69 protein-coding genes and 1 tRNA gene (1 of these 70 cut by a window edge) are annotated in these 55690 nt (G+C 49.7%); 6 read left to right on the plus strand and 64 right to left on the minus strand.

Annotated features, from left to right (window positions below; genetic code table 11):
• Positions 1 to 191 precede the first annotated feature (191 nt).
• The 22 genes from NW199_RS03415 to NW199_RS03520 form a co-directional block, all read right to left on the minus strand.
• On the minus strand, positions 192 to 521 hold the full coding sequence (locus NW199_RS03415) for a DMT family transporter (RefSeq protein WP_205050099.1): 330 nt from the start codon (positions 519 to 521) through the stop codon (positions 192 to 194).
• 226 nt (positions 522 to 747) lie between these two features.
• Positions 748 to 1569 (minus strand): metallophosphoesterase, encoded by an 822-nt coding sequence (locus NW199_RS03420; protein WP_258333646.1) that lies wholly within the window; start codon positions 1567 to 1569, stop codon positions 748 to 750.
• A gap of 2 nt (positions 1570 to 1571) precedes the next feature.
• The gene (locus tag NW199_RS03425; RefSeq protein ID WP_258333647.1) at positions 1572 to 2669 is read right to left on the minus strand and encodes an ABC transporter ATP-binding protein; all 1098 of its coding nucleotides are present in this window, start codon (positions 2667 to 2669) and stop codon (positions 1572 to 1574) included.
• A gap of 33 nt (positions 2670 to 2702) precedes the next feature.
• Positions 2703 to 3518 carry an ABC transporter permease gene (locus NW199_RS03430; protein WP_258333648.1) on the minus strand — a complete coding sequence of 272 codons (816 nt, stop codon included), beginning with the start codon at positions 3516 to 3518 and terminating at the stop codon, positions 2703 to 2705.
• Between the two features lie 13 nt (positions 3519 to 3531).
• Positions 3532 to 4347 (minus strand): ABC transporter permease, encoded by an 816-nt coding sequence (locus NW199_RS03435; protein ID WP_258333649.1) that lies wholly within the window; start codon positions 4345 to 4347, stop codon positions 3532 to 3534.
• A gap of 19 nt (positions 4348 to 4366) precedes the next feature.
• Positions 4367 to 5398: an extracellular solute-binding protein gene (locus tag NW199_RS03440; RefSeq protein ID WP_258333650.1), complete on the minus strand. Its 1032-nt coding sequence runs from the start codon at positions 5396 to 5398 to the stop codon at positions 4367 to 4369.
• A gap of 319 nt (positions 5399 to 5717) precedes the next feature.
• Positions 5718 to 5793: transfer RNA gene (locus NW199_RS03445), tRNA-Thr, on the minus strand.
• Positions 5794 to 5806: 13 nt separating this feature from the next.
• Entirely contained in the window at positions 5807 to 6187 is a 381-nt protein-coding gene (locus NW199_RS03450; RefSeq protein WP_022472195.1) for a stringent starvation protein B, read from the minus strand.
• A 21-nt stretch (positions 6188 to 6208) separates the two neighbouring features.
• A complete protein-coding gene (locus NW199_RS03455) occupies positions 6209 to 6811 on the minus strand; it encodes a glutathione S-transferase N-terminal domain-containing protein (RefSeq protein ID WP_022472196.1) in 603 nt (200 codons plus the stop codon).
• A 147-nt stretch (positions 6812 to 6958) separates the two neighbouring features.
• On the minus strand, positions 6959 to 7702 hold the full coding sequence (locus NW199_RS03460) for a Nif3-like dinuclear metal center hexameric protein (RefSeq protein WP_022472197.1): 744 nt from the start codon (positions 7700 to 7702) through the stop codon (positions 6959 to 6961).
• Positions 7703 to 7745: 43 nt separating this feature from the next.
• A complete protein-coding gene (gene tatC / locus NW199_RS03465) occupies positions 7746 to 8525 on the minus strand; it encodes a twin-arginine translocase subunit TatC (protein WP_022472198.1) in 780 nt (259 codons plus the stop codon).
• 8 nt (positions 8526 to 8533) lie between these two features.
• Positions 8534 to 9142, minus strand: coding sequence for a Sec-independent protein translocase protein TatB (gene tatB / locus NW199_RS03470; RefSeq protein ID WP_249091719.1), 609 nt, complete (start codon positions 9140 to 9142; stop codon positions 8534 to 8536).
• 58 nt (positions 9143 to 9200) lie between these two features.
• Positions 9201 to 9428 (minus strand): Sec-independent protein translocase subunit TatA, encoded by a 228-nt coding sequence (tatA, locus tag NW199_RS03475; protein ID WP_258333651.1) that lies wholly within the window; start codon positions 9426 to 9428, stop codon positions 9201 to 9203.
• A gap of 3 nt (positions 9429 to 9431) precedes the next feature.
• Entirely contained in the window at positions 9432 to 9773 is a 342-nt protein-coding gene (locus NW199_RS03480) for a histidine triad nucleotide-binding protein (RefSeq protein WP_022472201.1), read from the minus strand.
• A 27-nt stretch (positions 9774 to 9800) separates the two neighbouring features.
• Positions 9801 to 11057 carry a UDP-N-acetylglucosamine 1-carboxyvinyltransferase gene (murA, locus tag NW199_RS03485; protein WP_022472202.1) on the minus strand — a complete coding sequence of 419 codons (1257 nt, stop codon included), beginning with the start codon at positions 11055 to 11057 and terminating at the stop codon, positions 9801 to 9803.
• 112 nt (positions 11058 to 11169) lie between these two features.
• Positions 11170 to 11457, minus strand: coding sequence for an STAS domain-containing protein (locus NW199_RS03490; RefSeq protein WP_022472203.1), 288 nt, complete (start codon positions 11455 to 11457; stop codon positions 11170 to 11172).
• 51 nt (positions 11458 to 11508) lie between these two features.
• On the minus strand, positions 11509 to 12150 hold the full coding sequence (locus tag NW199_RS03495) for an MlaC/ttg2D family ABC transporter substrate-binding protein (RefSeq protein WP_022472204.1): 642 nt from the start codon (positions 12148 to 12150) through the stop codon (positions 11509 to 11511).
• A gap of 13 nt (positions 12151 to 12163) precedes the next feature.
• Positions 12164 to 12922 carry an MlaA family lipoprotein gene (locus NW199_RS03500; protein ID WP_022472205.1) on the minus strand — a complete coding sequence of 253 codons (759 nt, stop codon included), beginning with the start codon at positions 12920 to 12922 and terminating at the stop codon, positions 12164 to 12166.
• Positions 12923 to 12929: 7 nt separating this feature from the next.
• Positions 12930 to 13415, minus strand: coding sequence for an outer membrane lipid asymmetry maintenance protein MlaD (mlaD, locus tag NW199_RS03505; protein ID WP_022472206.1), 486 nt, complete (start codon positions 13413 to 13415; stop codon positions 12930 to 12932).
• A 13-nt stretch (positions 13416 to 13428) separates the two neighbouring features.
• On the minus strand, positions 13429 to 14205 hold the full coding sequence (gene mlaE, locus NW199_RS03510; protein WP_022472207.1) for a lipid asymmetry maintenance ABC transporter permease subunit MlaE: 777 nt from the start codon (positions 14203 to 14205) through the stop codon (positions 13429 to 13431).
• Positions 14202 to 15002 carry an ABC transporter ATP-binding protein gene (locus NW199_RS03515; RefSeq protein WP_022472208.1) on the minus strand — a complete coding sequence of 267 codons (801 nt, stop codon included), beginning with the start codon at positions 15000 to 15002 and terminating at the stop codon, positions 14202 to 14204. Before NW199_RS03515 ends, mlaE begins: the two co-directional genes overlap by 4 nt.
• A gap of 89 nt (positions 15003 to 15091) precedes the next feature.
• Entirely contained in the window at positions 15092 to 15559 is a 468-nt protein-coding gene (locus tag NW199_RS03520; protein ID WP_249091717.1) for an acyl-CoA thioesterase, read from the minus strand.
• Between the two features lie 243 nt (positions 15560 to 15802).
• Between NW199_RS03520 and NW199_RS03525 the strand changes: the two genes are divergently transcribed.
• The gene (locus tag NW199_RS03525) at positions 15803 to 18166 is read left to right on the plus strand and encodes a penicillin-binding protein 1A (RefSeq protein WP_258333652.1); all 2364 of its coding nucleotides are present in this window, start codon (positions 15803 to 15805) and stop codon (positions 18164 to 18166) included.
• 12 nt (positions 18167 to 18178) lie between these two features.
• On the opposite strand, the gene cyaY is transcribed toward NW199_RS03525, so the two are convergent.
• Positions 18179 to 18496 carry an iron donor protein CyaY gene (gene cyaY, locus NW199_RS03530; RefSeq protein WP_022472211.1) on the minus strand — a complete coding sequence of 106 codons (318 nt, stop codon included), beginning with the start codon at positions 18494 to 18496 and terminating at the stop codon, positions 18179 to 18181.
• Positions 18497 to 18521: 25 nt separating this feature from the next.
• On the opposite strand from cyaY, the gene lptM reads away from it, so the two are divergent.
• From lptM to hemB, 5 genes are all read left to right on the plus strand, one after another.
• Positions 18522 to 18668, plus strand: coding sequence for an LPS translocon maturation chaperone LptM (gene lptM, locus NW199_RS03535; RefSeq protein WP_249091715.1), 147 nt, complete (start codon positions 18522 to 18524; stop codon positions 18666 to 18668).
• Positions 18669 to 18677: 9 nt separating this feature from the next.
• Positions 18678 to 19952, plus strand: coding sequence for a diaminopimelate decarboxylase (gene lysA, locus NW199_RS03540; RefSeq protein WP_258333653.1), 1275 nt, complete (start codon positions 18678 to 18680; stop codon positions 19950 to 19952).
• Between the two features lie 115 nt (positions 19953 to 20067).
• Entirely contained in the window at positions 20068 to 21753 is a 1686-nt protein-coding gene (locus NW199_RS03545) for a putative transporter (protein ID WP_258333654.1), read from the plus strand.
• 122 nt (positions 21754 to 21875) lie between these two features.
• Positions 21876 to 22511, plus strand: a complete 636-nt coding sequence (gene yihA / locus NW199_RS03550) for a ribosome biogenesis GTP-binding protein YihA/YsxC (protein WP_022472215.1) — start codon at positions 21876 to 21878, stop codon at positions 22509 to 22511.
• A 26-nt stretch (positions 22512 to 22537) separates the two neighbouring features.
• Positions 22538 to 23554 (plus strand): porphobilinogen synthase, encoded by a 1017-nt coding sequence (hemB, locus tag NW199_RS03555; RefSeq protein WP_258333655.1) that lies wholly within the window; start codon positions 22538 to 22540, stop codon positions 23552 to 23554.
• Between the two features lie 46 nt (positions 23555 to 23600).
• On the opposite strand, the gene NW199_RS03560 is transcribed toward hemB, so the two are convergent.
• From NW199_RS03560 to nusG, 41 genes are all read right to left on the minus strand, one after another.
• Positions 23601 to 23993 (minus strand): RNA-binding S4 domain-containing protein, encoded by a 393-nt coding sequence (locus NW199_RS03560; protein WP_249091710.1) that lies wholly within the window; start codon positions 23991 to 23993, stop codon positions 23601 to 23603.
• Between the two features lie 18 nt (positions 23994 to 24011).
• Positions 24012 to 24689 (minus strand): YczE/YyaS/YitT family protein, encoded by a 678-nt coding sequence (locus tag NW199_RS03565; RefSeq protein WP_258333656.1) that lies wholly within the window; start codon positions 24687 to 24689, stop codon positions 24012 to 24014.
• Between the two features lie 43 nt (positions 24690 to 24732).
• The gene (gene rplQ / locus NW199_RS03570) at positions 24733 to 25134 is read right to left on the minus strand and encodes a 50S ribosomal protein L17 (RefSeq protein WP_022472219.1); all 402 of its coding nucleotides are present in this window, start codon (positions 25132 to 25134) and stop codon (positions 24733 to 24735) included.
• Between the two features lie 164 nt (positions 25135 to 25298).
• Positions 25299 to 26303 carry a DNA-directed RNA polymerase subunit alpha gene (locus NW199_RS03575; protein ID WP_022472408.1) on the minus strand — a complete coding sequence of 335 codons (1005 nt, stop codon included), beginning with the start codon at positions 26301 to 26303 and terminating at the stop codon, positions 25299 to 25301.
• A gap of 173 nt (positions 26304 to 26476) precedes the next feature.
• Positions 26477 to 27112: a 30S ribosomal protein S4 gene (gene rpsD / locus NW199_RS03580; RefSeq protein WP_022472409.1), complete on the minus strand. Its 636-nt coding sequence runs from the start codon at positions 27110 to 27112 to the stop codon at positions 26477 to 26479.
• 83 nt (positions 27113 to 27195) lie between these two features.
• Positions 27196 to 27609 carry a 30S ribosomal protein S11 gene (gene rpsK / locus NW199_RS03585; RefSeq protein ID WP_022472410.1) on the minus strand — a complete coding sequence of 138 codons (414 nt, stop codon included), beginning with the start codon at positions 27607 to 27609 and terminating at the stop codon, positions 27196 to 27198.
• 16 nt (positions 27610 to 27625) lie between these two features.
• On the minus strand, positions 27626 to 27991 hold the full coding sequence (gene rpsM / locus NW199_RS03590) for a 30S ribosomal protein S13 (RefSeq protein WP_022472411.1): 366 nt from the start codon (positions 27989 to 27991) through the stop codon (positions 27626 to 27628).
• An 11-nt stretch (positions 27992 to 28002) separates the two neighbouring features.
• Positions 28003 to 28116, minus strand: coding sequence for a 50S ribosomal protein L36 (gene rpmJ, locus NW199_RS03595; protein ID WP_008810441.1), 114 nt, complete (start codon positions 28114 to 28116; stop codon positions 28003 to 28005).
• Positions 28117 to 28342: 226 nt separating this feature from the next.
• On the minus strand, positions 28343 to 29671 hold the full coding sequence (gene secY, locus NW199_RS03600) for a preprotein translocase subunit SecY (RefSeq protein WP_022472412.1): 1329 nt from the start codon (positions 29669 to 29671) through the stop codon (positions 28343 to 28345).
• 22 nt (positions 29672 to 29693) lie between these two features.
• A complete protein-coding gene (rplO, locus tag NW199_RS03605) occupies positions 29694 to 30128 on the minus strand; it encodes a 50S ribosomal protein L15 (RefSeq protein WP_022472413.1) in 435 nt (144 codons plus the stop codon).
• A gap of 13 nt (positions 30129 to 30141) precedes the next feature.
• Positions 30142 to 30321, minus strand: coding sequence for a 50S ribosomal protein L30 (rpmD, locus tag NW199_RS03610; RefSeq protein ID WP_022472414.1), 180 nt, complete (start codon positions 30319 to 30321; stop codon positions 30142 to 30144).
• A gap of 20 nt (positions 30322 to 30341) precedes the next feature.
• Positions 30342 to 30863 carry a 30S ribosomal protein S5 gene (gene rpsE / locus NW199_RS03615; RefSeq protein WP_022472415.1) on the minus strand — a complete coding sequence of 174 codons (522 nt, stop codon included), beginning with the start codon at positions 30861 to 30863 and terminating at the stop codon, positions 30342 to 30344.
• Between the two features lie 9 nt (positions 30864 to 30872).
• The gene (gene rplR, locus NW199_RS03620; RefSeq protein WP_022472416.1) at positions 30873 to 31241 is read right to left on the minus strand and encodes a 50S ribosomal protein L18; all 369 of its coding nucleotides are present in this window, start codon (positions 31239 to 31241) and stop codon (positions 30873 to 30875) included.
• Positions 31242 to 31258: 17 nt separating this feature from the next.
• On the minus strand, positions 31259 to 31792 hold the full coding sequence (gene rplF, locus NW199_RS03625; RefSeq protein ID WP_022472417.1) for a 50S ribosomal protein L6: 534 nt from the start codon (positions 31790 to 31792) through the stop codon (positions 31259 to 31261).
• An 18-nt stretch (positions 31793 to 31810) separates the two neighbouring features.
• Positions 31811 to 32206 (minus strand): 30S ribosomal protein S8, encoded by a 396-nt coding sequence (gene rpsH, locus NW199_RS03630; protein ID WP_022472418.1) that lies wholly within the window; start codon positions 32204 to 32206, stop codon positions 31811 to 31813.
• A 14-nt stretch (positions 32207 to 32220) separates the two neighbouring features.
• Positions 32221 to 32526 carry a 30S ribosomal protein S14 gene (gene rpsN / locus NW199_RS03635; protein ID WP_022472419.1) on the minus strand — a complete coding sequence of 102 codons (306 nt, stop codon included), beginning with the start codon at positions 32524 to 32526 and terminating at the stop codon, positions 32221 to 32223.
• 13 nt (positions 32527 to 32539) lie between these two features.
• A complete protein-coding gene (gene rplE / locus NW199_RS03640) occupies positions 32540 to 33079 on the minus strand; it encodes a 50S ribosomal protein L5 (protein ID WP_022472420.1) in 540 nt (179 codons plus the stop codon).
• Between the two features lie 14 nt (positions 33080 to 33093).
• A complete protein-coding gene (gene rplX, locus NW199_RS03645) occupies positions 33094 to 33414 on the minus strand; it encodes a 50S ribosomal protein L24 (protein WP_022472421.1) in 321 nt (106 codons plus the stop codon).
• An 11-nt stretch (positions 33415 to 33425) separates the two neighbouring features.
• Positions 33426 to 33794 carry a 50S ribosomal protein L14 gene (rplN, locus tag NW199_RS03650; protein WP_022472422.1) on the minus strand — a complete coding sequence of 123 codons (369 nt, stop codon included), beginning with the start codon at positions 33792 to 33794 and terminating at the stop codon, positions 33426 to 33428.
• A gap of 218 nt (positions 33795 to 34012) precedes the next feature.
• On the minus strand, positions 34013 to 34288 hold the full coding sequence (gene rpsQ, locus NW199_RS03655) for a 30S ribosomal protein S17 (protein WP_258333657.1): 276 nt from the start codon (positions 34286 to 34288) through the stop codon (positions 34013 to 34015).
• Positions 34285 to 34479, minus strand: coding sequence for a 50S ribosomal protein L29 (rpmC, locus tag NW199_RS03660; protein WP_022472424.1), 195 nt, complete (start codon positions 34477 to 34479; stop codon positions 34285 to 34287). Before rpmC ends, rpsQ begins: the two co-directional genes overlap by 4 nt.
• A 12-nt stretch (positions 34480 to 34491) precedes the next feature.
• Positions 34492 to 34908, minus strand: a complete 417-nt coding sequence (gene rplP, locus NW199_RS03665) for a 50S ribosomal protein L16 (protein WP_022472425.1) — start codon at positions 34906 to 34908, stop codon at positions 34492 to 34494.
• A 3-nt stretch (positions 34909 to 34911) separates the two neighbouring features.
• A complete protein-coding gene (rpsC, locus tag NW199_RS03670; RefSeq protein WP_022472426.1) occupies positions 34912 to 35742 on the minus strand; it encodes a 30S ribosomal protein S3 in 831 nt (276 codons plus the stop codon).
• A 9-nt stretch (positions 35743 to 35751) separates the two neighbouring features.
• On the minus strand, positions 35752 to 36099 hold the full coding sequence (gene rplV / locus NW199_RS03675; protein ID WP_205050165.1) for a 50S ribosomal protein L22: 348 nt from the start codon (positions 36097 to 36099) through the stop codon (positions 35752 to 35754).
• A gap of 14 nt (positions 36100 to 36113) precedes the next feature.
• Positions 36114 to 36380, minus strand: coding sequence for a 30S ribosomal protein S19 (rpsS, locus tag NW199_RS03680; protein WP_022472428.1), 267 nt, complete (start codon positions 36378 to 36380; stop codon positions 36114 to 36116).
• Between the two features lie 9 nt (positions 36381 to 36389).
• The gene (gene rplB / locus NW199_RS03685; protein WP_022472429.1) at positions 36390 to 37217 is read right to left on the minus strand and encodes a 50S ribosomal protein L2; all 828 of its coding nucleotides are present in this window, start codon (positions 37215 to 37217) and stop codon (positions 36390 to 36392) included.
• Positions 37217 to 37513: a 50S ribosomal protein L23 gene (gene rplW, locus NW199_RS03690; protein ID WP_249091784.1), complete on the minus strand. Its 297-nt coding sequence runs from the start codon at positions 37511 to 37513 to the stop codon at positions 37217 to 37219. Before rplW ends, rplB begins: the two co-directional genes overlap by 1 nt.
• Positions 37513 to 38133, minus strand: coding sequence for a 50S ribosomal protein L4 (gene rplD, locus NW199_RS03695; protein ID WP_022472431.1), 621 nt, complete (start codon positions 38131 to 38133; stop codon positions 37513 to 37515). Before rplD ends, rplW begins: the two co-directional genes overlap by 1 nt.
• A 10-nt stretch (positions 38134 to 38143) precedes the next feature.
• Entirely contained in the window at positions 38144 to 38788 is a 645-nt protein-coding gene (gene rplC / locus NW199_RS03700) for a 50S ribosomal protein L3 (RefSeq protein WP_022472432.1), read from the minus strand.
• Between the two features lie 138 nt (positions 38789 to 38926).
• A complete protein-coding gene (gene rpsJ / locus NW199_RS03705) occupies positions 38927 to 39238 on the minus strand; it encodes a 30S ribosomal protein S10 (RefSeq protein WP_022472433.1) in 312 nt (103 codons plus the stop codon).
• A gap of 108 nt (positions 39239 to 39346) precedes the next feature.
• The gene (gene tuf / locus NW199_RS03710) at positions 39347 to 40537 is read right to left on the minus strand and encodes an elongation factor Tu (RefSeq protein ID WP_249091705.1); all 1191 of its coding nucleotides are present in this window, start codon (positions 40535 to 40537) and stop codon (positions 39347 to 39349) included.
• Between the two features lie 59 nt (positions 40538 to 40596).
• Entirely contained in the window at positions 40597 to 42699 is a 2103-nt protein-coding gene (fusA, locus tag NW199_RS03715) for an elongation factor G (RefSeq protein ID WP_258333658.1), read from the minus strand.
• Between the two features lie 66 nt (positions 42700 to 42765).
• Entirely contained in the window at positions 42766 to 43236 is a 471-nt protein-coding gene (rpsG, locus tag NW199_RS03720) for a 30S ribosomal protein S7 (protein WP_022472440.1), read from the minus strand.
• A 129-nt stretch (positions 43237 to 43365) separates the two neighbouring features.
• Entirely contained in the window at positions 43366 to 43743 is a 378-nt protein-coding gene (gene rpsL / locus NW199_RS03725; RefSeq protein WP_022472439.1) for a 30S ribosomal protein S12, read from the minus strand.
• Positions 43744 to 44044: 301 nt separating this feature from the next.
• Positions 44045 to 48289: a DNA-directed RNA polymerase subunit beta' gene (rpoC, locus tag NW199_RS03730; RefSeq protein ID WP_258333659.1), complete on the minus strand. Its 4245-nt coding sequence runs from the start codon at positions 48287 to 48289 to the stop codon at positions 44045 to 44047.
• Positions 48290 to 48302: 13 nt separating this feature from the next.
• Positions 48303 to 52400: a DNA-directed RNA polymerase subunit beta gene (gene rpoB, locus NW199_RS03735; RefSeq protein ID WP_258333660.1), complete on the minus strand. Its 4098-nt coding sequence runs from the start codon at positions 52398 to 52400 to the stop codon at positions 48303 to 48305.
• Positions 52401 to 52682: 282 nt separating this feature from the next.
• Positions 52683 to 53063 (minus strand): 50S ribosomal protein L7/L12, encoded by a 381-nt coding sequence (gene rplL, locus NW199_RS03740; protein ID WP_022472610.1) that lies wholly within the window; start codon positions 53061 to 53063, stop codon positions 52683 to 52685.
• A gap of 42 nt (positions 53064 to 53105) precedes the next feature.
• Entirely contained in the window at positions 53106 to 53636 is a 531-nt protein-coding gene (gene rplJ, locus NW199_RS03745) for a 50S ribosomal protein L10 (RefSeq protein WP_022472609.1), read from the minus strand.
• A 362-nt stretch (positions 53637 to 53998) separates the two neighbouring features.
• Entirely contained in the window at positions 53999 to 54694 is a 696-nt protein-coding gene (gene rplA / locus NW199_RS03750; RefSeq protein WP_249091707.1) for a 50S ribosomal protein L1, read from the minus strand.
• A gap of 1 nt (position 54695) precedes the next feature.
• On the minus strand, positions 54696 to 55127 hold the full coding sequence (gene rplK, locus NW199_RS03755; RefSeq protein ID WP_022472607.1) for a 50S ribosomal protein L11: 432 nt from the start codon (positions 55125 to 55127) through the stop codon (positions 54696 to 54698).
• Positions 55128 to 55263: 136 nt separating this feature from the next.
• A protein-coding gene (nusG, locus tag NW199_RS03760; protein ID WP_258333661.1) for a transcription termination/antitermination protein NusG crosses the window boundary here: on the minus strand, positions 55264 to 55690 show its 3' portion. The gene runs 137 nt beyond the window's last position; 427 of the gene's 564 nt are visible here — the last part of the coding sequence; its start codon lies off the right edge, out of view; it ends in the stop codon at positions 55264 to 55266.

A 55690-nucleotide genomic window follows, 5' to 3' on the forward strand; every position in this document is an offset into this window, starting at 1 on the left:
ATAGCCAATTGACATTGGCGTTCCTTATATCCCCGCCATTAATGGCGGGGCTTTACGGAACTCGCGGTAAAAATAGTTAACAAACTGTCGCGTAGCAAACTTGCTGAGTTTCAAAAATTAGTTTGAGACGGCGAGTGCTACGCGCCATCTTTTTTTATATTGCTCCTTAGGTGCCTTTAACTTATCAATAATTATCCTTTAGAGCAAAGGTGCAGGCCGACAACACCAACGATACATACTCCAATAAAAAAAATTTGTCCCTTAGTAAGGCTTTCATTGAAGAGTAAAGCACCTGCTACGAGTACACCAACAGCACCAAGCGTTGTCCAAATGGCATATGTGAGTCCTGAAGGCAGAGTCCTCATCACACGCGCTAAAAGATACATGTTCGCACAAGTGAGAGCTATAGGTATAAGTGCAAAAAATCGACTAAGTGAAAAGTAGGATAATGCTTTGAGGCTGCATCCCCAAGCGATTTCAGTCACAACAGCGACCATCAACAGAGCCCAAGTTGAAAGCATCTTGAATTTCCTTTATTTTGGGCTCATGATGAAATATCCCTTCTGTCCGCATGGAAACCCACAGATGCAGGCAGAAGCGAGACGGTTACGAACTCCCATCAGGCGTGCTCATTTTAACAAATCTCTGCTTGAAGTTTGACCGCTTGATCATCACTTCTGTTTTATTCTTAAGTGGTAGTTTGTTAATTATTTTTATTTCGCCTTAATAAATTGCACTTTAATCCGATTACTCGTCTGGATTAATGGTGTTGACAAACGGCCAGGGGCCGCTGAAGTCACTCTGGAAAGGCAGTTGACCGAAATGAGTCACCCAACCATCTTCCAAGAAGGTATGCATCGCATAGCCCGGCGTTTCAAATACAAATTCATCACCACCTTTAGGCGTCAAGTCCAGGAGCATTTGCAGCGAAACGGACGGAGCAGTCACAACGACAGTTCCTGTCTTTGTTAAAGTGGTTACTGGACGGTGTAGGTGCCCCGTGCACATGCGCACATTCTTGTGGCGTTTCAAAATGTCTAGAAGACGCTCAGCGTTACCAAAGGGCTCATCCATGTAACCCATTCCAGGTTTGACCGGTGTGTGATGTGAAAAAACCAACGTCGGTTTGTTTACTTTTTCAAGTTCAGTTTCCAACTTATCTAACACCGCATCGGGCACAGCCCCCCAGTGAATGCCCGGCTGCAACGTATCCAAAAGAAATAGGAAGTAATCACCCAAGTCCACAGAAAAACTTAAATTTTGCTCACTGAAATAACCGGGGCAGAAAGAACTCAACGATTCCAAAAACGGTTTTCTGCGATCGTGATTACCGGGAACCATGAAGCTAGGACGACCCAGTGATGAAAATACCGCGCGAATCAGATGGTAGGCATCAATATTGCCGTCACAACTTAAGTCTCCGGTTACTACGATGGCCTCATATTCACTTTCATGATGTTTAAGCCATTCGGTCAATTCAATCATGCGGCGAGCCGTGTTGGCCTTGGCATAGGCCAATTTCCCAACCGGCTCAACGTGCAAATCGGAAATATGCAAAATAGGTTTCATTTTTAACCCTTAAAAACCATTAAATCCTCAGCCCCAATTGCCAAATAGCCCTCGCAGCCCGACTGAATGTCTGGCGAGATCTCGGTCATATTCACTTTAACCAACTTCCCGGCCTGCTCTTTGAGCTCTACAGAAATGCGAACAAAACTACCCATAAAATGAAAATCGCGAACAATCACAGGAATTTTCAGTTCATTGCAATGGTTAGCTCCGTTCGGACAAATCACTGTAGCTGCATCCGGACGGAAGAATGCTAAAACATCCCCATTCATTTCCTTTTCCAAACGATCCTTGCTACTCGCAGCCAACTTAGAGACTTCAATTTTCACATTACCAAAGTGCAGCATACCGTTTTCTAAACGACCGTGTAACTTATTGCTGTTACCTACAAAACCCGCAACAAAGTCCGTGCTCGGATTATCCCAAACATTCTTCGGAGTATCGGCCTGGTGGATCACACCGCCTTGCATAACAACGATCTTGTCACCCAAAACCATGGCTTCATCCTGATCATGAGTCACAATAACGGCGGTAATGCCTAATTGCTTCAAAATAACGGCCAGTTCTTCACGAACCTTGTGCCGCAAAAGTGCATCCAATGCCGTAAGCGGTTCATCAAGCAGTAGTACTCTCGGACGAATCGCTAACGCACGCGCTAAGGCCACGCGCTGACGTTGACCACCAGAAAGCGCCAAAACCGATCGATCCGCATAGGGCTCCAGATTAACGAGCTGAAGCATTTCCTTAACCGTCTCGCGAATCTTTTCAGGATTTTCCTTTCTGACCGCCAAACCGTAAGCTACGTTTTCTTCAACGGTCATATTCGGAAACAAGGCGTAAGACTGGAACATGAAACCTATTTGACGTTTTTCTGCGGGTAGCCCGGTAACATTTTTGCCGCCAATCCAAATTTCTGAGCCTTCATCGGGCGTTTCCAAGCCTGCGATCATTCTTAACAGTGTTGTCTTACCGCAACCGGATGGCCCCAACAAAACCGTTCGACAACCGGCATCCAACGTTAACGAAAACGGAGACAAAACCAAAGTAGATCCGTAGTGTTTGCTCACATTTTTCAGCTCAATGGAGACAGATTCTTGCATTTGTCAATCATCCTTCACAATTCAATCGTATGACTATTTGCCCTTACGCATCTTGTTTAACCGCTCGGGCAACTTTTGCATCATCGAGAGAAGCGGCACAAGAATTACAAAGAAAATAAACGTGTAGGCACTGCCGATTTCCAAGCGCATCGAAGCGTAGCTATCGGCCAAACCCACCGGCAAGGTCTTGGTATACGGAGTTTGGAGCATCCAGGAAATATTGAATTCTCCCAGTGACACAGTCACCACCATCAAAGCACCAGCCAAAATACCGGGCATAGCAACCGGCACAACAACGCGCCTGAACGTTGTCCAGGCATCTGCTCCCAGCGTTGAAGAGGCCTCCTCATATTGCGACAGCGGCTCAACTCGTAAAACTGCGGCCACGGAACGAACCATAAAGGGTAGACAGAACATCACGTGACCGGCCAACAGAAAGAAAATACTTTGACGGAAATAGGAAAAACCGCCCCAAATCAAAAGAATACCTAAGCCAATGGCAAGCCCCGGCATAGAAAGAGGCAAAATGAACGCCTCTTCGAGGAAAGCCGCCCACTTTTTGCGTTGTTCTCTTACCAACACCCAAGCGGCCGGCACGCCGATAATGACACAAATGACAAGCGCCATGAGAGCTAAAAGCAAGCTTCGCAAAATCGTGTCGCCATAAAGTTCGAGTACCTTAAAGAGCCACTGCGTGGTCAAGCCAGATTTCACGCCTCTGAAGGCGTTCACTGTAAAGGCCGTGATCACCATCTGAACAACGGGCACCATCAAAAAGAGCAATGTCAACCCAGTCAGCGCCGCTTCAAATGTCGTCGCTCCATTCATCGGTTTCTTGTAACTAGACATTTTTACTACCCCCTTATGCCGCACCAGTTGTCGACGTGGTGCCGGAGAAACAACGCGCCGCTACAAGCATCACCCAAGTAATCAAACCCAACACAACCGAAAGCATGGCCGCCGAAGCAATATTGGCCGAAAGCGTGAACTCCGTGTAGATCGTGATCGGAAGCACATTAATATCCGTTGCGAGAGTAAAAGCCGTGCCAAACGCCCCCATTGATGTGGCAAAGCACAAAGCACCCGTTGAAAAAAGCGCCGGCGTCAAGGCAGGAATGGTGACGTCTTTAAGAATCCGAAATGACGAAGCGCCCAATGTTCTGGCTGCTTCTTCGTACATCGGGTCCATTTTCTTAGTGGCCGCCATCACCGTAGTCACCACGCGGGGAATAGAGAAGTAAAGGTAACCCAAGAAAAGTCCAATCATGCCGTAGGCAAAAACCAATTTGCCCATGCTTAAAGTTTGTGTCGCCGATCCGATCAGACCATTTCTGCCTCCCAGCATAATGATCATGAAGCCAACTACAACACCGGGAAACGACAGGGGCAATGTAATCAGCCCCACCACAGTGTCTCTACCCCAGAAACGGTGTCTTTCAAGAAAAAGCCCTGTCAGGCCTCCGACCACCAAACTAGCAAGCGTCACCACAATGGAGAGCAAAATAGTGGAAATAACGCTCGTGCTGTAACGAGGATTAGTGATTACTTCCAAATAAAGCCCTAAACCGCTTTCTGATGAAACTGAAGCCGGCAGTAATCGTAAAACCGGCAAAATAAAAAATGCCAGCAGCACGATTACTGACGGAATGAGATAAAGCCAAATCGTACGAGATTTCATCTTCTCTCATCCTTGATGGTTAACCTTTGGTGGCCTTCAAATACGCCTCGCCGAAAGCTTGCTGAATCGTGGCCATCTTGGCGTAGTCAATGCTCAAGACGCGTTCGTATTCAGAAGCCGGCAGGAACTTAGAGGCGGCAGAGGCAGGAATTTCACCCAAGACCGGGCGTAGGTAGTTTTCCGCCCAGAACTGCTGACCTTTTTCACTCAAGACAAAATCGATCACAGCCTGACCATTTTCACGGTGTGGCGCATTCTTCACCAAGCTCATGACGTAAGGAACCTGAATAGTGCCTTCCTTCGGGATCACAAATTCGATCGGGGCCTTGTCGGTGTACTTAGCACGGTAAGCATCAAAGTCATAATCAAACAAGATGGGAATTTCACCGGACAAGCAGCGAGCATAAGCTGTCTGTTTCGGAATGATCGGTTGATTGTTCAGAAGCTTCTTATAGAAGTCGATACCAGGGGTGAAGTTATCCAACGTGCCCCCTAAAGCCTGGTTAGCAGCCACAGCACAGGCATAACCTACAAACGCGGAGGACGGATCCAAGAACCCGATCATGCCTTCGTACTTCGGATCCAAAAGATCTTGCCAGCTACGCGGCACCGGGATTTTATCGAGAGCCTCAGTATTGACCATGAAACCTACGGTACCAGCGTGAATGGAAACCCAGTGACCGTCAGGATCTTTCAGATTAGCGGGGACTGATTGCCAGCCCTTGCCTTTATAGGCTTCAGTAATTCCGGCTTTCTTGGCGTTAATAGCAAAAGAAATCCCCAAGTACATTGCGTCTGCCACAGGATTTTTTGCTTCCGCGATTACTTGAGAAACAGCCTGACCGGAATTTTTGTTATCAATTGGCACGTGAATACCGGTTTCTTTGGCAATCAATTCAAGCATATTACCCCAGCCGGCCCATTCGGCTGGCACGTTGTAGCAAATTGCCGTTTTTTCTTGAGCGAAAGCGCTCTTAGCCCAAGAACCAGAAGCCAAAACAGCGGCGCTAAATATAGCCTTGTTAAAGTTACGTCTGTTGATCGTTGTCATAATTTCCTCTTAATGTCTAACTCTCTCGGGAGATGGCTCAATGTAAAAACTCCTCTTGTTGAATCAATGAAAGAACAATGACAACTTGATGACAAATATCTTGAACTAGGCAGTTTTACCTAGATATGTGTTTAAATTTGAATAAAAATTCCAGAAGCAGAGAGTACCTGTACAGTTTTTGTAAAAATTTGAAGTTTGATCTAACAAAGCAAGGCGGGCATAGAATCTTGAATAATCCCTTACAACTATTTGATATTTAAGATTAAAAATAAGGGATAAAAAAAATCGCCAGCTTTTTCTTCAAGCTAGCGACTGATTTTGGTGCCCGTTGACTGACTCGAACAGACGACCTACCGCTTACAAGGCGGTTGCTCTACCAACTGAGCTAAACGGGCATCAAAGAAGCGCTTATTTTACACGAGAAAAAACCGGTTTGGGAGGGGGCGGTTTAATTTCTTCATCCTCGGGTTCATCACTATTAGGACTGAACATCATTCCTTTATTCGGTTCTTCTTGCGGGAACATTCCGGCAATGTTGCGATAAGGAACCCGACAACGCAGTGCCTTTTCTCCAAAACGAGCTTCAAAGCTAATTTCTCGATCATCAAAAGTTAAGTTATGAGTAGCCTCTGAGGATATGTCGAAAATAATTTGTCCGTCTTCGACAAACTCCTGAGGCACTACACAATTATCATCGACCCGTACGAGAACATAGGGTGTCAACCCCACGTCTGTACACCAATTCCAAATGGCTTGAACCAAATAGGACTTAATGGATGGTCTTGACATAATCGAAAAACCTTTCTTTATTTAGCGGCGCATCACTTTTTCTGACGGCGTCATGGAGTCAATAAAAGACTGACGCGAGAAAAGTCGCTCGGCGTACTTATGCAACGGAGCTGCAGACTTGGGCAACTCAATACCGTAAACACCCAAACGCCACAACAACGGAGCCATCACGACATCCAACATCGTGAAGTCTTCACCGAAGATGTATTTATTCTTCGTGAAAATCGGAGCCATCGCCGTCAATTGGTCGCGAATATTTGTACGTGCGATTTCTTTGGCAGCCTCGTCAGCCTGACGGGATTCAAGTGTCTTCACATGAGTGAACAGCTCACGTTCAAAATTGAACATAAACAGACGAACCCGAGCACGCAATACGGGCTCAGCCGGCATCAATTGCGGGTGCGGGAAACGTTCATCCAAATATTCACAGATGATATTGGCTTCGTAGAGGAAAAATTCACGTTCGACCAAAACCGGTACTTCACCGTAAGGATTCATCGTGAGGATATCGGCCGGAATGTTATTAACATCAACATCACGAACTTCAAAGTCCATTCCCTTTTCATACAAAAGGAAACGGCAACGGTGAGAAAACGGGCACGTCGTACCGGAATACAAAATCATCTCTAACTCCTTGGTGTGCAAAAAACTTAATCACAACAAATCGTTAATCTGTGCTCCAAACACAAAAAAGCACACCGTTTTTTAATTTTAAAAGGTTCAGCGAAAAAACGCCATCGAAAAGCCATTTTCCCCTTAAAAATCATTTAATTAGATTGGATTTTCATCGTCGACAAAAATACACTCCAATCCATGGTTTTCACCAAGCCAATCGCTAAGCGCCTTTATGCCCAAACGTTCAGTGGCATGATGCCCGCAAACCAAAAACGGAACATGCATTTCTCGGGCTAAATGGGTGGTCCGCTCAGTTGCTTCCCCACTTATATAAGCATCAGCTCCCATGGCAATCGCTTCTTCAAAGAAGTCTTCCGCCGCACCAGAGCACCAGGCCAATCGAGAAACGGTCTTGGTTTGATCTCCCAACACCAACGGTGAACGGTTCAAACTTTTTTCTAAATGAGAAGCTAGCGCCTGCACCGTGATCGGCGGCACAAGACCACTCCAAATAAAGCTATTCTCCCCACCCTGGGCTACATCCGTGGCCGCTAACAATTGGGCCATCTGAGCGTTATTGCCCAAAGTGATGTGAGCATCAAGCGGCAAGTGATAGGCTATTAAATTGATATCCCCGCTCATGAGTGTTTTCAGACGACGATACTTCGTTGCGACGACTGCCGGATTTTCACCTCGCCAAAACCAGCCATGGTGCACCAATAAAGCGTCTGCTTTCAAAGCAAGAGCCTGATCCAAAACGTTTTGTGTAGCAGAAACCGCCGTCACAATACGTGATATCTCGCCTTTTCCCTCAACCTGCAAACCATTGGGCGCGTAATCCTTAAAAAGTTCAGGGTGCAAAAGATCGTTGAGAATTTCAATCAGATGTTGTCTTTGCATAGGACTTCTCCGCTTATCATTTGGAGAAAAAAACAAGCTGTGGCTAAGACTCGCCGGAGTCTTCCTTCTTACCGAAAAGTTTTACGCACCACAAGCCTACTTGATAGAGTACAACCAAGGGAACAGCCAATAAACACTGACTCATCACATCAGGAGGAGTCACGATTGCCGCTACCACAAAGGCGCCCACAATAACGTAAGGACGTATTTTGCACATACGCTCGTAACTGGCCACACCCATTCGATTTAGGACCATCACGACGATAGGCACTTCAAAGGTAATCCCAAAAGCCACAAACATGGTGATGACGAAACTGAAATAGGCATCAATGTCAGGGGCAAAATTGACGCTTTCCGGACTAAAGCCTGCGATAAACATAAAGACCATCCGGAAAACAATGAAGTAACAGTAAAGCATCCCCAAGGCAAACATTACAATGCTTGAGGCAAGAATCGGGAAAATTAAACGTTTTTCTCGCTTGTAAAGCCCCGGCGCAATAAAAGCCCAAACCTGATACAACACATAGGGCAACGCGATCAGAAAAGCCAAAAACAGAGTGACTTTCAACGGAACAAAAAAGGGAGCGACGACGCCTGTTGACAACATTTTGACACCTTGAGGCAAAGCCGCCATCAGCGGCTGACTCAAAAGGTCAAAAATGTGCTTCATGAATGGAGAAAGCACGGCAAAAACAACAAGCACACTCACCGCGGCCCGCACCAGTCGGCTTCTGAGCTCCAGCAAGTGCGACATTAGAGGTTGTTCACGATCAACCTCTTCGTCTTCCGGGCTTTCATAGGTTAACTTTTTGTTGTCAGCCATCTGTTTTCTCATCGATAAATACGCGGACGGTTGACTCGGGCTCTCGGCGCATAACGCCTGTTATAGCCTCCGAGAGTCTTACGCGGTAACGCCATTTCACGGCGAAGCTCTTCCAATTCCGCAATCACATCATCAAGTGAGGGACTGGGTTTGTAACGGCGAGGGACATATTGCGAGCGATAAGCATCGGAGCTGCTCGGGTCAGCTTCCCAACTGAAAGGACTTGGCGATTCGTTGCGGGAGGCTTCTAGAGTTGCCTCTGCTTGATTAAATTGCGTGTAGGGATCCGCTGACTCAGACGCTTGAACTGAAGAAGTACCGGAAACCTCGTCAAGAGCGTGATTGACGTCTTTTGCTTGTTCGGTCAACGCCGTTTGCACATCGCTGACTGACTGCCTCAACCCTGCTGCAGAAGAGGCGATATCATCCCGAAGCTTCTTAATTTCAGCTAACTGAGATTCTCTCTCGAACTCCCCTTTTACCTGTGAAATATAGCTCTGAGCTTTGGCAAAAAAACGCCCTGCAGCCCTAGCTACCTCAGGCATTTTTTCAGGCCCAAGAACAACCAGAGCAACCACTCCGATAACAAGAATTTCCGTAAAACCGAGATCAAACATATCAAACAAAAAGCGGGCGAAGAACCTTCAGATCCCCGCCCAGAGCTTTCCGTTAAATCTATTTTTTAGCTTCGGTCTTTTCCTTAGCGGTCACATCAACCGTATTAGCGTTGGCCTCATTGGCGACTTTCTTCGGCTCTTCTTCCTGACCTTCCTTGAGGCCTTCTTTAAAGCCCTTAATGCCACCACCTAAGTCACGTCCCAAGTTTTTCAACTTGCTCGTACCAAAAACCAACACGACGATCACTAAAACGATCAACCAATGCCAAATGGAAAAACTTCCCATCTTTTAACTCCTACGCGGCCACGGTTGCGGGCCACCCATGACATGAATATGCAAATGGCCGACTTCCTGACCGCCATCACGACCCGTATTGATCACGACACGGAAACCATTCTGGCAGCCCTGCTCCTTGGCCAACTGAGGTACCAAAGCAAGCATTTTACCCAAAAGGGGCGTGTCTTCGGGTTGAGCTTCAGCCAAAGACACCAAATGTTTTTTCGGAATCAACAAAAAATGAATCGGCGCAGAAGGATTAATATCATGAAACGCCAACACGTCCTCATCTTCATAAACCTTCTTGCAAGGGATCTCTCCCTTGATGATTTTGCAAAAGATGCAGTCTTGCATAGTGTTTTCCTTTTTTAAATCCTTGCATCAGGCAATACGCTCAATCTGAGCACCCAATGCTGCCAATTTTACTTCCATATGGTCGTATCCACGATCCAAATGATAGATACGATCGACTATTGTTTCACCCTTGGCGACAAGACCGGCAATGACAAGCGAGGCGGAAGCGCGCAAATCCGTAGCCATTACATTAGCCCCTGACAACGCTTCTACACCCGTTACCACAGCCGTATGACCATCGACCGTAATATTGGCTCCAAGTCGTTGAAGTTCGGGAACATGCATGAAACGATTTTCAAAAATGGTTTCAGTAATTCGACCGGTACCTTCGGCGATGGTGTCAAGAGCCATAAATTGCGCTTGCATGTCTGTTGGGAATCCCGGGTGAGGAACCGTCCGTACGCTCACAGCCTTGGGACGCTTATCAATACTTACTCGTATCCAATCATCACCGGTCTGAACAGTCGCACCCGCTTCTCTTAATTTTTCCAACACAATATCAAGCGTGTGGGGAGCGGCATGTGTTACCGTCACATCGCCTCTGGTCATCAACGCGGCCACCAAGAAACTTCCCGTCTCAATACGGTCCGGCAAGACAGAATGAGTTGCGCCGTGCAGCTCTGAGACGCCTTCCACTTCAATAACCGGCGTTCCGGCTCCTCGGATTTTCGCGCCCATGGCAATCAGGCAGTTGGCCAAATCAACCACTTCCGGTTCACGGGCGGCATTTTCAATAACCGTTGTCCCTTCCGCAAGCGTGGCGGCCATCAAAAGATTTTCTGTACCGGTTACTGTCACCATGTCGGTAACAATATGAGCACCTTTCAATCGTTTGGCTTTCGCAACCACATAACCGTGATCAATAACGACTTCAGCTCCTAAGGTTTGCAGGCCTTTAATATGCTGATCGACCGGTCTGGCACCAATAGCGCAGCCGCCTGGCAGCGACACTCTTGCCTCACCAAAACGGGCAAGCATCGGTCCCAAAGTAACGATAGAGGCTCGCATCGTTTTCACAAGTTCATAGGGAGCCGTCAGTGTCGTCAAACTCTTCGCATTAAGTCTCACCGTTTCCGTATCTGAGGGACGTTCAACGGTCATTCCTAAGCCGCTTAGCAATTTGCCCATTGTCCGAATATCCGACAGATGCGGCACGTTATGCAAGACCAAATCATCGGCTGTTAAAAGAGAAGCCGCCAAAATCGGCAAAGCCGCATTTTTTGCTCCCGATGCCTTTACTTCACCTTTGAGGCGGCAGCCGCCTGTAACTTTCAGTTTTTCCATAGCTTTTCGATTTATCTCAGAGCCGCCAACGACGTATCTGTTCAATCATAATAAAAAATGATTTTTTATCTGCCTTCCAACGGATAATTTTGTTGCCAAAATTTTCAATTGATTAGATCTGAGCAGTGGAAGTCTTTTCACAATACGGGCGAATCAGTTCTCGAACACCGTAAAGCTTAGCCAAACTCCACATGCCTTCAGGCAAATTGACAATTTTTGCTTGTAACTTCTGCTGTTGAGCTTGTTGAAGCCACTTCAGGATCAAGGCCAAAAGAGCACTGTCGGCATTTCGGACCCCGGAACAATCAAACACTGCATCCGATTGCCCCAGAGCTCGCTTGGCCAGCTCTTCCCAATGTCCAATATCCTCAAACGTTACCGTTTCTTGATCAATTTTCATATTGAATTTCATCACCCGAGGTTTCACCCTCGGGCAACTTCCACATTTTTCTTACTTTTTGGCCGTTTCAGGGTGATCTACACGGTCCTGCATTCGACGAATCAACCCTTCAATGCCTTCCTGTGCAGCGATATTGCCGTACTGGTTACGATAATTGCTGACAAGCCACACGCCTTCGACATTAACATCAATAACCTTCCAGCCCTGATCTTTGATATTGCGAAGACGGTAAACCATCTGCACTTCCGGTTTACCGGGATCAGAAATAGAACTCATCCCCGTTCTGACAATGGCTTCGGTTCCATCATTTTGTCCGCGAGGCAAAATACGAACTTTTTGATCTTTAGCCATGCTCAGCCCGCCGGAATAAACCTGGATGAGCGTTTCGCGGAATAAATGCTGCAATTGTTCACGCTGCTCAGGCGTTGCTTGGCGCCATTTCGGACCAACGGCCATACGAGTCATTCTCAGGAAATCGACAGCAGGCATCATTTTTTCATCAACCAAGGCTTCCACAGCCTTTTTTTCGCCTTGCTGCAGTTTAGGATCTTTCTTAATTGCATCCAAAATTTCGTTGGAAACCTTAAGAACGAACTCTTCGGGAGATTGTGTACTCGGAGCTGAGGCTGCAGGCAATGCAGCACAAGTCAGCGCCAAACACCCGACAAACGCCATAAAAACACGACGCAACATAGGATTTTCTCCTTTAATCTTCGTAATCCTCGTCTTCGAACTCGTCTTCAATCAACACCAACGGAGGGTTGCCATCCCAGACGAGATTCTCACGATTTTGCAGATAGGCTTCACGCACTGCAACATAGGGATCCAATGCTGTTTGTAGCATTGCATCCGTAGCCAACAATTTTGCTCGAGTATCAATGACCTTCAGAGCACCCAAGCCCACAGCATACGGATAGCGTTCACTTCTATCCCAGAAAATATATGTCGTCGGATCCGTAGCCCAATCCACAGGAATAGAGGCGGTATCTCGAGCAGTACTCGGTCCCAAGAATGGCCAAACAATGTAGGGACCTGGTCCCACTCCCCATGTGCCCAACGTTTCACCGAAATCTTCCGGGGCGTATTCCAAGTTCATGTGAGAGGCCACATCAAAAAGCCCGGCAATACCGACCGTTGAATTGATCAGGAAACGCGCAAAGCTCACCGCGCCTTCTTTAAATTTCCCTTGCAGGAAATTGTTGAGCATATTGCCCGGTTCACCCAAATTGGAGAAAAAGTTACTGACACCGTCTTGAACAGGAGTCGGTACATAATCCGCGTAACTTTGGGCAATAGGATGAAGCACATACTCGTCCATCGTCATGTTGAAAGCATGAGTCTGACGATTAAATGTTTCCCAAGGATCGTTGGGATTTTCACCAGAATTCGGCGGCACCACCGCACAGGAGGCCAGGGCCGAACTCAGCGCGATAGCTATAAGAGAGCGTTTGAGCGTAGTCTTCATAGCCGGATTATTCCTTATCTTTATTTTCTACAAAACTGTACATGAATTTGCTGATCATCTGCTCAAGCACCATAGCCGACTGCGTACGACGAATCTTGCCGCCCGTTTCCAAAACTTCTTCATCGGCACCGGCAACAAATCCGATGTATTGTTCGCCCAGAAGACCGGAAGTTAAAATTTGTGCTTCCGTATCCGTTGGGAACTGATATTGCGAGTCAATTGTCATTGTCACGCGAGCTTGGAAGAGTTCGTTATCAAAATTCACGCTCTCAACGCGGCCGATGACAACACCAGCGCTTTTTACCGGCGCTCTGGGTTTCAGACCACCGATATTGTCAAACATTGCCTCCACCGTATAGGTTTTCTGAGACCATGAAAAACTTCCCAAATTGGCGGCCTGAAGTGCCGTAAAAAGCAACGCGGCAAAGCCGGCAACAACAAAAAGCCCCACCATGAGCTCAACTCCGCGTTTGCGATCTGCTTTTCGTTCCATCGAAAACCCCTTTCTAAACCGAGAACATCAGGGCTGTCATAATGAAGTCGAGCCCTAAAACCATCAACGAAGAAATGACCACCGTACGAGTCGTCGCACGTGAGACGCCCTCCGGAGTCGGCCTTGCGTTGTAGCCTTGATAAAGAGAAATTAATCCTACTGCAACAGCGAAAACCACAGATTTGATAACACTATTGCCTACGTCTGAAAACACATCCACGCCGGCTTGCATCTGTGACCAGAATGCACCGCCATCGACCCCAATCATCACAACACCGACGATCCAAGCGCCGAAAATACCGACAGCGGTAAAAATACAAGCCAATAGCGGCAATGAAATCAGTACCCCCCAGAAACGAGGCGCCAACACACGACGAACGGGATCCACACCCATCATTTCCATGGCGGCCACCTGTTCTCCGGCTCGCATCAAACCGATTTCTGCAGTAAGCGACGTACCGGCCCGTCCGGCAAAAAGCAATGCCGCCACAACCGGGCCCAATTCACGAGCCAATGACAAAGCAACCATGACACCCAAGGCTTGCTCACTGCCGTAACTGACCAAAATGTAGTAACCCTGAAGCGCCAAGACAAATCCGACAAACAACCCTGAAACAGCAATAATCAGCAGGGAGTAGTTACCGATGAAGTGAATTTGTTGAACCACAAGCCAAAAACGGGCCAAAGAGGCGGGCAACTCTTTAAAAAGCTGCAGCGCAAAAATGGCCATTCGTCCGACATGGCGGACTTGTTCCAGAGTCCAGGCGCCTAAATCAATCAATGCATTCATGGTGCGTGTACTCCAAATTCTTCTGCAATCGGCTCGGCCGGATAATGGAAAGCCACCGGACCGTCCGGAGCACCATCAATAAATTGACGAACGTAAGGATCAGTCGAAGCGGATAACTCCTGCGGAGTTCCTTCTGCAGCGATCCGTCCTGACGAAATCATGTAGACATAATCGGCGATAGCAAAAGTCTCCGGTACATCGTGCGTGACAATGATGCTCGTCGCATTGAGAGCATCATTTAAATCACGGATCAGCCGAGCTGTCACCCCCATAGAAATCGGATCCAACCCGGCAAACGGTTCGTCATACATGATAAGTTCTGGATCCAGGGCCGTTGCACGAGCCAGTGCCACACGACGCGACATCCCGCCAGAAATTTCGCTGGGCATCAAATCAGCCGCACCACGAAGGCCGACGGCATTTAATTTCATCAACGCCATACGAATAATCAATTCTTCACTGAGCTTTGTCTGCTCGCGCAACGGAAAGGCAACGTTATCCAAAACGGACATATCGGTAAAGAGTGCTCCAAATTGAAAGAGCATCCCCATGCGGCGACGTTGCGCGTAAAGTTTTTCCTTATCTGACGTATCCAGCGGTTCGCCATCGATTAAAATTGTGCCTTTATCTGGGGTTTCAATTCCGCCAATTAACTTTAAAAGCGTTGTTTTCCCCATGCCAGAGCCGCCCATAATGGCAACAACCTGCCCACGGCCGAAATGCAGCGTCACATCATCGAGAATGACACGGCGACCGTATCCAAAAGTTACGTCTTGAACTGTTACAAAATCACTCACTCGTGATTCCTTTTTCGGCAATCAATATCAATAGACTGAATAAGCATTCAGAATTTTTCAATTATACGCTGAGATCAGCCCTATCCCACTTAATAATGCGGTTCAAATCGAACACTGCGGGCAATCCCTAAATCCGTCAACCGTTGGTCATCGTTAGCGATGATTTTGAAGTGTTCGGCGACATCATCGGGCACATCCATAACATGACCGGTTTTATAGTTGATATAAACCCATTCCGTTGCGCCGAGGCTCACCACGCGGGAGCCGCGTTTAATCGCGTAACGGCGAAGCGATCGAGGACCGGAAAGGTTTTCAACCCAAGAATAAATTGTCAATTCATCGCCTTCATAGCACGGTCTCAAATACTCGATCCAATGTTCTCTGGCGACCCAGACTTCGCCACGCTCCAAACATTCCTTCGCTCCGCACCCTAAAGAAGCGGCGTGAGCCATCGCTGCTTTTTCCATCCAACGAAGGTATTCCCGATTATTGACATGTTTCAAAATATCAATGGATTCCGGACCAACCTTAAAACTGTGTTGATAAATATCGATCATTTTTCTGTACTAATCTTGAAAAGAAAGTTGAAAGCATAGCGAATTTTGGCAAAAAGGCGCTCGCTTCGTCGACATTTTTTCATATCTCCTTAAATTTGTTACGGTATTTTTTCGTTAAGTGCTCGCAAAATACCCCCTAAAACGGTAGTATTCTGTCCGTTCGGTTGCTGGTTCAAGATCGGTTTATTTATTCCCCCTTTTCATTTTTTCTCCTTGGCCCAACTGTCCCGAATTCTGACTGATATGAAGACAAATAAAACTCAAAAATCTTGGTTCAAAAAAGCGTTGAAGTGGCTGGCCATCTCCGGTTTCTGCGGTGCAGGAGCGGCTATTGGCATGGGACTTGTTGTCTTTTCTGTTGTCTACTATCAACTGCCGCCCATTGACGCATTAACACAGTATCGTCCCAAAGTGCCCCTGCGCATTTACACCGCCGACGGTGATCTAATCGGCGAATTTGGTGAAGAACGCCGTGATTACGTCCCGTTTGACGAAATTCCCCGGCACGTCAAGTTGGCAATCCTTGCTGCTGAAGATAATGGTTTTTATGAGCACTCCGGCATTGAATTCATGGGAATTGCACGCGCCGCGCTCGCCAACCTCATCACTGGCCGTCGCGGACAAGGTGGCAGCACCATCACGATGCAGGTAGCAAGAAACTTTTTCTTGAGTTCTGAAAGAAGCTACACCCGCAAGCTTTACGAAGTAGCCTTAGCTTTCAAAATTGAACAAAATCTCTCCAAAGACAAGATTTTTGAGGTCTATGCCAACCAGATCTTCTTAGGTCACCGCTCTTACGGGTTCGGCAGTGCCGCAAAAACCTACTTTGGAAAAGATCTCCGGGATCTTTCCATTTCGGAAGCCGCCGTCTTGGCCGGTCTGCCCGTTGCGCCGAGTGCTTATAACCCGTTGGTGAATATGCGCCGTGCTACGATGCGCCGCAACTATGTTTTGGGACGAATGTTCAATCTGGGCTACATTGATGAGATCACCTATGCTTCGGCCATGGCTCAGCCGATTGAAGTTCGTCAAAGCACCGCCGAACAGCAAAAAACGCAACTGCAAACTCAGGAGCTGCACGCCGGCTACATTGCTGAACTTGCGCGCATGCTGATGCTACCTTATTTCAAGGACACCATTTATGATCAAGGCATCAATGTCTACACGACCATCAGAAGCCGCGATCAATTAATTGCCAGCAACACCGTTCGACAGAACATGATTGAGTACGATCGTCGCTACGGTTATCGCGGTGTGGAAGGCTATGCCGATATTTCCCATGAAGACACGCGTGAAGCTAATATCCGAATGGCCTTATCAAAGGTGATATCCAGCTCCAACCTTTTGCCGGGGGTAGTCACGCAATTAACACCAAAATTGATGACTGTTCAACTCTATAACGGTGAAACGGTCTCTTTGGATGCTAAGGGCTTTGCCTTTGCCCAACGCTTTATCGCTCAAAAGGGTAAAACGCTTAAAGGCCGCTACAAGGAAAAAGAATTGCGAGTCGGAGCCGTGGTGCGTGTCACTCAGGACAACAAAGGCAAATGGTCTTTGGGACAAATTCCTGCTGTAGAAAGCGCCTTTATTTCGGCTAACTTTAATACCGGTGCCATTTATTCACTGGTGGGTGGATTTGACTTTAAGATCAATCAATTCAATCACGTCACTCAAGCTTGGCGTCAACCGGGTTCGAGTTTCAAACCCTTTATCTATTCTGCGGCTCTCGATAAGGGCTTTACTCCAGCCACGATCATCAATGATGCTCCGCTTTCCATTGATCCGCGTTTAACCGGCGGCAAACTGTGGGAACCAAGAAATGATGATCGTAAATACGACGGTCCGATGACACTGGCCGATGCAATCGCCCGTTCCAAGAACTTGGTCTCGATTAGAATCGTCCAGGCCATTGATCCTTATTACGCCCAGCAATACATTTCTCGGTTTGGCTTTGACCCGAAGAACCATCCGCCGCTTCTGACCATGGCTTTGGGGGTTGGCTCCGTTACGCCCTGGGAAATGGTAGCCGGCTACTCCGTTTTCGCCAACGGTGGTTATTTAGTGCAACCCTACTTGATTGAAAAAGTAACCGACTCCGAAGGCAACGTACTCATGCAGGCGCACAATGCCAAGGTTGGTGACGGTGCACCGCGCACCATTGATGCTAGAAACGCTTACGTGATGAATTCTTTGTTGCACGGTGTGGCCGTTCGCGGAACGGGTCGCCGTGCCGGAAACGCCTTAAAGCGTGAAGACATGGGGGTTAAAACCGGTACGACCAACGATGCTCTTGACGCGTGGTTCGCGGGCTACGCCGGTGAAATCACCGCGGTGGGTTGGATGGGTTACGACCAACCGAAATCGCTTGGCGCCAATGCTTACGGTGCTGGACTTGTCTTGCCTGTGTGGGTCAATTACATGAAGGCCGTTTTAAAGAATGCGCCAGAATACTACCGACCTCAACCGGCTGACGTCGTCGAAATCAACGGTCAGCCCTTCTATGCGGATCAGGTTGGCGATACAGTCCAAACCCTAGGACTTGGAGAAACAAGCACTCCGGGCGAAGTCGATCCGATCACAGAAACCATCCGTGATCAGATTTTCTAACGTATAACCGTCTTACGCGATAAGCTCGACCGCTCGGCCGAGCTTTTGCGTCAATAGCGAGGACAGATCTTTAAAAATGCTTCGTCTGGTGCAAGTGTCAAGCCACTCTCCGGCATTGCGTTCGTAGTGATGGCCACCTTTTACGCTTGCAAGCCACAACTGTTGAGTCGGTGTCTGACTATTGATGACAATTTGAAAGCCGTCATCAAATTCTATGGTCAAAACATTGCCCTGACGATCAACGTCTAAATCGTCATCGACCGCTTCGACAGCCGATTGGATTCGTTGTAAAGTTGACTCTGCGAGTTCGATAAACTCCGTTTCCGTCATTTTTAACCGTTAATACATGCAAAACATGAGACAGATTTTAGCGATTTTGGCTGCCGCCGTTCTTTTGACGGCCTGCGGCATTAAAGGTGATCTTTATTTACCCGACCGCGGACAGGCTCCGCAGGAATCGGTTTCGGATATCGAAGCCGATCCCCTCAACGTACCTGAATAGTCAAGTACCATGGGTTCTCTGCCGTCCGCTCATTTTTCCTACCGCGCCTCGTCACTATACTGTGAGGAGGTGGCGCTCTGTGACTTGGCTAGCCAATACGGCACGCCTTTGTACGTCTACTCACGTCAAACCATTGAAGAGGCTGCGCAAAAGTATGAGACGGCTTTCTGCAATATAGCCCACAAGTTGTGTTACGCCGTCAAGGCGAATTCCAACCTGGCCATTCTGAAAATTCTTCAAAAGAGAGGATGGGGATTTGACATTGTCTCTCTGGGAGAATTGGCTAGAGTTCTGCAGATCGGAGCTGATCCTAAAAAAATCGTTTTTAGCGGAGTGGGAAAAACTGAGGAAGAAATTCGAGTGGCGTTGTCCGCTGGGGTTGGGGTTTTCAACATTGAAAGTGAACCGGAATTTGAACGCCTGGCAAAAATTGCCGCTCAGATGCATTGCAGACCTCGGGTTTATTTCCGAGTTAACCCGGATGTTGACGCGCACACTCACCCCTATATTTCCACGGGATTAAAGACCAATAAGTTTGGCGTTGATTTTTACAGTGCCTTCGGCTTATTGAAACGAGCCGCTGTTTGTGAATCTGTTGAACTTGCCGGAATAGACTGTCATATCGGCTCTCAACTGACCTCTTTTGAGCCGTATTTTGATGCCTGCGACAGGCTATTGGATTTACTAAAGAAGCTTCGTGCCGCCGGAATTGAACTAAAAGACATTGATTTCGGGGGCGGCGTCGGCGTCTGTTATCGGGATGAAACAGTCGAACCCATTGAAAATCTTGTTCTCGGTTTAAAAAGCCGATTGACCCAAAGCGGTTTTGATCACTTGAGAATCGTCATGGAGCCGGGCCGTTCCATTGTCGCGGCTGCCGGTCTTCTTTTGTGTTCTGTGCAATATGTCAAGACAACGCCGGTTAAACACTTTCTGATTACCGATGCCGGCATGAACGATCTGATTCGTCCGGCTCTTTATGCCGCTTGGATGCCGGTGTTGCCCATCCGCCAGAGTGATTGTCCCGAAGTACTCTTTGATGTTGTAGGACCGGTTTGTGAATCCAGCGACTGGCTCGCCAGAGACCGCGTCCTGCCCGCTCAAGCCGGAGAACTTTTAGCCGTAACAATGGCAGGCGCCTATGGCATGAGTATGGCTTCGCGTTATAACTCCAGAAGACTGCCCGCTGAAGTCCTGGTTAGTGGCAAAACATCGCAATTAATTCGCAGACGGGATTCCTTGGAAGATCTTTGGACAAACGAAATCGTCCCTGCCGATATCTAATCTGCCTTAAGTCTTTTAACTTATTGAGAAATTAGGGATTTTTTCTATATACGAGCTAGTTCATCAGTGGTAAATTGCTTTGCATCTTTTTTGTATTAATAGCTGATTTACCACCATGGATTGGCTTATTGCATTATTTTCCACCCCGAATTCGATCGCTCATATTTTGCTAGCCTATTCCATCGTTATTGCGTTGGGAATGGCGCTGGGCAAAATAAAAATTTTCGGGGTCTCTCTCGGTGTTACCTTTGTTTTATTTACAGGCCTTTTGCTCAACTATCTCGGCATGAAGGTCGATCCCACTGTTCTGGGTTTTATTCGTGACTTCGGACTCATTCTCTTTGTCTTTTTTATCGGTTTGCAAGTGGGGCCGTCTTTCTTTTCATCCTTTAAAAGTGGAGGAATCGTTTTAAACGGACTGATGGTGCTCGCAGTCGTTTTAAGCGTCATCGTTACGATTGTCCTTTACTTTTGCTTCTCTGACACGCTTTCCCTGGCTCAGATGCTCGGAGTTCATTACGGTGCCGTCACAAACACGCCGGGTTTGGGTGCCACCCAAGAGGCCCTTGCTCAACTCAATTACCAAGGTGAAGACATTGCGGTGGCTTATGCGTGTGCCTACCCGCTTGGTGTGGTGAGTATCATCGGTACCGCCATTGCCCTCCGTTTTATCTTCAAAATTGACATGAAGGAAGAAGACCAGCATTGGGAAGCGGAAGAAAAAGCCTCCAACCACGTTTCTATTTTCTTTCACGTGTGCGTCACAAACCGGGCGCTAGAAGGTCGAAGCATTGGAGACATCCGCGCCTTTATTGCTCGTCCGTTTATCTGTTCACGCATTTTGCATGACGGAGTTATTTCCAGCCCCAGTTCTGAATCTCTGGTTCATGTGGGCGACGTTGTACGCATCGTCTCCGGGGAAGAAAATAAGGACGCCATTGTGGCGTTTTTCGGCGAAGAAGATAAAAAGGCAGATCTGGCAACGGAGCACTCCCCCATCACCAGCAAACGCCTATCGGTTACTCGTACGGAAATAAACGGACTGACCGTTGCCGATTTGCATTTAAGTCATTCTGACGGAGTCAATATCACCCGCGTTTATCGAGCAGGTATGCAGCTTTTCCCGTATCAAAATCTGCATATTCAAATAGGCGATGAACTGTATTGCGTAGGCCCAGCCAATTCCATCAAACGATTGGAAGATCGTTTAGGCAATAAGATCAAGCGATTGGAACACCCCAATCTGATTGCTATCTTCATTGGCATTGCCGTGGGCATTCTCTTTGGCTCTCTTCCAATTGTCATCCCCGGTATGCCCGTTCCGTTAAAACTTGGCTTAGCGGGCGGTCCGCTTATTATTGCGATTTTGCTTGGGCGGTTCGGTTCTTTATTCCGTCTGGTCACTTATACGACTTCTTCGGCCAACCTAATGCTACGCGAATTAGGCATTTCTCTTTTCCTTGCCAGCGTGGGACTGGCTGCCGGTGAAAATTTTGTGGACGCACTTTTAGTTGGTAACGGCCCTCTTTATGTTGTTTTAGGTCTGTTGGTGACAATCATTCCGCTTTTAACAGTGGGCTGTATTGCCAGACACTTTTTTCACATCAACTACCATAGCATTGTGGGTTTAATGGCAGGTGCAACGACTGATCCGCCCACCCTTGCCTACGCAGCCACATTGTCAGAGAAAAACTCTTCTGCTGTTGCCTACTCAACGGTTTACCCCTTGGCTATGTTTTTGAGAATTTTGACCGGACAGCTCGTCTTACTGATCATGTGGTCCTTTGTCAGCGTTGCCTGAGTCTAAAACCCGAAGTTTAGCTTCGGGTGTTTAGCTTCGGGTTTTATTTGCCCAAAACTTAAACTACGCATAAGATTGGCGATCTAATATGTCAACCCAATAAAAATTACGAGGAACACGTTTTGAGTTTATTCGATAGCGCCCGATTTCGCCTTTCTGTCTCGCAGCTTCAAGGCTTGCCCGTCGGAGACGTTCCGGAGATTGCCTTTGCCGGACGCTCTAATGCGGGGAAATCGACCACCATTAACGTTCTGACACGTCAGGGACGTCTGGCTTTTGCCTCAAAGACTCCAGGACGCACACAACTGATCAATTTTTTTGATCTCAGTGAAAAAGACGAACACGGTCACCGACAACGCGTTGCCTCGCTTGTGGACCTACCCGGCTACGGCTTTGCCAAAGCCGCCGAAGGTACACGAAAGACCTGGTCGGAATTAATTGGCGGTTATTTAGCCTCTCGGGATACGCTCACTGGTATCGTGGTTGTCATGGATGCCCGACGTCCTTTTATGCCCACCGATGAATGGGTTATTGATTTTTTAAATACCCGCCCGGTTAGGATGCACTTTTTACTCAACAAAAGTGATCAGCTCAACAACCAGGCAAAAAAAGAAACTCTATACAAAGTAAGAGCCCGCGCAGCAGAAATCGGGCCTCATGTTTCTGTTCAGCTTTTTTCAGGTTTGAAACGGGAAGGTGTTGACGAATTGCGCGAAACACTTTTGCGTTGGATTCGTCGCGAAGAACTTTCCGCCTGACGTTATTTTTAATAGGACACTGATAAATGCACGTCTTAGGTCATTATCCTCAAAAGCGTATGCGTCGCATGCGTCATGATGAATTCTCTCGCCGCTTAATGCGCGAAAACACTCTGACGGCTTCAGATTTGATTTTGCCGGTTTTTGTCATGGAAGGTGAAGGCCGTCGCCAAGCCGTTCCGACCATGCCGGGAGTCGAACGAATGACGCCTGATGAACTTTGCAAAGTGGCTCAGGAAATGGTTGATCTGGGCATTCCTATGATCGCTCTTTTCCCGGCAATTGAAGATCGTCTGAAAACACCCGATGGCCGCGAAGCCGCCAATCCTGACGGTTTGATTCCAAGAGTCGTTCGTATGCTCAAGGAAAAATTCCCGCAATTGGGAGTTATGTGTGACGTAGCACTTGACCCCTACACAACCCACGGCCAAGACGGTTTAATTGACGAAACGGGCTATATTCTCAATGACGAAACCATTGAAATGCTCGTTCAGCAATCGCTTGCTCAAGCCCGAGCAGGCGCTGACGTAGTAGCTCCCAGTGACATGATGGACGGTCGCATCGGCGTTATCCGCGAAGCTTTGGATAAAGAGGGTTTCATCCATACCCGTATCATGGCTTATTCGGCTAAATATGCCAGTGCTTTCTATGGCCCCTTCCGTGATGCCGTAGGCTCTGCAGCCAACCTTGGTAAAAGCAATAAAGCGGTCTACCAAATGGATCCAGCCAACAGCGATGAAGCTCTCTGGGAAGTGGGTTTAGATTTGGAAGAGGGTGCCGACATGGTTATGGTCAAACCGGGCCTACCCTACTTAGATGTTCTGCGTCGTGTCAAGGATGAATTCCAAGCGCCGACTTTTGCCTATCACGTCAGCGGCGAATATGCCCTTTTGAAAGCCGCAGCCGCTGCAGGCTATATCGATGAAAAGAAGTTCACGCTTGAAACCATGATGTGCTTTAAGCGCGCCGGCGCCGACGGTATCCTCACGTATTGTGCATTGGATGTCGCTCGTTGGCTCAAAGACACACCGGTTAGTCTCTAAAACGACCTTTTAATAAAGCCGCCTGAAATTTCCAGGCGGCATTATTTTAATAGCCTCTCAAGCGTCTTAATTCGCGCCCCTCGCGCTTCGTAGGTCGTCCTTTGGAGGTTCTGTCCAAAGCGGGTTCAACAGCCAATTTACGAAGCGCCGCGCGCTCCTCACGTCGACGCTGCCCTTCTTCGGTCTCCATATAAAGCTCTCGGGCAACTGAAGCCGGTCCTCTTTGGAGACTGAAACCGGCTACCAACACCTCGAAAACATCCTCTCCGCGATGAATTTCCAACTTATCTGACAGTTTGACTTCTTTAGCGGGTTTAATGCGCTCGCCATTGAGCTTTACCCGCCCTAGTTCGACGGCTTCCTGTGCCAAACTTCTCGTTTTGAAAAATCGTGCGGCCCACAGCCATTTGTCAATTCTTTCACTTGTGAGTTCTGTCATATTTATGCCTAAACAAAATTATTTTATGGGCCAAATCTGATCAAGGAATTTAGAAATAAATTTCACAAGGATACCAACCAAAAAAGCCGATATCACGGTACCTTCGCGAATTCCATAAATTTCATTAAGGAAGAACCACCCAAGAATCGCGGCTAAAGCGACCATTGTGACATCATTGCCGATTTTAATGCGGTAAAAAGGCTGACGGCTGACCACTGATACGGCAATCACGAGACCCTCACCCGGCAGAGGAATACTTTTTGACCGAATTTCAAAAGCAACGCCCAAAGCCAAAAATGCATTACCGACAAGCGACAACAAGAGTAACAACCAATAGCTATCGGAATGGATACCAGACAAAAACCACATCCAAAAGTCAGTACATAAGCTAAACAGAAAAACCAATGGAATTTGTAAAAAATTCAGTTTCGAAAATTCTTTACGCAGCAAAAGAATTTGGATGCACAGAAAAACAATATTGCATAAAAAGGTAGTCGTTCCAAATGTTAAGCCGCTGATTTTAGAGAGTGCCCAAGGCAGACTGCTAATTGGCGTTGTACCAAGGTGTACGGCTGAAATTAAACAGATTCCAAACGACATGAAAACAATACCGAGCAGAAGTTGCCCGATATTGCCTAAAGCGGGAGGTAAATTTAGCTTCATTTGAGAGGTGAGAACGAAAAAAGGGAAGTTCAACAGCGAACTCCCCTTCCATTAACCTGAACGTTTAGCGTTCAAATTATTCAGCTTTCTTAGCTTCTTCGGTGGCTTCAACAACCGGGGCGGTCTTTTCAACCAATTCCATGTAAGCCATCGGGGCGTTATCGCCAACGCGGAAACCCATCTTCAAGATGCGGGTATAACCGCCGTTGCGAGCTGCAAAGCGCGGGCCGAGAACGGTAAAGAGCTTCGTAACCATTTCGCGATCGCGCAAACGAGCGAAAGCCAAACGGCGGTTAGCAACCGTGTCAACCTTAGCGAGCGTGATCATCGGTTCAACGACGCGACGCAATTCTTTAGCCTTGGGCAACGTGGTCTTGATGGCTTCGTGACGCAACAAAGAATTCATCATGTTGCGGAGCATAGCCAAACGGTGGGCGCTGGTACGATTCAGCTTACGTAAACCATGACGGTGACGCATTTTTATTTTTTCCTATAAAAGTTAGTCTTTCAGCTCCATTGACGGAGCTCTTTCCCATCTTCTTCTATCCGAGACATCTCGGCGGGCGGGTATATACGGGTCAAAGAAGACCCGAAGGACGAGATTTTATTCTCTCGTCCTTCATTTGGCAAGTGATGCCAAAATTAGTGTTGGTCAAGACCGGCGGGAGGCCAGTTTTCCAACTTCATGCCCAAGGTCAAACCGTGAGCAGCCAACACTTCCTTGATTTCATTCAAGGACTTGCGGCCAAGATTCGGCGTCTTGAGCAATTCGTTTTCAGTGCGTTGAATCAAGTCACCAATATAGAAGACTTGTTCACCCTTCAAGCAGTTGGCAGAACGAACCGTCAACTCGAGGTCATCAACCGGACGCATGAGAATCGGATCAAGCGGCGGCGGGTTGTTAACATCTTCTTCCTGAGCGACCTTACCGGCTTGTTCGCTCTTGATGGAACCGAAGACCGTCAATTGGTCTTGCAAGATGTAAACGGCTTCGCGCAAAGCTTCTTCCGGTTCAATAGCACCGTTGGTTTCGATCGTCATGACGAGTTTATCAAGGTCAGTGCGTTGAGCCACACGAGCTGCGCTCACTTCATAGGCGACACGGCGGATCGGGCTAAAGGAGGCATCCATGATGATACGACCGATTGTGGTCTTGGAATAGTCATCACGGAAGGCACGCATATCACCAGGTTGGTAACCGCGACCCTTTTCCACCTTCACTTGCATATCCAACTTACCATTGGCAGCCAAGTGAGCAATAACATGATCCGGATTGATAACGGTCACGTCATGGGGCAAATCAAAATCAGCAGCCGTCACAACACCTTCGGTGCTCTTGCGAAGCGTCAAGGTCACTTCGTCGCGACCTTCAAGCTTAAAGACCACTCCCTTTAAGTTCAAGAGGATATCAACGACATCTTCGAGAACGCCATCAATTTGGGAGTATTCATGAACAACACCCGCAATTTGAGCTTCTGTGGGAGCATAGCCGACCATGCTAGCGAGCAAAATACGGCGAAGTGCATTACCCAACGTATGACCGTAGCCACGTTCAAAAGGTTCAAGGGTGATAACTGCAAGATTAGGATTGTTTTCGTCAACCACTGCTTCAATGGTGGTCGGCTTCAACAAAGTAGTATTGGCCATTTTGTAGACTGTCCTTTTCAATACCCTCGGCTCGTTACACCGATAAGGCTGATGGATGGTCTGGGGCTATGTAGATGAAATGCGATCGGCGCCCCAACAGGACCGATCGCACGAATTTTAGCAGGATCGACACATTCGCGCGCACTACACCGAATGTGCCGTCCGACTGACTATTAACGAGAATAGAATTCGACGACCAAGGATTCGTCAACGTCTTGACAAATTTCGTCGCGGGCCGGAAGGGCCTTAAACGTGCCTTCGAACTTCTTCGCGTCAACAGAAACCCAAGACGGGAAACCGACTTGAGCAGCCAGTTCCAAAGCTTCCGTAATACGGGCTTGCTTTTGGGACTTTTCGCGAATAGAGATAACATCACCGGGTTTGACACGGTAAGAAGGAATGTTCACCTTGTTACCATTGACCAAAACGGCGCAGTGGCTCACCAATTGGCGAGCTTCAGCACGGGTAGAACCGAAACCCATGCGATAAACAACGTTGTCCAAACGGCTTTCGAGCAAGTCGAGAAGCACTTCACCGGTATGGCCCTGTTCACGTTGGGCTTCGGCGAAGTAACGACGGAATTGGCGTTCGAGAACGCCATACATGCGACGCACCTTTTGCTTTTCACGCAATTGGGCGGCGTAACCCGATTGACGAGCACCGGAAGTTTTACCGTGCTGGCCCGGTTTGGTGATCGTATCGGTACCCTTGCCGACTTTGCTCGACAAGGAACGGCGCGCGCTCTTCAAATTAAGGTCACAACCCTCGCGGCGCGCGAGCTTGAGTTTGGGACCGGTATATCGTGCCATTTAAAATGCCTCTCTTATCCTGTGATCACAGTCACATTCAGTCTGTCTATCCTCATAAACAGACGCGGGATTAGAAAAAGTAGTTAGACGCGACGACGCTTGGACGGACGCACACCATTGTGAGGAATGGGGGTCACGTCTTGAATCGACGTCACACGAATGCCAAGCGCATTGAGCGCACGCACGCTGGATTCACGGCCGGGGCCAGGACCCATGATGCGAACTTCGACATTCTTCAAACCATATTCAAGAGCAATACGACCAGCATGTTCGGCTGCAACTTGTGCGGCGAACGGAGTGGATTTACGAGAGCCCTTAAAACCTTGTGCGCCAGAAGACGACGCGGCAATCGCGTTGCCTTGGCGGTCGGTGATCGTGATGATCGTGTTGTTGAAGGAAGCGTGAACGTGCGCGATCCCTTCCGTAACGACCTTCTTCACCTTCTTGCGAGCACGTTGCTGAGCAACTTGCTGACTGCTAGGAGTTTTGCCAGCCATTGTTATCCTTTAATGTTTACTTCTTAAGCGCGACGCCAACCTTCTTCGGGCCCTTACGCGTACGAGCATTCGTACGAGTACGTTGGCCACGCACGGGCAGGCCGCGACGATGACGCATACCACGATAAGTGCCTAAGTCGATGAGGCGCTTAATCGAGAGTTGAACTTCACGACGCAAGTCACCTTCAATGGTGTACTGACTGATCGCATCACGGATGCGTTCGAGTTCAGCGTCGTCGAGATCCTTGATTTTCTTGGTGTATTCCACGCCAACTTTAGACAAAATGTCGCGAGCGCGAGAACGGCCGATACCATAAATGGCAGTCAAACCGATTTCGGCATGTTGGTTCGGCGGAATGTTAATACCGGCAATACGAGCCATCTTTTACCTCTTTAGCCTTGACGCTGTTTGTGACGCGGATCAGAGCAGATCACACGGACAACGCCTTTGCGCTTAATGATCTTGCACTTGCGGCACATTTTTTTGACCGAAGCGTTAACCTTCATTGTTATCTCCAACCGTGTTTTACACGGATCATTGCTGTCCACACGACAGGAAGTTCGAGAGGATACTCTCTTTTTCCCGACTCTTCAAGTTTTACCCTGACGTAGTGCACCAGAGTTCACTTTTCTGAGACAGAATCGGGAGAAGATCGCTCTCCTCCTCATTCTGCGTGCCCTCAAGGCGTGAAGTATGGCCTTGAGCGGACTCATTCATTTGTCCAACCGGAAATTACATTCCGGCAGAACCAAAGCCCTTGAAGTTAGTCTTCTTGAGCAAATTCTCATACTGTTGCGACATCATGTATGCCTGAACCTGGCTCATGAAGTCCATCGTCACGACCACAACGATCAACAACGATGTACCGCCGAAGTAGAACGGAACGTTGAAACGCATGTTCAAGAATTCCGGCACCAAGCAGACAAACACTAAGTAAATCGCACCGCCAAGCGTCAAACGCAACAACACTTTATCGATGTAGCGAGACGTTTGTTCACCGGGGCGAATACCAGGGACGAACGCACCACTCTTTTTCAAATTCTCTGCCGTTTCACGCGGATTGAAAACCAAAGCCGTGTAGAAATAGGCAAAGAAAACAATCATTGCAGCGTAAAGCAATGTGTACAGCGGTTGACCTGGTGACAAAGCAGCAGCTAAGTCACGGATCCAACGGGTCGAGTCTCCACTTGTAAACCAACCAGCCAAAGTCGCCGGGAACAAAATCAATGAAGAAGCAAAAATCGGAGGAATAACACCCGACATATTCATCTTCAAAGGCAAGTAGGACGTTTGACCGCCATAGAGACGATTGCCGACCTGACGCTTAGCATAGTTCACCGTGATACGACGTTGACCGCGTTCGATGAAGACCACAAAAGCCGTCACCAACGCAACAATGGCGATCACAAAAATCGAAGACAAGGGACTGATAGCACCCGTGCTCACCAACTGGAACAAACCGGAGATTGCAGAGGGCAATCCGGCAACGATACCAGCGAAGATGATGATGGAGATACCGTTCCCCAAACCGCGTTCGGTGATTTGTTCACCGAGCCACATCAAAAACATCGTACCCGTCACCAAGGAAACGATACATGTGAATCTGAACATAAAGCCCGGATCCAACACGAGGCCTGCTTGGCTTTCGAGTGCGACAGCGATACCAAACGCTTGGAATACACCCAACAACAACGTGCCATAGCGCGTGTATTGAGTGATCTTACGGCGTCCAGATTCGCCTTCTTTACGCAAACTTTCAAGCGAGGGGAGCACATAGGACAGCATCTGCATAATAATGGATGCAGAGATGTACGGCATGATCCCCAACGCAAACACTGAGAAGCGCGATAAAGCGCCACCAGAGAACATGTTGAACAGCCCGAGAATGCCTCCCTGTTGTTCCTGGAACAAACGGGAAAGCATGTCGGGATCGATACCCGGCACCGGCACGTGAGCGCCGATGCGGTAAACGACTAGAGCAAGCAGCAGGAAGATGATACGGCGCTTCAAATCGCCGTACTTCGGGCCGCTTGCTTGATTGGAACTAGGGCTGGTCGCCACGTTGTTCTTCCTAAAAAGCGAGTTACTCTTCCACAGAGCCGCCGGCAGCTTCAATAGCAGCCTTGGCACCCTTTGTGGCGCTCAAGCCGCGCAACACGACCTTACGGGAAATTTCCCCGGATTGGATCACGCGAGCGGACAAAGCGCGAGCAGAAACGATGTTGGCAGCCTTCAAGACAGCCAAATCAATTTCTTCCACAGACAAACCTTGGAGTTCGTTCAAGCGAACTTCTTCGCAGAAACGACGCGTCAAAGACGTGAAACCACGCTTCGGCAAGCGACGATGCAGCGGCATTTGACCGCCTTCGAAGCCCACCTTGTGGAAGCCACCGGCGCGGGACTTTTGACCCTTGTGGCCACGACCGGCCGTCTTGCCCCAACCGGAACCCACACCACGACCAACGCGGTGACGAGCGCTCTTAGAACCCACAGCGGGTTGCAAAGTATTTAATTGCATCATCTACCCCTAATTACTCGGCACGAACCAAGTAGGCAACCTTCGTGATCATACCGCGCACGGCAGGCGTGTCTTCGAGTTCACGTGTTTGGTTCATCTTAGACAAGCCCAAGCCACGCAACGTAGCACGGTGATCGGCCTTCGTGCCGATCGGGCTCTTGATCAACGTAACTTTAATGGTCTTCTTAGCCATTTCGAATCTCTCCTAAGCGATTAAGCCAAAATTTCTTCGACTGTCTTACCGCGCTTGGCAGCAATTTCAGACGGAGAACGAAGAGCTTCGAGCGCCTTCAACGTTGCACGAACCATGTTGTACGGATTCGTGGAGCCGTGAGCCTTGGCAACAATATTGCGAACGCCCATAGCATCAAACACAGCGCGCATCGGGCCACCGGCGATGATACCGGTACCTTCAGTGGCGGGAAGCAACATAACGCGGGCAGCACCATGATGAGCTTCCACAGCGTGGTAGATCGTACCGTTGTTCAACGGAATACGAACCATGTTGTGGCGAGCATGTTCCATAGCCTTTTGAACGGCAGCCGGAACTTCACGGCTCTTACCCGTACCCATACCAATACGGCCGTCGCCATCACCAACAACAGTGAGAGCGGCAAAAGCCATAATGCGGCCACCCTTCACAACCTTGGTAACGCGGTTGACCGCAATCATATTTTCACGCATGCCGTCGTCGATAGCGTCGACAGCCGCATTCTTTCCTTGAGCCTTAGCCATAAGTCCCTCTTAGAACTTCAAGCCAGCTTCACGCGCGGCTTGAGCCAGCGCAGCGATGCGGCCATGAAAACGGTAACCAGAACGGTCAAAAGCGCACGTTTCGATGCCGGCGGCTTTTGCCTTTTCGGCCAAACGTGTACCAATCAACTTAGCAGCCTTGACGTTGCCGCCACGGCCTTGTTCATTTGCCAACTGAGCGCGAACTTCAGGTTCGAGCGTGGAGGCAGACACCAACACGCGACCACCATCAGCGCTGATGATGCTGGCGTAAATGTGCAAGTTGGTACGATGAACCGTCAAACGATCCACCTTTTGCAACTTGATGCGGGCACGTGTGGCACGTGCACGACGTAGACGATTTGCTTTTTTATCGATCATTTTTGTCTCCGCCCCGCTTACTTCTTCTTGGTTTCCTTGATCACAACGACTTCGTCAGCATAACGAACGCCCTTGCCCTTATAGGGTTCCGGCGGACGGTAGCCACGGATAACAGCAGCGGTTTGACCGACTTTCTGCTTATCAGCGCCCTTGATCACAATTTCCGTTTGACTCGGGGTTTCAGCCTTCACACCAGCGGGTAACTTGTGCACCACAGGGTGACTAAAGCCGAGCGATAAATTCAACGTGTCACCGCTGGCTTGAGCACGGAAGCCCACACCAACCAACGTCAACTTCTTTTCGAAACCGACGCTGACACCCTTGTTCATGTCGTTGACCAATGCACGGATCGTACCGGAAGCAGCATTGGCTTCACGGCTGCTGTCAACAGCTTCAAAGTGCAAATGATCACCGTCTTGCTTAATGGTCACCAGAGGGTTGAGCTTCAAGCTCAATTCACCCTTCGGGCCCTTCATAGAGATCACACCATTGTCGATCTTGCAGTCAACACCCTTGGTGATGATCACGGCTTCTTTAGCGATTCGCGACATTCTTATCCTCCTCGCCTATTAAGCCACGTAGCAAATGACTTCGCCACCGATGCCGGCTGCACGGGCCTTACGATCGGTCATCACACCCTTCGGCGTGGAAACAATCGCGATACCCAAACCGTTCATCACTTGCGGAATCGTTTGGTGGTTCTTGTACACACGCAAGCCCGGACGAGAAACGCGTTCTAAGCGTTCAATCACGGGACGACCAGCGTAGTACTTCAAACCAACGTGTAATTCAGCCTTACCGTTGTTATCAACAACGCTAAAACCATCAATGTATCCTTCATCCTTCAAGACTTGAGCGATAGCCACCTTCAACTTCGAGGAGGGCATCACCACTTCCGTCTTGTCGACAGTTTGACCATTGCGGATGCGGGTCAACATATCGGCGATCGGATCACTCATGCTCATGATAATCTCCTCGCTTACCAGCTAGCCTTGACAAGGCCGGGAATATCGCCGCGCATAGCGGCTTCACGAATCTTGGTACGAGCCAAGCCGAACTTGCGGAACGTACCACGGGGACGACCCGTCAAACCGCAACGATTGCGCAAGCGGCACGGATTGGCGTCGCGAGGCAACAATTGCAATTGTTGACGAGCTTCCATACGTTCTTCGATAGAACGGGTGGCGTCATTAATAACCGCTTTCAAAGCGGCGCGCTTTTCCGCGAACTTAGCGACCGTACGGGCGCGCTTCAAGTCACGGTTAATCAGTGCGAGTTTAGCCAATTCACCACCTCGATTAATTGCGGAACGGAAAGCGGAAAGCGGCGAGAAGAGCCTTAGCTTCTTCGTCGGTTTTCGCAGTCGTCGTAATAGAAATATTCATCCCACGAATCTTGTCGATCTTGTCGTACTCGATTTCAGGGAAAATGATTTGTTCTTTAAGACCGATGTTGTAGTTGCCGCGGCCGTCAAAAGAGCGACCAGAGACACCACGGAAGTCACGAACACGCGGGAAAGCGATCGTGATCAAACGGTCCAAGAAATCGTACATGCGTTCGCCACGCAAAGTCACCATGCAACCGATCGGCATATTTTCACGGATCTTAAAGTTAGCAATGGCCTTACGGGTCTTGGTAACAACCGGCTTTTGACCGGCAATCTTGGTGAGATCGGCAACAGCGTTGTCGATCAACTTTTTATCGTTAACCGCTTCGCCGACACCCATGTTCAACGTGATCTTCGTGATACGAGGAACTTGCATCGTGGTCTTGTAGCCGAACTTCTTGATCAATTCGGGCACAATGGCTTCACGGTAGAGAGTTTGGAAACGAGACATCGATTTACCCTCTATTAAGCCTTAGCGCCGACAATGCTGCCGTCGCTCTTAAACACGCGAACCTTCTTGCCGTCGACTTCTTTGAAGCCAACACGTTCGCCCTTACCTGTGGCCGGATTCACGAGCATGACGTTCGATTGATCGATCGGCATAACCTTGTTGACGATACCGCCAGTAGCACCCGTCATCGGGTTCGGGCGAGTATGCTTCTTGACAACATTGATGCCTTCGACCGTCACGTGACGATCGTCGACTCGGGAGAGCACGGTACCGCGCTTGCCCTTGTCTCGGCCGGTGATAACGATAACTTCGTCACCTTTACGGATGCGTTGCATCGCGCGTCTCCTTACAAAACTTCCGGAGCCAAGGAAACAATCTTCATGAATTGTTCCGTACGCAATTCACGCGTAACCGGTCCGAAGATACGAGTTCCGATGGGCTCTAACTTAGAATTAAGCAACACAGCGGCATTGCCGTCAAAAGAGATGGAAGAACCGTCAGCACGGCGCACGCCCTTGGCGGTGCGAACCACAACAGCGTTGTAGACTTCGCCCTTCTTGACGCGACCACGCGGAGCGGCTTCTTTAACCGTCACCTTGATGACATCACCGATGTTAGCGTAGCGGCGCTTGGAGCCGCCTAACACCTTGATACACATCACTGAACGAGCGCCCGTGTTATCGGCCACGTCCAGTTTGCTTTGCATCTGAATCATGATTACCTATTTCCCAACTTATTCCGCTATGCGGATAGTATTGGTCCCGTTATTGGGAGGAAGAACGTTCATCTTATTTCGCAGATCGCCTGCTATCTGCAGGTTGCTAGACAAGACAATCGCCCTTGACGAATACGGTTGAGGCTGACACGAGGTCAACCTCAACCACGAAGCCGCAAGTATATCTAAGAATTAGAAAACTTGCAAGGCCAATTTTATTAGATGATTTCGGCCTTCTTGATAACCTTCGTCACCGTCCAAGCCTTCGTCTTGGAGATGGGACGGATTTCAGAGATTTCAACCGTATCACCTTCGGTCAAATCGTTGGACTCGCAGTGAGCGTGATACTTCTTAGAGACCAACACAAACTTGCCGTACAACGGATGCTTAACCTTACGTTCAACGAGAACGGTCACGGTCTTTTGCATCTTGTTGCTGACAACTTTGCCGACCAACGTACGTGTTAACGTAGTCTTTTGAGTTTCTTGTGTCATTTCGAGGCCGCCTTTTGAGCGAGAATCGTGCGAACGCGCGCGATATCACGACGCGTCGTGCGCAACTGATTCGGGTTTTGAAGTTGTTGAGTGCCGTGTTGCATGCGCAGTTTAAAGTGCGCTTGCATCAAGTCAGCCAGTTCCTTCTTCAGCGCAGCCTCATCCATGGCGCGCAATTCTTTTGCGTTCATTGCCGTCTCTCCTTACATGCCGATTTGGCGGACAACAAACGTGGTTTTAACAGGCAACTTGGCAGCTGCGAGAGCGAAAGCTTCGCGAGCCAATTGTTCGTCAACCCCGTCCATTTCATAAAGCACACGGCCCGGTTGCACTAAGGCCACCCAGTATTCCGGATTACCCTTACCGTTACCCATACGGACTTCGGCAGGTTTTTCAGAAATGGGCTTGTCCGGGAACACGCGAATCCACACGCGGCCACCACGCTTAATATGGCGGGTGATGGCACGACGAGCAGCTTCGATTTGACGAGCCGTCAGACGACCGCGTTCGAGCGTCTTCAGACCAAATTGACCGAAGGACACATTGGCGCCACGGGTGGCGAGACCATAGTTACGGCCCTTTTGGTCCTTGCGGTATTTGCGTCGATTAGGTTGCAACATCGCTTATTCTCCGTCTTTAGCAGCAGCAACAGCCTTCTTTGCGCGACGAGCGGGCTTCTTTTCAGCCTTTTCGCCGTCAGCTGCTGCGGCTTCCGTCTTCTCTGCAGTCTTGCGAGCACGACGAGCAGGCTTAGCTGCACGTTCGCCGGCGGGACGACGAGAACGACGATCTTCACGTTCAGTCTTTTCTTGAGCCTGGGCTTCTTCACCGAAGTTATCGCCCTTGTAGACCCAAACCTTCACACCAATCACACCATAAGTCGTATTGGCTTCAGAGAAACCGTAATCGATATTGGCGCGCAACGTGTGAAGAGGCACACGGCCTTCACGGTACCATTCCGTACGAGCAATTTCAGCACCGTTCAAACGACCGGCAGACATGATCTTGATACCTTGAGCGCCCAAACGCATAGCGTTTTGCATAGCGCGCTTCATGGCACGACGGAACATCACACGCTTTTCCAATTGTTGCGTAATGCTGTCAGCGATCAATTGAGCATCGAGTTCAGGACGACGAACTTCTTCGATGTTGACATGCACAGGCACGCCCATCATCTTTTGAACTTCGTTCTTCAAGACTTCGATGTCTTGGCCTTGCTTGCCGATCACCACACCCGGACGAGCGGAGTAGATCGTGATGCGAGCGTTCTTAGCAGGACGTTCGATCAAAATACGGCTCACAGAGGCGTTGCGCAACTTCTTTTGCAAGAAGGAGCGAACCTTCAAATCTTCACCCAAGGTGCGGGCAAAGTTGCGGCCTTCCGCATACCAACGCGAGGTCCAGTCACGCGTCACGGGGAGACGGAAGCCGGTGGGATTAATTTTCTGTCCCATATTTCACCTTTACTTCTTAGCGTTAGCGTCACCAACGGACACGTAGATGTGGCACGTTTGCTTGTTGATGCGAGTGCCACGACCCTTGGCGCGGGCACCGAAACGGCGCAGCGTCTTGGCCTTTTCCACATGGATCTTCGTCACGCGCAATTCGTCAATGTCAGCGCCGTCATTGTGTTCAGCGTTGGCAATAGCGCTTTCGAGAGCCTTCTTGATAATCACAGCGGCTTTCTTTTGCGTGAACGTAAGAATATTCAAAGCCTTATCCACGGGCTTGCCGCGGACGAGGTCGGCGACTAAACGGCCCTTTTGAGCCGAAAGACGAACGCCACGAACAATAGCAGAGGTTTCCATTATCTAACTCCTACTAGTTATTTCTTGTCGGACGCGTGACCCTTGAACGTACGGGTCATAGCGAATTCGCCCAACTTGTGGCCGACCATATTTTCATTAATGTACACCGGGACGTGTTGACGACCGTTGTGGACGGCAATCGTCAAACCGATGAACTCAGGAAGAATCGTCGAACGACGAGACCAGGTCTTCAACGGACGCTTGTCACGGCTGGCTTGAGCAGCTTCGACTTTCTTCATCAAGTGCCCATCAACAAACGGGCCTTTCTTTAACGAACGAGACATTTGGCCCCCTTATTTACGGTTCCGGCGCTGCACGATCATAGCATCGGTGCGCTTGTTATTACGTGTACGATAACCCTTGGTTAATTGACCCCAAGGCGTCACAGGAGCGCGACCCGTACCCGTACGACCTTCACCACCACCGTGCGGGTGATCCACCGGGTTCATGGCAACGCCACGGACCGTCGGACGAATACCGCGCCAACGCTTGGCACCAGCCTTACCGAGTTCACGCAAACTGTTTTCTTCATTGCCAACCATACCGATCGTGGCACGGCATTCAACGTGAATATAACGAACTTCACCAGAACGCAAACGCACTTGAGCGTATTCGCCTTCACGAGCGATCAATTGAGCAAAGGAACCGGCAGAACGCACCAATTGGGCACCCTTACCCGGCTTCATTTCGATACAGTGAATCGTGGAACCGATCGGGATATTACGCAACGGAAGTGCGTTACCCACTTTGATCGGAGCTTCTTGACCATTCATCAATTCGGCGCCAACCGTCAAGCCCTTCGGAGCAATGATGTAGCGACGTTCGCCATCGGCGTAGAGCACGAGAGCGATATGAGCAGAACGGTTCGGATCGTATTCAAGACGTTCAACACGGGCGGGCACACCATCCTTGTTACGCTTGAAATCGATAATACGATATGCCTTCTTGTGTCCACCACCCTTATGACGGCAGGTGATGTGACCGTTGTTGTTGCGACCGGCGATACGGTTCTTCTTTTCGAGAAGAGCGGCAAAAGGCTTACCCTTGTGCAACTCGGGGCTCACAACCTTAACAGCGTGACGACGACCGGCCGACGTCGGTTTCAATTTGACGAGAGCCATTACTTCACCTCTGCAAAGTTAATTTCTTGACCAGACTTCAAGGTCACATAAGCCTTACGCACATCACTGTGCTTACCGGCGAAACGGCCAAAGTGAGCCGTCTTACCCTTGACGTTGACCATTTGAACGCTTTCGACCTGCACCTTAAAGAGCAATTCGATCGCGGCCTTGACTTCTTGCTTCGTGGCATCAGGAACAACACGGAAAACAACTTGACCGTGCTTTTCACCAACCATCGTGCTCTTTTCGGAGACTACCGGAGCAAGGAGCACCTTCATTAAACGATCTTGGCTCATCATCCCCACATCTCCTCAAGCTGAGCGATCGCATCTTTGGTCACCACAACCTTCTTGTAGAAGATCAAAGAGAGCGGATCAGCATAACGCGGTTCCACCACGAACACATTCTTCAAGTTGCGAGAAGCCAAATAGAGGTTTTCGTCAACTTCTTTGGTGATAATCATGACGGATTCAAGACCCATTGCCTTCAACTTTTGAGCAAAGGCCTTTGTCTTCGGGCTATCGGCTCCGATGGAGTCAACAACCACGAGGCGGCCATCGGCAACAAGCTTGGAGAAGATCACGGCCATAGCGGCACGGAACATCTTCTTGTTAACCTTATGACCGAAGTTTTCATTCGGGGTATTCGGGAAAGCACGTCCGCCTCCACGCCACACCGGAGAACTCGTCATACCGCTGCGGGCACGGCCCGTACCCTTTTGACGCCAGGGTTTCTTGGTCGAATGATGCACGTCAGCGCGCGTTAATTGAGCGCGGGTACCTTGACGGGCGTTAGCTTGGTAAGCCACCACGATTTGGTGAACCAAAGCTTCATTGTATTCACGACCAAACACGGCGTCGGAAGCTGCCAACTTGGCAGTTTCATTACCTTGTTCGTTCAGGACATTCAGTTCCATTGATCGCTCCTTAGGCCTTCACAGCCGGACGGACAATAACCTTGCCGCCCTTAGCACCGGGGACAGCGCCGCGAACGAGCAACAATTGACGTTCGACATCAACGCGAGCCACCACGAGGTTTTGCGTTGTGCGTTGCACATCGCCCAAGTGACCAGCCATACGCTTACCGGGGAACACACGGCCCGGATCTTGGCGGTTACCGATAGAACCCGGTGCACGGGTCGTAACGGAGTTACCGTGAGAAGCGCGGTTGGATGAGAAGTGGTGACGCTTGATAGCGCCGGCAAAACCCTTACCGATCGTGATACCGGTCACGTCAACCTTTTGGCCAACCGTGAACATTTCCACGGACAACGTGGTACCCACCTTCAAATCGGCGAGCTTATCAGCATCGATATGGAACTCTTTGAGCATTTCGCCAGCTTCGACACCGGCCTTAGCATAGTGACCGGAGAGCGGCTTGCTCACGCGAGACGGCTTCTTAGAGCCGAATGCAACTTGAATGGCATTGTATCCGTCGGTTTCTTCCGTCTTCACTTGCGTGACACGGTTGCCAGCCACTTCGAGCACCGTCACGGGAATGGATTCACCATCCTCGGTAAAGATGCGCGTCATGCCGACCTTACGACCGACTAAGCCGAGTTTTTCACTCATTGTTATCTCCACCCCGGCTACGATTGGCCGGGACCATTTTTAAGAAAAATCGTGTCAAAAAATTAAAATATTTTTTTTCCACGAGAAAGGCGCGATTGTACCTTGCAAATAAAAAGCTTGCAAGTCAATAGCAAAAAATTATTGAACCTTGATTTCGACGTCCACGCCGGCAGCCAAATCCAACTTCATCAAAGCGTCAACCGTCTTATCGGTCGGATCGATGATGTCCATCAAACGTTGATGCGTGCGGATTTCGAATTGGTCACGGCTCGTCTTGTTGACGTGCGGGGAACGCAAAATATCGAAACGTTGGATGCGGGTGGGAAGAGGAACAGGACCGCGAACCACAGCGCCAGTGCGCTTGGCCGTGTCAACGATTTCTTGAGCAGATTGATCAATCAGCTTGTAATCGAACGCCTTAAGGCGAATGCGAATGCGTTGAGATTGCATTTCGTTTTTCCTTTAAAAAAGAACACTAAAGAACAACAGAGGATGCGGAGTTTACCTCCGCATCCTCTGTTTGTCAAATACTTTCAGTTACTAAGTAAGTTTCTGAAATTATTCGATGATCTTGGCCACCACACCGGCGCCAACCGTACGACCACCTTCACGAACAGCGAAACGCAAGCCTTCGTTCATGGCGATCGGGCTGATCAATTGAACCGTCATCGTGATGTTATCACCAGGCATCACCATTTCGACGCCTTCCGGCAATTCAATCGTACCCGTCACGTCCGTCGTGCGGAAGTAGAATTGCGGACGATAGCCCTTGAAGAACGGCGTGTGACGACCACCTTCGTCCTTGCTCAAAACGTACACTTCAGCCGTGAACTTCGTGTGCGGCGTGATCGTGCCCGGCTTAGCCAACACTTGACCACGTTCCACTTCTTCACGCTTCGTACCACGCAACAACACACCAATGTTGTCACCGGCTTGACCTTGGTCGAGCAACTTACGGAACATTTCAACACCCGTGCAGGTCGTCTTTTGCGTCGGACGGATACCGACGATTTCAATTTCGTCGCCAACCTTCAACACACCGCGTTCCACACGACCCGTCACCACCGTGCCACGACCGGAGATCGAGAACACGTCTTCAACAGGCATCAAGAACGGATGGTCAACGTCACGCACCGGCGTCGGGATGTAGCTGTCCATCGTTTCAGCCAACTTCAAGATGGAGGGAACACCAATTTCAGATTGGTCGCCTTCCAAAGCCAACTTGGCAGAACCCTTCACGATCGGAATTTCGTCGCCAGGGAAGTTGTAGTTGCTCAACAAGTCGCGAACTTCCATTTCCACGAGTTCGAGCAATTCAGCGTCGTCCACCATGTCGCACTTGTTCAAGTACACAATGATGTACGGAACGCCCACTTGGCGAGCCAACAAGATGTGTTCACGCGTTTGCGGCATCGGACCGTCAGCAGCAGAAACCACCAAGATTGCACCGTCCATCTGAGCAGCACCCGTGATCATGTTCTTCACATAGTCAGCGTGCCCCGGGCAGTCAACGTGGGCATAGTGACGATGTTCCGTTTCGTATTCAACGTGGGCCGTGTTAATCGTAATACCACGGGCCTTTTCTTCCGGAGCCGCGTCAATTTGGTCATATGCACGGGCTTCACCACCGAACTTGGCGGCCAATACCGTCGTGATTGCTGCCGTCAACGTCGTCTTACCATGGTCGACGTGACCGATCGTGCCCACGTTCACGTGGGGCTTGGTGCGTTCAAATTTACCTTTTGCCATTTCTATGGATCCTTTAATTGGTAATTTGTTAAATTGGAAATAACTTTTAAAGTCTACTCTTATTTGGTCTTTTCAGCGATAACTGCTTCAGCAACATTGCGCGGAGCTTCAGCGTAGTGCTTAAATTCCATCGTGTAGGTGGCGCGACCTTGCGTCAAAGAACGCAACGTTGTAGCGTAGCCGAACATTTCGGCCAACGGCACTTCAGCGCGAATAGCCTTACCGCCGCCAGCGATATCATCCATACCTTGGATCACACCGCGACGAGAGGACAAGTCACCCATCACATCGCCCATCTTTTCTTCAGGCGTTTCAACTTCAACAGCCATAATCGGTTCAAGCAGAACCGGGTTGGCGCGACGCATACCTTCCTTGAAGGCCATGGAGGCAGCCATCTTAAAGGCGTTTTCGTTGGAGTCCACTTCGTGGTAGGAACCGAAGTGCAACGTCACCTTAACGTCCACCACCGGATAACCAGCCAACACACCGGCCTTCAACGTATCTTCCACACCCTTTTGAACGGCAGGAATGTATTCACGAGGCACTACACCGCCCTTAATGGCGTCAACGAATTCAAAGCCCTTGCCAGGTTCTTGCGGTTCAAGCTTGAGCACAACGTGACCGTATTGACCACGACCGCCAGACTGCTTAACGAACTTAAATTCAGCGTTTTCAACCGTAGAACGAATCGTTTCACGGTAAGCCACTTGGGGTTTACCAACCGTAGCTTCAACGTTGAATTCACGACGCATACGGTCAACCAAAATTTCCAAGTGCAATTCACCCATACCGGAAATAATCGTTTGACCCGATTCTTCGTCCGTGCGAACACGGAAGGACGGGTCTTCCTGAGCCAAGCGGTTCAATGCGATACCCATCTTTTCTTGGTCAGCCTTGGTCTTCGGTTCGACTGCCTGAGAAATCACAGGTTCCGGGAATTCCATGCGTTCAAGAATGATCGGGTTAGCGATGTCGCAGAGCGTATCGCCGGAAGTCACTTCTTTCAAGCCCACAGCAGCAGCGATATCGCCGGCTTCGGCTTCTTTGATTTCCTTACGTTCGTTAGCGTGCATTTGCAACAAACGACCGATACGTTCTTTCTTGTTCTTCACGGAGTTCAAAACCGTTTCACCGGAAACGAGCACGCCGGAATAGACACGTAAGAAGGTCAACTGACCAACATACGGGTCGGTCATGATCTTAAAGGCCAATGCAGAGAACGGAGCATTGTCATCGGCTTGACGTGTGACTTCTTTATCATCCAAGTCAACACCCTTGACCGGCGGAATGTCTACCGGAGAAGGCAAGAATTGGACCACGGCATCCAACATACGTTGAACACCCTTGTTCTTAAAGGCCGTACCGCAGAGCATCGGTTGAATTTCGCAAGCGATCGTGCGGATACGCAAGCCCTGAACGATTTCTTCTTCGCTCAATTCGCCGTTTTCCAAGTACTTGTTCATCAAGTCTTCATTGGCTTCGGCAGCGGCTTCGATCATGTTCTCACGCCACTTTTCGGCGTCAGCTTGAAGTTCGGCCGGAATGTCACCATAGGTGAACTTCATACCTTGGCTGGCTTCGTCCCAAATGATGGAACGCATCTTCAAAAGGTCAACAACGCCTTCGAAGGAATCTTCAGCGCCGATAGGAATCACGATGGGCACAGGATTGGCCTTCAAACGTACGCGCATTTGATCGTACACTTTGAAGAAGTTGGCACCGGTACGGTCCATCTTATTCACGAAAGCCAAACGGGGCACGTGATACTTGTTAGCTTGACGCCAAACAGTTTCAGATTGCGGCTGAACACCACCCACAGCACAGTAAACCATGCAGGCACCGTCCAAGACGCGCATGGAACGTTCCACTTCAACGGTGAAGTCAACGTGCCCCGGGGTGTCAATGATGTTCAAACGATGTTCCGGGAACTTACCGTCCATGCCACGCCAGAAAGTGGTCGTAGCAGCAGACGTAATCGTAATCCCCTTTTCTTGTTCCTGTTCCATCCAGTCCATGGTGGCGGCGCCATCATGCACTTCACCGAGCTTATGGGTAACGCCCGTATAAAACAGAATACGTTCAGTGGTCGTGGTCTTACCCGCGTCAATGTGGGCAGAAATCCCGATGTTGCGATAACGCGAGATCGGAGTAGTACGAGCCATTATGTTTCCCCTAGTTGGAGACGATGCGTTTTCTCGTTGATTGGAAAACGCATCTGGTTAATCAAATTAGAAACGGAAGTGAGAGAAAGCCTTGTTGGCTTCAGCCATGCGGTGAACTTCGTCACGCTTCTTCATGGCGCCGCCACGGCCTTCGGCCGCATCCAACAACTCACCAGCTAAGCGTTGGGGCATCGACTTTTCAGCGCGCTTCTTAGCCGCTTCGCGCAACCAGCGCATGGCCAAAGCCATACGGCGGACAGGGCGAACTTCAACCGGGACTTGGTAGTTGGCACCACCAACACGACGGCTCTTGACTTCCACGAGCGGGCGGACATTGTCAAGGGCGGTCTTGAACACTTCCATAGCGTCCTTGCCGGTCTTGGCTTCAATTTCACTCAAAGCGCCATAAACGATGCGTTCAGCGACGGCCTTCTTGCCATCGAGCATGATCACGTTCACAAATTTGGCGATTTCAACACTGCCGAACTTCGGATCCGGCAAAATTTCACGTTTCGGTACTTCGCGACGACGGGGCATTTTTTTCCTCTTTTCGTAGTCTTCAGTCTTAAACAATGCGATCACTCAATTAGGATCGCGACTTACTCGGTCCTTTCATCACACTAAAACGGATGATGCAGACCGTTCACGGCTACAACGCGCCGCGAATTAAGCTGCCTTCGGGCGCTTGGCGCCGTACTTGGAGCGAGCTTGCTTACGATCCTTAACACCTTGGGTGTCCAAAGAACCGCGGATGATGTGGTAACGCACACCAGGCAAGTCCTTAACACGACCGCCGCGGATCAACACGACGCTGTGTTCTTGCAGGTTGTGGCCTTCACCACCGATGTAAGAAATGACCTCAAAGCCGTTGGTCAAACGCACCTTGGCAACCTTACGCAAAGCGGAGTTCGGCTTCTTCGGGGTTGTGGTGTACACGCGCGTGCAAACGCCACGCTTTTGCGGGCAGTTCTTGAGCGCGGGGCTCTTGCTTTTATCATGCGTGAGCACACGGGGCTTACGCACTAATTGGTTAATGGTAGGCATAAAAGTCCGTATTAAAAATTCTCCAACCAGGCTCTCGCATGGAAGGCAGAATTGCTGGTTTTTAAAACGTCCGAAACTAACGCACAAAACCCCCTTCATCAACGCATAAAATCACGCCAATGATCGGAGGTCCGAAAGTTTTAAGCTTCGGGAGGCTGAGATTTTCGTATTTTTTTCTCTTATTGTCAAGACCTTAAGAGAAAATGCACGGAAGACCCGTGGGCGAAAAATCTCTAAAAACGCCCCTCGGGTCCTCGTTCAGGAGTGCCTCTCGACACTCCCGGCAGATGCTATATGCACCTTATTCTTCCTTCGTCACCGTTTCAGTTACGATGGCTTCGTCAACAGGTTCCTGCGACGCAAAAGTGGAGCTAAAGCCGGAGGCTTCTTCAGCCTCTGCCGCTTCATTAGCCTTTACAGCCTTGTGATAGGCCAAGCCCGTACCGGCAGGAATTAAGCGACCCACAATAACGTTTTCCTTCAAGCCGCGCAATTCATCCTTCTTGCCCATGATGGCAGCTTCGGTAAGAACACGCGTGGTTTCCTGGAAGGAAGCCGCGGAAATGAAGGAATCTGTCGACAAACTAGCCTTCGTAATACCCAAGAGGACGTTTTCGTACAATGCCGGACGCTTACCAGCCGCAATAGCCTTGTCGTTTTCATCCAACATTTCGGAGCGTTCCACCTGTTCATCACGAATGAACTTCGTATCACCCGGATCCGTAATCTTCACGCGGCGCAACATCTGACGAACAATCACTTCAATGTGCTTGTCGTTAATGGCCACGCCCTGCAGACGGTACACATCCTGAACTTCATCGACAATGTAGCGAGCTAATGCTTCGATACCGAGCAAGCGAAGGATATCGTGCGGATCAGCAGGACCTTCAACGATTTCTTCACCCTTTTGAACCACTTGACCATCGTGAACCAGGATGCTCTTATCCTTGCTGATCAAGAATTCGTGATCGGTACCTTCATTGTCGGTAATCACCAGACGTTGTTTGCCCTTAGTTTCCTTACCGAAAGTTACCGTACCCGTCACTTCAGCGAGCACACCGGCATCCTTCGGCGAACGAGCTTCAAACAACTCGGCAACACGCGGCAAACCACCCGTAATATCACGGGTCTTTTGCGATTCAACCGGAATACGAGCCAAGACTTCACCGCGGCCAATCTTTTGACCGTCACGAACCACAATCAAAGCACCGACCGGCAACTGAATCGTCACACGGTGATCCGTTCCCGGAATCTTCACTTCGTTGCCGTTTTCATCGAGCAAGCGAACAGCGGGACGCAACGTTTGCGTGCTACCCTTCTTGCCCTTGGCGCCACCGGCCGTAGAACGTTTCGGGTCAATCACCACGAGGCTGGACAAACCGGTCACTTCGTCGGTCTGGCTCATCACAGTTACGTTGTCAACGATGCCTTCGAACTGAACCGTACCACTGTATTCAGAAATAATCGGACGGGTCATCGGATCCCAGGTTGCCAACTGTGCGCCAGCCTTGATTTGTTGATCAGGCTTCGCGAGCAACGTTGCACCGTAGGGTACTTTATGGCGTTCACGTTCACGACCGTTATCGCTGATGATGATTTCTCCGGAACGAGAAATCACAACGAGATCGCCCTTGGCGCTCGTCACATAACGCATCGCCGAGGAGTAGCTCACTTGACCGTTAACCTTGGCTTCCACAGAGCTTGCCACCGCAGCACGGCTAGCGGCACCACCGATGTGGAACGTACGCATTGTCAACTGAGTACCCGGTTCACCGATGGACTGAGCGGCAATCACGCCCACGGCTTCACCAACATTCACCAAGGAGCCACGACCCAAATCGCGACCGTAGCACTTGGCGCACAAACCGTAACGGGTTTGACAGGTGAGTGGCGTACGAACCATCACTTCATCAATACCGAGTTTTTCAATTTCGTCGCATTCATCTTCGGTCAAGAGCGTACCGGCCGCAATAACGACTTCCCCCGTTTCAGGATTGACGATATCGGCGCTTGTCACACGACCCAACACGCGGTCACGCAACGATTGAATAACGTCACCACCTTCAACCAAGGCCTTCATGCTGACACCTTGAGTGGTGTGGCAGTCTTCTTCAGTGACGACCAAGTCCTGCGTCACGTCAACGAGACGACGAGTTAAGTAACCGGAGTTTGCCGTCTTCAAAGCCGTATCAGCCAAACCCTTACGAGCACCGTGGGTTGAAATAAAGTACTGCAGTACGTTCAAGCCTTCACGGAAGTTAGCCGTAATCGGGGTTTCAATAATGGAGCCATCAGGCTTAGCCATCAAACCACGCATACCGGCCAACTGACGAATCTGAGCAGCAGAACCACGAGCGCCGGAGTCAGCCATCATGTAGATGGAATTGAAGGATTCTTGCTTGGTGAGCTTGCCATGGCGGTCAACAACCGGTTCCGTGGAAAGCTCTTCCATCATCACCTTACCGACTTGATCGGCCGTACGACCCCAAATATCCACCACCTTGTTGTAGCGTTCGCCTTGCGTTACCAAACCGGAGGCGTACTGAGCTTCAATTTCCTTGACTTCTTTTTCAGCAGCTGCAATCAATTCAGCCTTCTGAGCAGGAACCGTCATGTCGCCAATGCAGATGGACAAGCCGCCAATGGTGGACAGGGCATAGCCACGGTCCTTCAAACGGTCAGCAAAAAGTACCGTCGCACGCAAACCGCACTTGCGGAAGCAGGTGTTGATTAAGCGGGCGATTTCCTTCTTCTTCAGCGTACGGTTCAATTCCGAAAAACTCATGCCTTCGGGCAAAATTTCGGACAACAAAGCACGGCCAGCTGTCGTTTCATAGCGGACGATCTTTTCGGTCTTCTCGCCCGTCTTCTTATTGACTTCGTATTCTTTGATACGAACCGTACAACGGGTTTGAAGTTCAATCTTCTTGTTGTCCAATGCACGACGCACTTCAGCAACATCGGCAAAGAACATCCCCTCACCCATGGCATTGATACGTTCACGGGTGGAGTAGTACAGACCAAGCACCATGTCCTGGGACGGAACGATGGACGGGTTGCCGTTAGCTGGGAAGAGCACGTTGTTGGAAGCAAGCATCAACGTACGAGCTTCCAACTGAGCTTCCAAAGAAAGCGGCACGTGAACGGCCATTTGGTCACCGTCGAAGTCAGCGTTAAAGGCTGCGCAAACGAGCGGGTGCAATTGAATGGCCTTACCTTCAATCAACTTCGGTTCAAAAGCTTGAATACCCAAACGGTGCAACGTCGGAGCACGGTTGAGCATCACCGGGTGTTCGTAAATCACCTCTTCAAGGATATCCCAAACAACCGGCTCTTGATTGTCAACCATCTTCTTGGCGGCTTTGATCGTCATGGCCAAACCACGACGTTCCAACTTATTGAAGATGAAGGGCTTGAATAATTCCAAAGCCATCAACTTCGGCAAACCGCATTGGTGCAGACGCAGGTACGGACCCACCGTAATCACGGAACGACCCGAGTAGTCCACACGCTTACCCAACAGATTTTGACGGAAGCGACCGCTCTTACCCTTGATCATGTCGGCCAAGGACTTCAAAGGACGCTTGGAAGGACCGGTCATGGCCTTGCCGCGACGGCCGTTATCCAACAAGCTGTCAACGGCTTCTTGCAACATACGCTTTTCATTGCGAATGATGATGTCCGGAGCCTTCAGTTCGAGCAAACGTTTCAGACGGTTATTACGATTGATGACTCGACGATACAAATCGTTCAAGTCGGACGTAGCAAAGCGTCCGCCATCCAACGGCACCAACGGACGAAGATCCGGCGGCAACACCGGCAAAACTTCCATCACCATCCATTCAGGCTTAACGCCAGAACGTTGGAAACCTTCCAAAACCTTCAATCGCTTGGAGAACTTCTTGATCTTGGCATCTGAAGAAGTATCTTCGAGTTCTTTGCGTAGCGTTTCGACTTCGTGGTCAACGTCAATCGTGCGAAGCATTTCACGAATAGCTTCAGCCCCCATCATGGCCTTGAAGTCAGATCCGAACTGCTCAACCTTTTCGAGGTATTCGTCTTCGGTGAGCAACTGACCGCGCTTCAAATCCGTCATGCCCGGATCCACCACGCAGTAGGCTTCAAAATAAAGCACACGTTCAATGTCACGCAAGGGGATGTCCAAAACCATACCCATGCGGGACGGCAAGCTTTTTAAGAACCAGATGTGGGCAACAGGGCTTGCCAATTCGATATGACCCATGCGTTCACGACGCACCTTGGACAACGTGACTTCAACACCGCACTTTTCGCAAACAACACCGCGGTGCTTCAGACGCTTATATTTACCGCACAAGCACTCATAGTCCTTGACCGGGCCAAAGATCTTGGCACAGAACAGACCGTCGCGCTCCGGCTTAAAGGTACGGTAGTTGATGGTCTCCGGTTTCTTCACTTCACCGTAAGACCAGGAACGAATCTTCTCCGGCGATGCAAGACCAATCTTGATCGCGTCGAAGTGATCGTCCTGATTAAATTGCTTAAACAGATCGATAAGCGGATTCATATCTGTTCTGTCCTTAATTACGTTCGAGGTCGATGTCAATACCCAACGACCGGATTTCCTTCACCAACACGTTGAACGATTCCGGCATACCGGCTTCGAGAACGTGTTCGCCCTTAACGATGTTTTCGTAAACCTTCGTACGGCCGTTCACATCGTCAGACTTCACCGTCAGCATTTCTTGCAACACGTAAGAGGCACCGTAAGCTTCCAGAGCCCACACTTCCATTTCACCGAAGCGTTGACCACCGAATTGAGCCTTACCACCCAACGGTTGCTGCGTAACCAACGAATACGGACCCGTAGAACGAGCGTGCATCTTGTCATCAACCAAGTGGTGCAACTTCAAGTAGTGCATGTAACCCACCGTGACGGGACGATCAAATGCTTCGCCGGTGCGGCCATCATAGAGCGTGCATTGCGTCTTAGACGGCGTCAACTGCAGGCGCTTAGCAACATCTTCAGGGAAGGCCAAATCGAGCATCTTGCCGATTTGTTCTTCACTGGCGCCATCGAACACTGGCGTAGCAAACGGCACACCGTTTTGGAGATTTTCGGCCAAACGCATGATTTCTTCATCCGTCAAGCTATTCAAATCTTCCTTCTTGCCCGTTTCGTTGTAGATCTTTTCCAAGAAGGCGCGCATTTGAGCCACTTGGCAGCTCTTGATCATTTCACCGATGCGCCAGCCCAAGCCCTTGGCAGCCCAGCCTAAGTGCACTTCGAGCACCTGACCGATATTCATACGAGAGGGCACGCCCAACGGGTTAAGAGCGACGTCGGCGGGACGACCGTCAGCCATGTACGGCATATCTTCCACCGGGCAAATCTTGGAGACCACACCCTTGTTACCGTGACGACCAGCCATCTTGTCACCCGGTTGCAGGCGACGTTTTTCAGCGATGTAGACCTTCACCATCTTGAGCACGCCCGGGGGCAACTCATCGCCTTGGGTCAGCTTCTTGCGCTTGATTTCAAACGCACGATCAAATTCGTGGCGTTTGTCATCGAGTTGAGCACGCATATCTTCGAGCAACTTCTGATCAGCTTCATCGACCATACGCAGATCAAAGATTTCAAAGCCCTTCAAGCTTTCCAAATATTCCTTGGTGAGGACACCCTTCTTGAGACCCTTCGGACCGCCTTCGGCCTTCTTGCCTTCAAGTTGGCGAGCCAAACGGGCAAAACCGTCACCTTCTACAATGCGCAGTTTTTCATCCAAATCCTGACGATAGCGCTTGAGCGATTCGTCAATAATGGAGTTAGCACGAGCGTCGCGTTCAACGCCTTCACGCGTAAAGACTTGAACGTCAATTACCGTTCCGGTCATACCGGACGGAACACGCAAAGACGTATCCTTAACGTCACTTGCCTTTTCACCGAAGATCACTCGCAAGAGTTTTTCTTCAGGCGTCAATTGCGTTTCGCCCTTCGGCGTCACCTTACCGACGAGTACGTCACCGGCCTTAACTTCAGCGCCGATTTGCACAATACCGCATTCGTCCAAACGGGCTAATTGGTTTTCGGACAAGTTGGAAATGTCGCGCGTAATTTCTTCGGCGCCCAACTTCGTATCACGAGCCACCACGGAGAGCTCTTCAATGTGAATAGAGGTATAGCGGTCATCGGCCACCACCTTTTCACTGATCAAAACAGAGTCTTCGTAGTTGTAACCGTTCCAAGGCATGAAGGCCACCAACAGGTTTTGACCCAATGCCAATTCACCCATGTCGGTGGAAGCGCCGTCGGCCAAAACATCACCGCGAGCCACAACGTCTCCGCGGGAGACAATCGGACGTTGGTTAATGTTCGTGCTTTGGTTGGAACGCGTGAACTTCTGCAGGTTATAAATGTCAACACCCACTTCGCCCGGAATGTTTTCATCGTCATTGACGCGAATCACCACACGGTTGGCATCAACATAGTCAACGACACCGCCACGCTTGGCTTGGACAGCCGTCTTGGAGTCCACAGCCACCGTACGTTCCACACCCGTACCGACAACCGGTTTTTCCGGGCGCAAGCACGGAACGCCTTGACGTTGCATGTTAGAACCCATCAAAGCACGGTTGGCGTCATCGTGTTCCAAGAACGGAATCAAGGAAGCGGCGGCAGAAACGACCTGCAACGGAGAGACGTCCATGTATTGAACGCGTTCCGGGCTAACCATCACGGTTTCACCGTTTTCACGGGCGCTCACCAATTCTTGGGTCAAGCGGCCTTCGTCATCCAACTCGGAGTTAGCCTGACAGATGACGTACTTACCTTCTTCAATAGCGGAGAGGTAATCAATTTGATCGGTCACCTTGCAGTCAATCACCTTACGATACGGCGTTTCCAAGAAGCCGTATTCATTCAAGCGAGCATACAAAGCTAACGAGTTAATCAAACCGATGTTCGGACCTTCAGGCGTTTCAATCGGGCACAAACGACCGTAGTGAGTCGGGTGCACGTCGCGGACTTCGAAGCCGGCGCGTTCACGAGTTAAACCACCGGGACCCAAAGCGGAAATACGACGCTTGTGGGTAATTTCAGACAACGGGTTGGTTTGATCCATGAACTGGCTCAATTGGCTCGAGCCAAAGAATTCACGAATGGCGGCGGAAATCGGCTTGCTGTTGATCAAATCTTGCGGCGTTAAATTGTCAGACTCGGCTTGAGCCAAACGCTCACGCACAGCACGTTCCACTCTCACCAAACCGGAGCGGAATTGATTTTCAGCCAACTCACCCACGCAACGCACACGACGGTTGCCCAAGTGGTCGATATCATCGACTTCACCGCGACCATTGCGCAATTCGACCAATACTTTGACCGTATCGACAATGTCTTCATGCGTGAGCGTACCCGGACCTTCTGCTGTCGGACGAGCCAAACGGGCATTGACCTTCATACGGCCAACGCGGGACAAATCGTACGTTTCTTCAGAGAAGAACAAGCGATTCATCAACATTTCAACCGCTTCCTCTGTGGGCGGTTCACCCGGACGCATCATGCGGTAAATGGCCACGCGGGCAGACATTTGATCCGGCGTTTCATCAATACGCAACGTATCAGAGATAAAGCTACCTTGATCCAATTCGTTGGTATAGATTGTTTGGAAGCCCTTGATCTTGGCTTCACGCAACTTGGCCAACAATTCTTCGGTAATTTCGTCGTTAGCGGCTGCCAACACTTCACCGGTTTCGCCATCAATGATGTCTTTGGCCAACACACGACCGATCAAGAAATCATCGTTGACAGAAACCGTCTTCATATCAGCCATTTGACGGATATGACGAGCCGTGATGCGTTTGTCCTTGGCGACAATCACTTCACCGTCACGGCCTACGATATCAAAACGAGCCACTTCACCCTTCAAGCGTTCCGGCACGAGCGTCATAGAGGCACTGCGAGCACCGAGCTTAAAGGTGTCGAATTCGAAGAACGTTTCAAGAATCTGTTCCGCATTCATGCCCAAAGCCTTGAGCAAAATCGTCACCGGCATCTTACGACGACGGTCAACACGGAAGTAGACGAGATCCTTTGCGTCAAATTCAAAATCAAGCCAAGAACCGCGGTACGGAATCATACGAGCGGAGAAAAGCAACTTGCCAGAGCTGTGCGTCTTGCCCTTGTCATGTTCAAAGAACAAACCAGGCGAACGGTGCAACTGGCTGACAATCACACGCTCAGAACCGTTGATGATGAAGGAGGCTTTTTCCGTCATTAACGGAATTTCACCCATATAGACATCATTTTCACGGATTTCTTTGATCCGGCTCTTGGCAGGATCGTCACGATCGATAATTTCCAAACGAATGCGAGCACGCAAACGGCTTGAATAAGTCAAACCGCGCAATTGGCATTCGGCAACATCAAAAACGGGCTCGTCGAGCGAATAGCTCTCAAAAACCAAACGAGCTAAACCGTTGTGACTGGAGATCGGGAAAATAGACGTAAAAGCAGATTGCAAACCAAAATTCGGATTGCGGTCTGCGGAAGCAACATCGGCTTGCAAAAATTCGGAATAAGACCGAAGTTGCATTTCCAACAAGGAAGGCACTGCGAGAACACTCGGACGAGTCGCAAAACTCTTTCGAATGCGCTTCTTTTCAGTGAACGAGTACGACATGGACACTCCGTTCGACGTGAGATTGATGAAAAAAACGATTTCAGCCTAAGTAAGAAAACAAAAAAGAAAGACGCCAAAAGCCGCCCCAGGTATCTATTCAATACCCGAGCGGCGTTTCGGATGGTAAATTTTCAGTCAATCGAATTTTTGCTGCTCACTCAGAAGACTTAGAACTGAATTCTTATCAACTAAAAGAGACTCAGTTCAAAGTCCTCCAACAGAAGGACTTTTTCGGGCAACATCTTTTCAAATATTGCCCGAATTTCAGCAGAACAGCAAGAATTACTTGAGTTCGACCTTGGCGCCAGCGGCTTCCAACTTCTTCTTGGCTTCTTCAGCATCAGCCTTCGGCAAGCCTTCCTTAACAGCCTTCGGAGCGCCTTCAACCATGTCCTTGGCTTCCTTCAAGCCCAAGCCGGTCAATTCGCGAACAGCCTTAATAACGGCGATCTTGTTAGAACCAACTTCAGCGAGAACGACGTCGAATTCCGTCTTTTCTTCAGCAGCGGCGGCAGCACCACCAGCAGCAGGAGCAGCAACTGCAACAGCAGCAGCGGCAGCGGAAACACCGAACTTTTCTTCCATCATCTTGATGAGTTCGGAAACTTCGAGAACGGTCATGGACGCAATTGCGTCGAGGATTTCTTCTTTCGTAAGGGCCATTTTATGACTCCAATAAATTTCGTTTGTTAATTAAAAATTAGGTTAGGCAGCAGCCTTTTCCTTAGCATCGCGAACAGCGGCAACTGTGCGCACCATGCGCGCAGGCACTTCATTGAGCGTGCGAACGAACTTAGCGATCGGTTCGTTCATCGTAGCCATCAACTTAGCCAACAATTCTTCGCGGCTCGGCATCGTGGCGAGTTGTTCAACACCAGCAACGTCCAAGACGTTGTTCGGCATCGCACCGCCCTTGACAATGAGCTTGTCGTTTTTCTTGGCAAAGGAGACTAACACCTTAGCAGCGGCGACCGGATCAGCGGAAAAACCGTAAACGAGGGGACCGACGAATTGGTCGGACAAACCTTCGAACGGAGTACCGGCAACGGCACGACGCACAAGAGTGTTTTTAAGCACGCGCAGTTGGACACCTTCCTTGCGGGCGTTAGCACGCAATTGAGTGACCGCTTGAACGCTCAGCCCACGGTATTCGGCAATAACGATCGAACCAGCGTTGGCAACAATGCCGCTCACTTCTTCGATAACTGCCGCTTTATCTTGACGATTAAGACCCACGGTCTGGCTCCACTCAGAGGTACCGAAATTACTTTCGGCACCGGTTTACAAATAACCGGCAACTCTCCGAGAGTCTCGCCTGCCATGCCAAGCGGCACGATCAAACGAAATTTTCTCTCTTCGGTAGCCGTCTGCGCTGGACATCTTGTCAGTCAGTCGGTTTTTGACGATCACCGACTCTTTCACAAGACAATTAAAACAATTGTTTCGAGGTTCTAACTTTTTCAGCCGTCCAAACGCCGAAACTTTTGTTTCCAGCGGTCTTTGACAGCGGGAAGTAAACTTCCCACCCAAAGCCCTCGAGGCCTCACGACCTCTTTTTGTGAGCCCGATGACTAAATCGGACTCACGGGTAAATGTTATTAAGCAACAACAGTTGAAACGTCAACGCGAACGCCAACACCCATCGTAGAAGAGACAGAAACCTTACGGAGGTACTGACCCTTGGAGGAGGCGGGCTTAGCCTTGACCAACGCATCGATCAACGCCTTCAAGTTCGTTTCCAAGCGAGCAGCTTCAAAGGAAGCACGACCGATGGAGGCGTGAATAATACCGGCCTTATCAGCGCGGAATTGCACTTGACCAGCCTTAGCGTTCTTAACAGCTTCAGCCACGTTCGGCGTAACCGTACCCACCTTCGGGTTCGGCATCAAGCCGCGCGGGCCTAAAATCTTACCCAATTGACCCACGATACGCATGGCGTCCGGAGAAGCGATCACAACGTCAAAGTCAAGTTGACCGGCCTTAACAGTAGCGGCCAAATCATCAAAACCGACCACGTCAGCTCCGGCAGCCTTAGCTTCATCAGCCTTAGCACCTTGAGCAAACACAGCCACGCGAACCGTCTTACCCGTGCCTTCGGGCAACACAGCGGCGCCACGAACAGCTTGGTCGGACTTACGGGGGTCAATACCCAATTGAATAGCCACGTCGACGGATTCGTCGAACTTGGCGCTAGCCGTTTCCTTAACCAATGCCAAAGCATCAGCAACGGCGTAAAACTTTTGCGCTTCAACCTTGGACTGAGCGGCTTTCATACGCTTGGTGATCTTAGCCATATTACAGTCCCTCCACAGTGATGCCCATGGAACGAGCGCTACCGGCGATCGTGCGGACAGCAGCATCCATATCAGCAGCCGTCAAATCCGGCATCTTCGTCTTGGCGATTTCTTCGGCTTGAGCGCGAGTAATCTTACCCACCTTGTCCGTATGCGGACGAGAAGAACCCTTCTGAATCTTAGCGGCCTTCTTGATCAAAATCGTGGCCGGAGGGGTCTTCATAATGAAGGTGAAGCTCTTATCAGCATAAGCGGTGATCACCACAGGAATCGGCAAACCGGGTTCAACACCTTGCGTACGGGCGTTGAAAGCCTTACAGAATTCCATGATGTTAAGACCGCGCTGACCGAGAGCGGGACCGATTGGGGGCGAGGGGTTAGCCTTGCCGGCGGGAACTTGCAGCTTAATATAGCCGACAATCTTCTTAGCCATTTGAGGTTTCCTTTTAGGTTCTAGCGCCTTTACAGATCTCTCTGCTCAGGCTCCCTAGTGTTTGTTTAACAAGAAAGAGCGCGATTATGCCACCGAATTTCTCAAAAAGCAAATTCTTGTCATAACCACGCGAAAATTAAATTTTTTCTACGCCGCTAAACGAAATGTCCACAGGTGTTTCACGACCAAAAATTTCAACCGTGACACGCAGGCGGCTGCGATCGTAATCCACTTCTTCGATGCGACCATTGAAATCGGCAAAGGCGCCCTCTTTAAGACGAACGGTTTCACCAACTTCAAAACTAATCTTGGGACGCGGTTTTTCAGCGGTAGCTTCTTGAGTTTGAAGAATCGCAGCGATTTCGTGATCGGCAAGAGCTGCCGGACGATTGCCGCCCAAGAAGCCGGTTACACGAGGCGTATTCTTAACCAAGTGCCATGTGTCGTCATTCATAACCATATGCACCAACACATAGCCGGCATACATACGGCGTTCGGTCACATAGCGGCGGTTATTGCGGGTTTCGACCACTTCTTCAGTCGGAACCAAAACTTCGCCGAAC

This window comes from Parasutterella secunda (genome assembly GCF_024733725.1).
Taxonomy (GTDB): Bacteria; Pseudomonadota; Gammaproteobacteria; order Burkholderiales; family Burkholderiaceae_F; genus Aphodousia; species Aphodousia faecalis.

Coding starts and splice junctions, on each gene's coding strand:
- NW199_RS03415 (WP_205050099.1), bottom strand. CDS start 521: ATGCTTTCAACTTGGGCTCTGTTGATGGTCGCTGTTGTGACTGAAATC.
- NW199_RS03420 (WP_258333646.1), bottom strand. CDS start 1,569: ATGAAACCTATTTTGCATATTTCCGATTTGCACGTTGAGCCGGTTGGG.
- NW199_RS03425 (WP_258333647.1), bottom strand. CDS start 2,669: ATGCAAGAATCTGTCTCCATTGAGCTGAAAAATGTGAGCAAACACTAC.
- NW199_RS03430 (WP_258333648.1), bottom strand. CDS start 3,518: ATGTCTAGTTACAAGAAACCGATGAATGGAGCGACGACATTTGAAGCG.
- NW199_RS03435 (WP_258333649.1), bottom strand. CDS start 4,347: ATGAAATCTCGTACGATTTGGCTTTATCTCATTCCGTCAGTAATCGTG.
- NW199_RS03440 (WP_258333650.1), bottom strand. CDS start 5,398: ATGACAACGATCAACAGACGTAACTTTAACAAGGCTATATTTAGCGCC.
- NW199_RS03450 (WP_022472195.1), bottom strand. CDS start 6,187: ATGTCAAGACCATCCATTAAGTCCTATTTGGTTCAAGCCATTTGGAAT.
- NW199_RS03455 (WP_022472196.1), bottom strand. CDS start 6,811: ATGATTTTGTATTCCGGTACGACGTGCCCGTTTTCTCACCGTTGCCGT.
- NW199_RS03460 (WP_022472197.1), bottom strand. CDS start 7,702: ATGCAAAGACAACATCTGATTGAAATTCTCAACGATCTTTTGCACCCT.
- tatC (WP_022472198.1), bottom strand. CDS start 8,525: ATGGCTGACAACAAAAAGTTAACCTATGAAAGCCCGGAAGACGAAGAG.
- tatB (WP_249091719.1), bottom strand. CDS start 9,142: ATGTTTGATCTCGGTTTTACGGAAATTCTTGTTATCGGAGTGGTTGCT.
- tatA (WP_258333651.1), bottom strand. CDS start 9,428: ATGGGAAGTTTTTCCATTTGGCATTGGTTGATCGTTTTAGTGATCGTC.
- NW199_RS03480 (WP_022472201.1), bottom strand. CDS start 9,773: ATGCAAGACTGCATCTTTTGCAAAATCATCAAGGGAGAGATCCCTTGC.
- murA (WP_022472202.1), bottom strand. CDS start 11,057: ATGGAAAAACTGAAAGTTACAGGCGGCTGCCGCCTCAAAGGTGAAGTA.
- NW199_RS03490 (WP_022472203.1), bottom strand. CDS start 11,457: ATGAAAATTGATCAAGAAACGGTAACGTTTGAGGATATTGGACATTGG.
- NW199_RS03495 (WP_022472204.1), bottom strand. CDS start 12,150: ATGTTGCGTCGTGTTTTTATGGCGTTTGTCGGGTGTTTGGCGCTGACT.
- NW199_RS03500 (WP_022472205.1), bottom strand. CDS start 12,922: ATGAAGACTACGCTCAAACGCTCTCTTATAGCTATCGCGCTGAGTTCG.
- mlaD (WP_022472206.1), bottom strand. CDS start 13,415: ATGGAACGAAAAGCAGATCGCAAACGCGGAGTTGAGCTCATGGTGGGG.
- mlaE (WP_022472207.1), bottom strand. CDS start 14,205: ATGAATGCATTGATTGATTTAGGCGCCTGGACTCTGGAACAAGTCCGC.
- NW199_RS03520 (WP_249091717.1), bottom strand. CDS start 15,559: ATGATCGATATTTATCAACACAGTTTTAAGGTTGGTCCGGAATCCATT.
- NW199_RS03525 (WP_258333652.1), top strand. CDS start 15,803: ATGAAGACAAATAAAACTCAAAAATCTTGGTTCAAAAAAGCGTTGAAG.
- cyaY (WP_022472211.1), bottom strand. CDS start 18,496: ATGACGGAAACGGAGTTTATCGAACTCGCAGAGTCAACTTTACAACGA.
- lptM (WP_249091715.1), top strand. CDS start 18,522: ATGAGACAGATTTTAGCGATTTTGGCTGCCGCCGTTCTTTTGACGGCC.
- lysA (WP_258333653.1), top strand. CDS start 18,678: ATGGGTTCTCTGCCGTCCGCTCATTTTTCCTACCGCGCCTCGTCACTA.
- NW199_RS03545 (WP_258333654.1), top strand. CDS start 20,068: ATGGATTGGCTTATTGCATTATTTTCCACCCCGAATTCGATCGCTCAT.
- hemB (WP_258333655.1), top strand. CDS start 22,538: ATGCACGTCTTAGGTCATTATCCTCAAAAGCGTATGCGTCGCATGCGT.
- NW199_RS03560 (WP_249091710.1), bottom strand. CDS start 23,993: ATGACAGAACTCACAAGTGAAAGAATTGACAAATGGCTGTGGGCCGCA.
- rplQ (WP_022472219.1), bottom strand. CDS start 25,134: ATGCGTCACCGTCATGGTTTACGTAAGCTGAATCGTACCAGCGCCCAC.
- NW199_RS03575 (WP_022472408.1), bottom strand. CDS start 26,303: ATGGCCAATACTACTTTGTTGAAGCCGACCACCATTGAAGCAGTGGTT.
- rpsD (WP_022472409.1), bottom strand. CDS start 27,112: ATGGCACGATATACCGGTCCCAAACTCAAGCTCGCGCGCCGCGAGGGT.
- rpsK (WP_022472410.1), bottom strand. CDS start 27,609: ATGGCTGGCAAAACTCCTAGCAGTCAGCAAGTTGCTCAGCAACGTGCT.
- rpsM (WP_022472411.1), bottom strand. CDS start 27,991: ATGGCTCGTATTGCCGGTATTAACATTCCGCCGAACCAACATGCCGAA.
- rpmJ (WP_008810441.1), bottom strand. CDS start 28,116: ATGAAGGTTAACGCTTCGGTCAAAAAAATGTGCCGCAAGTGCAAGATC.
- rplO (WP_022472413.1), bottom strand. CDS start 30,128: ATGCAATTAAATACTTTGCAACCCGCTGTGGGTTCTAAGAGCGCTCGT.
- rpmD (WP_022472414.1), bottom strand. CDS start 30,321: ATGGCTAAGAAGACCATTAAAGTTACGTTGATCAAGAGCCCGATCGGC.
- rpsE (WP_022472415.1), bottom strand. CDS start 30,863: ATGGCTAAGGCTCAAGGAAAGAATGCGGCTGTCGACGCTATCGACGAC.
- rplR (WP_022472416.1), bottom strand. CDS start 31,241: ATGATCGATAAAAAAGCAAATCGTCTACGTCGTGCACGTGCCACACGT.
- rplF (WP_022472417.1), bottom strand. CDS start 31,792: ATGTCGCGAATCGCTAAAGAAGCCGTGATCATCACCAAGGGTGTTGAC.
- rpsH (WP_022472418.1), bottom strand. CDS start 32,206: ATGAGCATGAGTGATCCGATCGCCGATATGTTGACCCGCATCCGCAAT.
- rplE (WP_022472420.1), bottom strand. CDS start 33,079: ATGTCTCGTTTCCAAACTCTCTACCGTGAAGCCATTGTGCCCGAATTG.
- rplX (WP_022472421.1), bottom strand. CDS start 33,414: ATGCAACGCATCCGTAAAGGTGACGAAGTTATCGTTATCACCGGCCGA.
- rplN (WP_022472422.1), bottom strand. CDS start 33,794: ATGATTCAGATGCAAAGCAAACTGGACGTGGCCGATAACACGGGCGCT.
- rpsQ (WP_258333657.1), bottom strand. CDS start 34,288: ATGACACAAGAAACTCAAAAGACTACGTTAACACGTACGTTGGTCGGC.
- rpmC (WP_022472424.1), bottom strand. CDS start 34,479: ATGAACGCAAAAGAATTGCGCGCCATGGATGAGGCTGCGCTGAAGAAG.
- rplP (WP_022472425.1), bottom strand. CDS start 34,908: ATGTTGCAACCTAATCGACGCAAATACCGCAAGGACCAAAAGGGCCGT.
- rpsC (WP_022472426.1), bottom strand. CDS start 35,742: ATGGGACAGAAAATTAATCCCACCGGCTTCCGTCTCCCCGTGACGCGT.
- rpsS (WP_022472428.1), bottom strand. CDS start 36,380: ATGTCTCGTTCGTTAAAGAAAGGCCCGTTTGTTGATGGGCACTTGATG.
- rplB (WP_022472429.1), bottom strand. CDS start 37,217: ATGGCTCTCGTCAAATTGAAACCGACGTCGGCCGGTCGTCGTCACGCT.
- rplW (WP_249091784.1), bottom strand. CDS start 37,513: ATGAGCCAAGATCGTTTAATGAAGGTGCTCCTTGCTCCGGTAGTCTCC.
- rplD (WP_022472431.1), bottom strand. CDS start 38,133: ATGGAACTGAATGTCCTGAACGAACAAGGTAATGAAACTGCCAAGTTG.
- rplC (WP_022472432.1), bottom strand. CDS start 38,788: ATGAGTGAAAAACTCGGCTTAGTCGGTCGTAAGGTCGGCATGACGCGC.
- rpsJ (WP_022472433.1), bottom strand. CDS start 39,238: ATGCAATCTCAACGCATTCGCATTCGCCTTAAGGCGTTCGATTACAAG.
- tuf (WP_249091705.1), bottom strand. CDS start 40,537: ATGGCAAAAGGTAAATTTGAACGCACCAAGCCCCACGTGAACGTGGGC.
- fusA (WP_258333658.1), bottom strand. CDS start 42,699: ATGGCTCGTACTACTCCGATCTCGCGTTATCGCAACATCGGGATTTCT.
- rpsG (WP_022472440.1), bottom strand. CDS start 43,236: ATGCCCCGTCGTCGCGAAGTACCGAAACGTGAAATTTTGCCGGATCCG.
- rpsL (WP_022472439.1), bottom strand. CDS start 43,743: ATGCCTACCATTAACCAATTAGTGCGTAAGCCCCGTGTGCTCACGCAT.
- rpoC (WP_258333659.1), bottom strand. CDS start 48,289: ATGAATCCGCTTATCGATCTGTTTAAGCAATTTAATCAGGACGATCAC.
- rpoB (WP_258333660.1), bottom strand. CDS start 52,400: ATGTCGTACTCGTTCACTGAAAAGAAGCGCATTCGAAAGAGTTTTGCG.
- rplL (WP_022472610.1), bottom strand. CDS start 53,063: ATGGCCCTTACGAAAGAAGAAATCCTCGACGCAATTGCGTCCATGACC.
- rplA (WP_249091707.1), bottom strand. CDS start 54,694: ATGGCTAAGATCACCAAGCGTATGAAAGCCGCTCAGTCCAAGGTTGAA.
- rplK (WP_022472607.1), bottom strand. CDS start 55,127: ATGGCTAAGAAGATTGTCGGCTATATTAAGCTGCAAGTTCCCGCCGGC.